At 40.2% G+C, this 57,671-nt stretch carries 46 protein-coding genes and 1 tRNA gene (2 of these 47 running past the window's edge); 7 read left to right on the top strand and 40 right to left on the bottom strand.

All coding sequences use genetic code 11. The features are described from left to right. The 12 genes from BFP77_RS11640 to cyoE all read right to left on the bottom strand — a co-directional run. On the bottom strand, positions 1-562 hold the 5' portion of the coding sequence (locus tag BFP77_RS11640; protein ID WP_099574194.1) for an ABC transporter ATP-binding protein. Its footprint begins 140 nt before the window's first position; the window shows 562 of its 702 coding nt (coding positions 1-562); its start codon is at positions 560-562; its stop codon lies beyond the left edge, outside the window. 94 nt (positions 563-656) lie between these two features. After that, positions 657-1,769: an efflux RND transporter periplasmic adaptor subunit gene (locus tag BFP77_RS11635; protein ID WP_099574193.1), complete on the bottom strand. Its 1,113-nt coding sequence runs from the start codon at positions 1,767-1,769 to the stop codon at positions 657-659. 33 nt (positions 1,770-1,802) lie between these two features. Beyond that, a complete protein-coding gene (locus BFP77_RS11630; protein WP_099574192.1) occupies positions 1,803-3,059 on the bottom strand; it encodes an ABC transporter permease in 1,257 nt (418 codons plus the stop codon). A 37-nt stretch (positions 3,060-3,096) separates the two neighbouring features. Next, entirely contained in the window at positions 3,097-4,347 is a 1,251-nt protein-coding gene (locus BFP77_RS11625; RefSeq protein ID WP_099574191.1) for an ABC transporter permease, read from the bottom strand. 115 nt (positions 4,348-4,462) lie between these two features. Then, positions 4,463-4,678, bottom strand: a complete 216-nt coding sequence (locus tag BFP77_RS17530) for a hypothetical protein (RefSeq protein WP_099574190.1) — start codon at positions 4,676-4,678, stop codon at positions 4,463-4,465. Positions 4,679-4,686: 8 nt separating this feature from the next. Continuing rightward, positions 4,687-5,217 (bottom strand): DUF420 domain-containing protein, encoded by a 531-nt coding sequence (locus tag BFP77_RS11615; RefSeq protein ID WP_099574189.1) that lies wholly within the window; start codon positions 5,215-5,217, stop codon positions 4,687-4,689. Between the two features lie 4 nt (positions 5,218-5,221). Beyond that, a complete protein-coding gene (locus BFP77_RS11610) occupies positions 5,222-5,947 on the bottom strand; it encodes an SCO family protein (RefSeq protein WP_218963471.1) in 726 nt (241 codons plus the stop codon). Then, positions 5,947-6,579 (bottom strand): hypothetical protein, encoded by a 633-nt coding sequence (locus BFP77_RS11605; protein ID WP_099574187.1) that lies wholly within the window; start codon positions 6,577-6,579, stop codon positions 5,947-5,949. The genes BFP77_RS11610 and BFP77_RS11605 overlap by 1 nt, the downstream gene beginning before the upstream one ends. A 125-nt stretch (positions 6,580-6,704) precedes the next feature. Next, entirely contained in the window at positions 6,705-7,088 is a 384-nt protein-coding gene (locus tag BFP77_RS11600; RefSeq protein ID WP_099574186.1) for a cytochrome C oxidase subunit IV family protein, read from the bottom strand. A gap of 50 nt (positions 7,089-7,138) precedes the next feature. Continuing rightward, complete coding sequence (locus tag BFP77_RS11595) at positions 7,139-8,203, bottom strand: cytochrome c oxidase subunit 3 (protein WP_099574185.1); 1,065 nt, start codon at positions 8,201-8,203, stop codon at positions 7,139-7,141. Positions 8,204-8,301: 98 nt separating this feature from the next. Further along, positions 8,302-8,883 (bottom strand): cytochrome c oxidase subunit 3, encoded by a 582-nt coding sequence (locus BFP77_RS11590; RefSeq protein WP_099574184.1) that lies wholly within the window; start codon positions 8,881-8,883, stop codon positions 8,302-8,304. A 12-nt stretch (positions 8,884-8,895) separates the two neighbouring features. Beyond that, a complete protein-coding gene (gene cyoE, locus BFP77_RS11585; RefSeq protein ID WP_099574183.1) occupies positions 8,896-9,798 on the bottom strand; it encodes a heme o synthase in 903 nt (300 codons plus the stop codon). A gap of 113 nt (positions 9,799-9,911) precedes the next feature. Between cyoE and BFP77_RS17380 the strand changes: the two genes are divergently transcribed. Together BFP77_RS17380 and BFP77_RS11580 are read left to right on the top strand one after the other, a co-directional pair. Next, positions 9,912-10,112 carry a hypothetical protein gene (locus BFP77_RS17380; protein ID WP_257212955.1) on the top strand — a complete coding sequence of 67 codons (201 nt, stop codon included), beginning with the start codon at positions 9,912-9,914 and terminating at the stop codon, positions 10,110-10,112. Then, positions 10,085-10,789, top strand: a complete 705-nt coding sequence (locus tag BFP77_RS11580) for an MBL fold metallo-hydrolase (RefSeq protein ID WP_257212954.1) — start codon at positions 10,085-10,087, stop codon at positions 10,787-10,789. The genes BFP77_RS17380 and BFP77_RS11580 overlap by 28 nt, the downstream gene beginning before the upstream one ends. An 80-nt stretch (positions 10,790-10,869) precedes the next feature. Here the strand turns inward: BFP77_RS11580 and BFP77_RS11575 are convergent, their stop codons facing one another. The 10 genes from BFP77_RS11575 to ruvB form a co-directional block, all read right to left on the bottom strand. After that, positions 10,870-11,574 (bottom strand): energy transducer TonB, encoded by a 705-nt coding sequence (locus tag BFP77_RS11575; RefSeq protein ID WP_099574182.1) that lies wholly within the window; start codon positions 11,572-11,574, stop codon positions 10,870-10,872. A 62-nt stretch (positions 11,575-11,636) separates the two neighbouring features. Further along, complete coding sequence (locus BFP77_RS11570) at positions 11,637-11,984, bottom strand: VanZ family protein (RefSeq protein WP_180272349.1); 348 nt, start codon at positions 11,982-11,984, stop codon at positions 11,637-11,639. Between the two features lie 37 nt (positions 11,985-12,021). Further along, positions 12,022-12,402 carry a glycine cleavage system protein GcvH gene (gcvH, locus tag BFP77_RS11565; protein ID WP_099574180.1) on the bottom strand — a complete coding sequence of 127 codons (381 nt, stop codon included), beginning with the start codon at positions 12,400-12,402 and terminating at the stop codon, positions 12,022-12,024. A gap of 155 nt (positions 12,403-12,557) precedes the next feature. After that, positions 12,558-19,661, bottom strand: coding sequence for a T9SS outer membrane translocon Sov/SprA (gene sprA / locus BFP77_RS11560; RefSeq protein ID WP_180272348.1), 7,104 nt, complete (start codon positions 19,659-19,661; stop codon positions 12,558-12,560). Positions 19,662-19,741: 80 nt separating this feature from the next. Next, positions 19,742-20,323 (bottom strand): Holliday junction branch migration protein RuvA, encoded by a 582-nt coding sequence (gene ruvA / locus BFP77_RS11555; protein ID WP_099574178.1) that lies wholly within the window; start codon positions 20,321-20,323, stop codon positions 19,742-19,744. Positions 20,324-20,397: 74 nt separating this feature from the next. After that, positions 20,398-22,692 carry an NADP-dependent malic enzyme gene (locus BFP77_RS11550; RefSeq protein WP_099574177.1) on the bottom strand — a complete coding sequence of 765 codons (2,295 nt, stop codon included), beginning with the start codon at positions 22,690-22,692 and terminating at the stop codon, positions 20,398-20,400. A 115-nt stretch (positions 22,693-22,807) separates the two neighbouring features. Beyond that, positions 22,808-24,115: an MFS transporter gene (locus BFP77_RS11545; RefSeq protein WP_099574176.1), complete on the bottom strand. Its 1,308-nt coding sequence runs from the start codon at positions 24,113-24,115 to the stop codon at positions 22,808-22,810. A gap of 175 nt (positions 24,116-24,290) precedes the next feature. Then, positions 24,291-25,208 carry a tRNA epoxyqueuosine(34) reductase QueG gene (gene queG / locus BFP77_RS11540; protein ID WP_099574175.1) on the bottom strand — a complete coding sequence of 306 codons (918 nt, stop codon included), beginning with the start codon at positions 25,206-25,208 and terminating at the stop codon, positions 24,291-24,293. Continuing rightward, positions 25,205-26,530 carry a cytochrome P450 gene (locus tag BFP77_RS11535; protein WP_099574174.1) on the bottom strand — a complete coding sequence of 442 codons (1,326 nt, stop codon included), beginning with the start codon at positions 26,528-26,530 and terminating at the stop codon, positions 25,205-25,207. The genes queG and BFP77_RS11535 overlap by 4 nt, the downstream gene beginning before the upstream one ends. Further along, positions 26,531-27,553 (bottom strand): Holliday junction branch migration DNA helicase RuvB, encoded by a 1,023-nt coding sequence (ruvB, locus tag BFP77_RS11530; protein ID WP_099574173.1) that lies wholly within the window; start codon positions 27,551-27,553, stop codon positions 26,531-26,533. It abuts the gene before it with no gap. Between the two features lie 94 nt (positions 27,554-27,647). On the opposite strand from ruvB, the gene BFP77_RS11525 reads away from it, so the two are divergent. Further along, the gene (locus BFP77_RS11525; RefSeq protein WP_099574172.1) at positions 27,648-29,912 is read left to right on the top strand and encodes an acyl-CoA dehydrogenase family protein; all 2,265 of its coding nucleotides are present in this window, start codon (positions 27,648-27,650) and stop codon (positions 29,910-29,912) included. Here BFP77_RS11525 and BFP77_RS11520 read toward each other — a convergent pair. The 9 genes from BFP77_RS11520 to BFP77_RS11480 form a co-directional block, all read right to left on the bottom strand. After that, positions 29,909-30,733, bottom strand: a complete 825-nt coding sequence (locus BFP77_RS11520) for a GIN domain-containing protein (RefSeq protein WP_099574171.1) — start codon at positions 30,731-30,733, stop codon at positions 29,909-29,911. The genes BFP77_RS11525 and BFP77_RS11520 overlap by 4 nt on opposite strands. Before the next feature lie 136 nt (positions 30,734-30,869). Then, on the bottom strand, positions 30,870-32,699 hold the full coding sequence (locus BFP77_RS11515; RefSeq protein ID WP_099574170.1) for a cytochrome c oxidase subunit I: 1,830 nt from the start codon (positions 32,697-32,699) through the stop codon (positions 30,870-30,872). A gap of 60 nt (positions 32,700-32,759) precedes the next feature. Next, positions 32,760-33,863: a cytochrome c oxidase subunit II gene (locus tag BFP77_RS11510; protein WP_099574169.1), complete on the bottom strand. Its 1,104-nt coding sequence runs from the start codon at positions 33,861-33,863 to the stop codon at positions 32,760-32,762. Between the two features lie 31 nt (positions 33,864-33,894). Beyond that, complete coding sequence (locus tag BFP77_RS11505; RefSeq protein WP_099574168.1) at positions 33,895-35,229, bottom strand: quinol:cytochrome C oxidoreductase; 1,335 nt, start codon at positions 35,227-35,229, stop codon at positions 33,895-33,897. Positions 35,230-35,245: 16 nt separating this feature from the next. Beyond that, the gene (locus tag BFP77_RS11500; protein ID WP_099574167.1) at positions 35,246-35,806 is read right to left on the bottom strand and encodes a c-type cytochrome; all 561 of its coding nucleotides are present in this window, start codon (positions 35,804-35,806) and stop codon (positions 35,246-35,248) included. A 2-nt stretch (positions 35,807-35,808) separates the two neighbouring features. Continuing rightward, positions 35,809-36,339 carry a DUF3341 domain-containing protein gene (locus BFP77_RS11495; protein WP_099574166.1) on the bottom strand — a complete coding sequence of 177 codons (531 nt, stop codon included), beginning with the start codon at positions 36,337-36,339 and terminating at the stop codon, positions 35,809-35,811. Between the two features lie 3 nt (positions 36,340-36,342). After that, on the bottom strand, positions 36,343-38,085 hold the full coding sequence (gene nrfD / locus BFP77_RS11490; RefSeq protein ID WP_099574165.1) for an NrfD/PsrC family molybdoenzyme membrane anchor subunit: 1,743 nt from the start codon (positions 38,083-38,085) through the stop codon (positions 36,343-36,345). Between the two features lie 31 nt (positions 38,086-38,116). Continuing rightward, a complete protein-coding gene (locus BFP77_RS11485; protein WP_099574164.1) occupies positions 38,117-41,239 on the bottom strand; it encodes a TAT-variant-translocated molybdopterin oxidoreductase in 3,123 nt (1,040 codons plus the stop codon). A gap of 34 nt (positions 41,240-41,273) precedes the next feature. After that, complete coding sequence (locus BFP77_RS11480; protein WP_099574163.1) at positions 41,274-42,638, bottom strand: cytochrome c3 family protein; 1,365 nt, start codon at positions 42,636-42,638, stop codon at positions 41,274-41,276. A gap of 234 nt (positions 42,639-42,872) precedes the next feature. On the opposite strand from BFP77_RS11480, the gene BFP77_RS11475 reads away from it, so the two are divergent. Then, complete coding sequence (locus BFP77_RS11475) at positions 42,873-43,247, top strand: SPOR domain-containing protein (protein ID WP_099574162.1); 375 nt, start codon at positions 42,873-42,875, stop codon at positions 43,245-43,247. Positions 43,248-43,278: 31 nt separating this feature from the next. Here BFP77_RS11475 and infB read toward each other — a convergent pair whose 3' ends face one another. From infB to rimP, 3 genes are read right to left on the bottom strand one after another with little or no spacing between them, the layout of a single operon-like run. Further along, complete coding sequence (gene infB, locus BFP77_RS11470; protein ID WP_099574161.1) at positions 43,279-45,996, bottom strand: translation initiation factor IF-2; 2,718 nt, start codon at positions 45,994-45,996, stop codon at positions 43,279-43,281. A gap of 41 nt (positions 45,997-46,037) precedes the next feature. After that, complete coding sequence (gene nusA, locus BFP77_RS11465; RefSeq protein ID WP_099574160.1) at positions 46,038-47,270, bottom strand: transcription termination factor NusA; 1,233 nt, start codon at positions 47,268-47,270, stop codon at positions 46,038-46,040. Between the two features lie 12 nt (positions 47,271-47,282). After that, positions 47,283-47,744, bottom strand: a complete 462-nt coding sequence (gene rimP, locus BFP77_RS11460; protein WP_099574159.1) for a ribosome assembly cofactor RimP — start codon at positions 47,742-47,744, stop codon at positions 47,283-47,285. A gap of 226 nt (positions 47,745-47,970) precedes the next feature. Between rimP and BFP77_RS11455 the strand changes: the two genes are divergently transcribed. Continuing rightward, positions 47,971-49,296, top strand: a complete 1,326-nt coding sequence (locus BFP77_RS11455; protein WP_099574158.1) for a cation:proton antiporter domain-containing protein — start codon at positions 47,971-47,973, stop codon at positions 49,294-49,296. Between the two features lie 25 nt (positions 49,297-49,321). Here the strand turns inward: BFP77_RS11455 and BFP77_RS11450 are convergent, their stop codons facing one another. The 3 genes from BFP77_RS11450 to BFP77_RS11440 form a co-directional block, all read right to left on the bottom strand. Further along, on the bottom strand, positions 49,322-49,648 hold the full coding sequence (locus tag BFP77_RS11450; protein ID WP_099574157.1) for a hypothetical protein: 327 nt from the start codon (positions 49,646-49,648) through the stop codon (positions 49,322-49,324). A gap of 172 nt (positions 49,649-49,820) precedes the next feature. After that, positions 49,821-50,369 carry a hypothetical protein gene (locus tag BFP77_RS11445; RefSeq protein WP_143751898.1) on the bottom strand — a complete coding sequence of 183 codons (549 nt, stop codon included), beginning with the start codon at positions 50,367-50,369 and terminating at the stop codon, positions 49,821-49,823. A gap of 265 nt (positions 50,370-50,634) precedes the next feature. Next, positions 50,635-50,709, bottom strand: a tRNA-Gln gene (locus BFP77_RS11440). A 188-nt stretch (positions 50,710-50,897) separates the two neighbouring features. Here BFP77_RS11440 and BFP77_RS11435 point away from each other — a divergent pair. Further along, a complete protein-coding gene (locus tag BFP77_RS11435; RefSeq protein ID WP_099574155.1) occupies positions 50,898-54,242 on the top strand; it encodes a glycosyltransferase family 117 protein in 3,345 nt (1,114 codons plus the stop codon). 51 nt (positions 54,243-54,293) lie between these two features. Here BFP77_RS11435 and BFP77_RS11430 read toward each other — a convergent pair whose 3' ends face one another. The 3 genes from BFP77_RS11430 to BFP77_RS11420 form a co-directional block, all read right to left on the bottom strand. Further along, a complete protein-coding gene (locus BFP77_RS11430) occupies positions 54,294-54,590 on the bottom strand; it encodes a thioredoxin family protein (protein WP_099574154.1) in 297 nt (98 codons plus the stop codon). Positions 54,591-54,682: 92 nt separating this feature from the next. Further along, on the bottom strand, positions 54,683-55,912 hold the full coding sequence (locus BFP77_RS11425) for a metallophosphoesterase (protein ID WP_099574153.1): 1,230 nt from the start codon (positions 55,910-55,912) through the stop codon (positions 54,683-54,685). Between the two features lie 55 nt (positions 55,913-55,967). Continuing rightward, positions 55,968-56,690 carry a copper homeostasis protein CutC gene (locus BFP77_RS11420; protein ID WP_099574152.1) on the bottom strand — a complete coding sequence of 241 codons (723 nt, stop codon included), beginning with the start codon at positions 56,688-56,690 and terminating at the stop codon, positions 55,968-55,970. A 41-nt stretch (positions 56,691-56,731) separates the two neighbouring features. Here BFP77_RS11420 and BFP77_RS11415 point away from each other — a divergent pair, with 41 nt between their 5' ends. Beyond that, positions 56,732-57,671, top strand: partial view of an isoaspartyl peptidase/L-asparaginase family protein gene (locus BFP77_RS11415; RefSeq protein ID WP_099574151.1) — the 5' portion only. It continues 53 nt past the right edge of the window; the window shows 940 of its 993 coding nt (coding positions 1-940); the start codon lies at positions 56,732-56,734; its stop codon lies beyond the right edge, outside the window.

Here is a 57,671-nt window from a genome sequence, read left to right as displayed (position 1 = left end):
TGATTTTCTGAATCAAATCCATTACCTCATACGATGTCTTACTGTCCAAAGCACCCGTTGGCTCATCGGCAAGAAGCACTTTAGGTTCTGCGGCCATAGCTCTAGCGATGGCAACCCGCTGCTTTTGACCACCTGAAAGCTCACTAGGTAAATGAGTGGCCCATTGTTTTAGACCTACTTGTTCCAAATATTTCAGAGCCTTTTCTTGACGTTCTTTACGGCTAACACGTTGATAATATAAAGGTAAAGCAACGTTTTCCATTGCGCTCTTATAATTTATCAAATTGAAGGATTGAAAAATAAATCCCAAGAACTTATTACGGTACTGAGCGGCCTTGGTTTCATTTAAGTTCCTTATGGGAACACCGTCCAAGGTATAGGAACCCTCATCTAGCTCGTCTAACATACCCAATATATTCAACAAAGTCGATTTCCCTGACCCCGAAGAACCCATTATAGCTACTAACTCGCCTTCTTCTACTTTAAAATTTATTCCTTTAAGAACATGGAGCGAATTACTCCCCATTTTATAGGATTTGTGAAGATCGTTTATTTCAATCATGTTGGTTGTATTAATAGTTTTAAGGGCTTTAAAAAGACGCTCATCTGTAAGACCGCTAAACCCCCTAAATGTTACATTTTTTTTACTTTATTTTTTAGTTCTCCTCGCCTTCGTTTTCAATCTTGTTCCAGACCTTTATTTTGTCTTCCATTGTAATCCCGGATAATACCTCTACAAAAATGCCATCACTTACCCCCAAATCTATTTCCTTACGCTCAAACTCTTGCTCTCCTGTGGCAATTTCTACGTAAGGTTTCTTGGTCTCATCATCAAATTGGACCAAGGCTTCTTTTACCGCCAACACACTATCCACCTTTGCCAAAATTATTGAGGCATTGGCACTTAGACCTGCTCGTATAAAGACAGAATCCTGCTTTTTCATTGTTCCTTTAATTTCGAATTGGATTGCGCCGTTCTCTTCTTTGCCCTTGGGTGCAATATAATCCAAAACCGCATCGAAAACTTTATTTTCTATGGCACCCACTGTAATTTCAAGCGGTAGGTTTTCTTTAATCTTACCTACTTCGGATTCGTCCACTTTCCCCTCAAAAATCATTTTGTCGACATCTGCGATAGCAGCAATAGTAGTCCCTTCATTAAAGTTGTTACTCTCTATAACTTGATTTCCCACTTCTACAGGTACTTCCAGGACCATACCACTGACCGTTGCCCGTATTTGCGTATTGGCGGCGTTGCCAAAACCTTTGGCCGTACCGGTCTTAATAATATCGTACCTTTTGTTTGCAGCACCATAGGATTGTTTGGCTTGGTCATAGGCCACCTGAGCCCTTTCCAAATCTACCTGGGAAATTACGCCTTTTGCGAACAAGCTCTTTTGACGCTCTACATTCCTTAGTTGATCGTCCAATCCAATTTTCGCTTCGTCAATGGCATTTCTAGCATCGTTCAAGGCATTAAGGTTTGGCACTACCTTAATACGGCATAGCAAATCGCCCGACTTCACGTAATCCCCGCCTTCAACAAAAACCTCTTCAATAACTCCTGAGATATTAGGCTTTATCAATACTTCTTCTAAAGGCAAAATACTTCCGGTCGCTACCGTTTTCTTAACAATAGTTTTTTTAGAAGCCTGTTCGGTCTCATAAACAATGGGGTCTTCCGTATTTTTTTGATAGAGATAATACATAGCTCCTCCAAAAAGCACTACGATTAAAATTAAAATAATTCTTGTGATTGATTTTTTCATTTTTTGATTGGTTTATTATAATTGATTCTGTCTTTATTCTGTTCTTAAGGCTTCAATGGGGCGAACGCGTATGGCACTATTTGCGGGGATAAAACCTGCTAACAGACCAGATACGACCAGTATAATCAAGGCACTGATTACGACGCCTAAACTAACACTCGGATTAAGGAACATATCCACAGGACCGAGAGATTCTAGCAATGTGTTGATGCCATAGATTGAAAGTGCACCGAATATAATACCCACCATACCTGAAATAATGGTTAGGAATATGGACTCCATCAAAATCTGTAGTCTAATGGACCAAGGGTCTTCACCCAAGGCCCTACGGATGCCTATTTCCTTGGTTCTTTCTTTAATAACGATAAGCATAATGTTACTAACACCGATGATTCCGGAAAGCAAGACCAATATTCCCACGAAATACGCTACAAACTTTAACGCCCCGAAAAGGCTTTCCACTCGGTTAAACTGTTGGTACAAATCAAAATGACCAATTGCTCTTTCATCATCAGGGTGTACCTTTCTACTTTGTTTGACCGTACTGATGACCTTATTTTTCAAGTCGCTTATGGAGCTTCCATCTTTGGCCGTTATTGCCATCCAACCTACATTATCGGCGCGGTTAAAAGCTTGGGAAAAAGTTGTGAACGGCATGAATATTTCACGCTCACTATTTTGTCCGCCGCCATCACTAGTTTTTTCTTTATAGGTGCCCACCACCATAAAATTGACCCCATTAACCTTGAGGTAGGTACCTATAGGGTCCTCGTCTTCTTCATATAAGTCTTGCCGAATACCATCACCGATAACCACAACCTTACGTTTTGCCTGTATATCGTTATGATTAAAGAAACGACCCTTGGCAGCATATATCGGGTTTTGTTCAATGATTTCCGGGTAATCTCCAAAAACGCGATATTGTCCACTTTCTAGACCGCGTATCACATTATCGCCTTCCGTTTGTCGCATACTGTTCCTAGGCGATATAATACGCAGTTCCGGTACACTCCTCCTCAACAGGTCTACATCGGATAATTTAAAATTAAAGTTCCTTCCCTCTGGAAGTCCTTGATGGGCTATTGTAGTTGTCTGTGTCCACATGAACATGGTATTCGTTGCGACACCATTAAAATCTTGTCGTATACCGTTTTCCAGACCTTTTCCCGCAGCTAAAAGAATGATTAATATGAATATTCCCCAACCCACACCGAATGCCGTGGCCACGGTACGCCACACATTTGTAGAAAGCACTTCTAAAATTTCCCTCCAACGGTCTTTATTGAACATTTTTTTTTATTTTATCTCCGTAGTTACTTTTTTAAATCTATTCGTCTCTTAAAGCCTCGATAACATGCACTCGCACGGCTTTCCAGGCAGGAAAAAAACCAGCTAAGCTACCAGCAACGATCAATAATATTACCGTAGTAAGGGCAACGTTAAAATTTACCGAAGGATTTAGAACATAATCTACCTGTATGTGAGGACCCAAAAGTTCCAAGAGCCCCATGCTAAATATGAGTCCGGTAAATCCTGCTATAGCTGTCACGAAAATTGCTTCATGCATAATCATACCTATAATGGACCAAGGCTTGGCACCGAGTGCTTTTCTAATACCGATTTCGCGTGTTCTTTCCTTTACGACGATAAGCATAATGTTACTTACACTAACCACTCCTGCTATAATAGTAAAGAAGCCTACGACCCAGAAAAATAGTTTAATCCCACCGATTAAGGAATAATAGCGTTTAGCCTCCTGAATAGGGTTCCAAATGCGAATGGCACGGTCATCTTCCGGTGCTACTTTATGATATTTTTTGAGGTATTTCAAGAGTGCTGCAGTGAACTCTCCGTTCTTAGCGACCGTGGCATCAAAAGATTCTAGCTCGGGCAGCATAAAATTCATATTGTTAATCCTATCACCTCCGTTGAATGCTATTTGTGCGGTGGTAATAGGAATAAAAATACGCTCCTCTTCCCCTTCATTGTCACCGTGTTCCCCAAAAACACCCACAATTCTAAAACCAGCTCCCGAAATGGTGATATACTCGCCAACTGGTGATGCTACATCTGCAAAAACCTCTCTTTTTATTTTATTACTGATGACCGCAACTTTAGCATTCTGCGCGACATCGGTCTCGTTGATATATCTTCCTTCTGAGAGATATTCGTTTTCTATAGTTTGAAGATCACCATTCGTACCCTGAATGCGATATACCAGTAGGTCGTTGTTATAAACAACCTGAACGTCTCGTGGAAAATAGAGGAGTGAAGCTTTTTCATAATCGCCTTCAAAGGCATTCGTTGCCATATCAAAATTCTCGTTACGCAACTGAATTTGCCTGCCTGGGTTCAATCCTTGATATTCTACTGTGGTTCTCCTAGGCCAAACCCATATACTAGTGGCCGCATCCTCCTTGAACTCTTCTGATATGCCGTTTTGCATGCCTTGGCCAAAACCTAATAAAATAACGAGTATGAAGATACCTGAGGCTACAGATAATCCAGTGAGGAAGGTTCGCAATTTATTTTTCCGAATGGTATCGAAAATTTCTTGCCATCTTTCAATGTCGAACATGTGATTGGTTTTGATTGATGAATGCTATTATTACGGTCGCACATAGATAAGACTAGCTATCTTATACAATGTTACAGATAAAGAATAAAAAAAGTGTTAAATCTTTAAAATTGTGTTAAGACCGCATCTTGCGGTAGATAAAGTAGAAGAGACCTGCCACTAGAATGTAAGGGATAGCCATTAAATAAACAATACCGTTATTGATACCTTTAGCAGCGTTTCCGGTTGACTCACTTTCAAGGACTGCCCTACACATAGCGCACTGTGCCTCCACTATTTCAGGCACCAAGGAGAGACAAACAACCAATAAGAAAATCAACTTCTTTTTCATGCTAAGGTCTAATGTGTGTAATAGGGTGAAATCATAAGATAAACAACAACGCCTGTCACGGCAACGTAGAGCCAAATAGGAAAAGTATATTTGGCCAAAGCTCTATGCTCTTCAAAATCTTTTAGATATGCTTTAGCATAGGTCCTAAGAACTAATGGGACTATTGCAATGGATAATATAATATGAGTAACTAAAATAAAATAATAAACATATTTAAGGTAACCATCTCCACCATACAAGGTAGAATCGGACGTCATGTGATAAGCTATATACATGATTAAAAACAACAGCGACAACGCTATGTTCAACGTCATTATATTTTGATGTAGTTTCTCCCTACCCTGCTTAATGGCCCAAACGGCTACCAACAGAAATACGGCTGTTAAACCATTAATAGTAGCATAAATCGGCGGTAAAAATGATAGAGGTTCCACATTTGGAATTTTAACCGTAAAGAGTAAAGCCACCACTACCGGTATCACAATGGATATGATTGTAATTATGGTATTAAATCTTTTTTCCTGCGAAACACTTTTCATTATCCTATTCTTTTAATAATTTTAAAATATCCTCCCTTAAAATACCAATCTCTTCCTTTTCTCCTTGGCTATTCTCGCCCATCTCCTCAGAAATAGCCCCGCGATAATACACTATGGGATTCCCAAACTTATCCAATCTAGAACGCAAATAACCTTGCCTATCCACCAGTGCAAAAAGTCCAGAATGCTCAAAGCCCCCTGGAGCATCAGGCATTTCAGCTGCAAAAATATTAAAGCCGCTATTGGCCAAATCATAAACCGCATCCTTATCGCCTGTCATTAAATTCCAATCTTTGTCCTTTATACCGTACTTCGATGCATAGGCCCTTAACACCTGCGGGGTGTCATACTGCGGGGTAATCGTAAATGAAGCAATACCAAAGTCTTCCCTGTCTTTAAAGTGGTTTTGCAGCGCCACCAAGTTTTTTGTCATTATAGGACAAATGCTAGGGCAAGAAGTGAAAAAAAACTCCACTACATATACTTTACCGATATAATCCCTGTTGGAAACAAGAACACTATCCTGGTTTAAAAATTGAAATGGAGGGACTTTCCGCTTTTTCTTATTTTGTAGAATATAACTAAGTCCTTTCTTTTGCATAGGACTATTCATCCTATCGTTCTCGACAACAGTGCCTGATTTTAGGCGGTCGACTATTCGAGGAACTACGATAATTCCAAAAATTAGTACTATTAAAGAGACCCAGACATAGGTATATTTCTTATTCACTATTTCGCTCTGTTTGCATTATTCTTTTTAAGCGCCAATCTATATTCCGCGAGAATAATTTTCACATCATCCTCCATCTTATTATTCAAATCAGCAACGGAGTTGGTATTAAATCCAAATTTCGTCCCTTCATCCTCGTCTTCCGTTCTACCTCTTAGATTTCTTTCCTTATCTATAATAAACACATATGGCGTACCCAAATCAGCATCCAATTCAAGGTCAGTCTTTAGGCTATTAAAAAGTTCTTGAATCACTGCGGGCTCAAGAAAAACGAATTTCCATTTAGAAACATCGGCCAAGGCAGATAGTTCGGTTTTAAGCTCTTCAACTTTAGCCTCCGTTCCAAACGGCATTACCATTACAAATTGAAAATCTTTAAACTCATTAAAACGCTTATAAATCTTCTGATTCAGGTTAAAAGCATTTCCTTTTTTGTTCTCTACCTCGTTTCCTAAAAAACCAAGAACAGTAATATTATTAGCGAGCTTTACTCGCTTTTCCGATGCCTCAATTTCACGAATACCTTCTGTGAGTGTTGGTAATCTACCAAAATTATTAACCCCTGAAGCAAAGAAGAGATATGCGATAATAGGCAACACGAATAATACAATAAGTACAAAAGTTTTTTTCATCGATTTTAGCCCTGATTATTGAAAAATAGAATGAGTTTATTTGCACCAAACCATCTCATCAACATTACTTTACAAAAATAAAAAAGACGGCGTTTAAACCGTCTTTTTTATCTGTTAATTCTATCTTAGAAATTCCAACTTATAAAACCGTCTTTATAGACATTATAGATATAATCCGCTTCCACTAATAGTATAAATACCAAGTAGATAACAAGAAATATCGGGGTCCAAACGATTACTCTTCTTAAAGAGGTTTTTTCATCTCTTAAGTGCATAAAGTCCCATGCAATGTAATAGGCCTTTACAAGGGTTAGAATAATGAATATCCAATTCAACAATTTCATACCCAAAAAATAGGTATCCGTAAGAGAGGCTGGTTTCAAAATACCGAGGACAACTTCTACAACGGTAACCAAAGTTAGAAATATAAGTACGCCCCAAATCTTTTGTGTATTCGATTTGAATTTTAATAAACCTCTAAAAATCTCTAATTTATGTTCGTGTGCCATTCTGTAATACTGTTTTTATAATTTTTTATAATCGGATGCGAAGGAATGTATTACACCAAATAAAAGAATGTAAATACAAATACCCATACTAAATCTACAAAGTGCCAGTAAAGACCGACCTTTTCGACCATTTCATAGTGCCCTCTTCTCTCATAGGTACCTATTACAACGTTAAAGAATATAATAAGGTTTATGAGTACACCAGAAAAAACGTGAAAACCGTGAAAACCTGTTATGAAGAAAAAGAAATCCGCAAACAATCGACTACCATATTCATTACGAACAAGATTGGCACCTTCTACCACCATGACGGCGTCGTCTAGCTTAGATAATGATGCCTCTCTGGTCAAAACTGCTTTCTCACCTATTCCTTCTATATTGGAAACCTCTTTTTCAAATCTAGCAGCCATTGCCACATCTTTTGGTCTATCGGATGTTTTTAACTCCTCAACGTCGGGAAGTATAGTCTCCGTACGTATAACTATATTGGAATTGGCCTTAAAACCAGCTACGACTTCATTTAGATTATAACTAGTTCTTGTACCTTCTTCGTAATACCAAATACCGTTCTTCTTCTCATGTGCCACGCGCTCACCAGGTATTACCTCCGCAAAATCAGCGATGGCAGCCCTTTTACCTGTATCTGCATTAACAAATTGTAATATTCTACCACCCTTGGTTTCCAAGGCACCATAATCACCGCTAATAAAAGTTGCCCATTCCCAGGCTTGTGAACCTACAAAAATTGCACCACCTATAATTGTGGCGAACATATACCAAATAACGGCGTTTTTTTTCATCTTATGCCCAGCATCAACTGCCAAAACCATGGTTACCGAAGACATAATTAACACAAAGGTCATAAACGCTACGTAGTACATCGGTGCTTCAACACCATGAAATCCTGGAAAGTGCGTAAAAACCTCATCTGCAATAGGCCAAGTTTCTATAAACTTGAATCTTGAAAAACCGTAAGCGGCCAAAAATCCAGAAAATGTAAGAGCATCCGAAACAAGGAAGAACCACATCATTAACTTACCGTAACTAGCACCTAAAGGCCTATTACCGCCTTCCCAAACGTTTTCTTCTGTTGCCGTTGTAACCGTAGTATCCATATATGAAATATCGTTTTAATAAAACTTTAGCAAATTTACATTTTTTTCATCCTATATAAAAGCTGAAATGTATTCAAAACTCGTAATAATTAGAATTATTATTTAACAAAGGTCATAAATACAATTAAGTACACCCACAATAGGTCCAAAAAGTGCCAAAATGTAGCACCTAATGTTATTCCCAAGTATTCTTTGGACGAGTACTTTCCTCTCTTCTGATTGTATAGCACCACCAATAATGAAATCATGCCCGCAGCAACGTGAATGATATGCACCATTGCGATTAAAAACACATAGGACATTTTAATACTACTGGTAGGACCGGTAAAATAATATCCTTCCGCCACCATTTGGGAGAAACCGCTAAACTGCAGAAAAATAAAAGCTATCCCTAGACCTAGCGTTACCAATAACCACAAGCCGGCAGTAGATTGCTTATCATTCTTTACCGCGTTTTTAGCCAGGATGTACGTAAGACTGCTTATAATGATCACCAAAGTACTGATATAAAACGTACTTGGTAAATTAACGTCACTAGCCCAGTCTTCTCGTGAACTACTTACGATATAAGCGCTTGTCCACCCCGCAAAACCCATAAGCAGACTCACAATTCCGAACCAAAGCATCATTTTTTTTGCTCTGTCGTTCTTTTCTTTAACGGTACCTTGAGTTAAATCCATATGTTCTTTTTCTTAAGCAATAAATTTATCGATAACATATACCACCTGCATCAGCGTGATATACGTAACACTGGCCAACATCAACTTTCTAGCCGAGACATTATCCCTTTTACTATATAGCTGTAGTGCGAAAAACAGCATTACACCGCCCATTAAAAATATGAGAACCGCAGCAGGAACGGATAATGTTAGCCTACCTGTAATTCCAAATACCGGAATAATGCTAATGACCATCATCCAAATAGTATACATAATTATCTGTAGCGCAGTTCCCGTATCTTTCTTACCGGTAGGAAGCATTTTAAATCCTCCTTTTTTATAGTCCTCGTCCAACATCCAACCCAAAGCCCAAAAGTGCGGAAATTGCCAAAAAAACTGAATCATGAACAAGGTTCCGGGCTCAATTCCAAAATCGTTCGTGGCAGCCACCCATCCCAACATAAAAGGAATGGCACCTGGGAAAGCCCCGACAAATACGGCCAAAGGTGTTTTTGTTTTTAACGGAGTATACACACTGGTATAAAGAAATATTGAAATTGCCCCGAACATGGCCGTTTTCGGGTTCAGAAAGTATAAGGAAATAACACCAAGAATAGTAAGTACAATTGCGATAGCCATTGCGGTTCTACTGCTCATCCTACCTGCAGGTATTGGCCTGTTTTTGGTTCTACTCATCAATACATCCAGGTCTTTTTCTATAATCTGGTTATATGCATTACTGGCCCCAACCATACAATAACCTCCGAAAGCCAAAAGAAGAATGGACACCATGCTTAATTCATAGGCACCTAAAAAGTACCCGGCCACTGAAGAAAAGACCACGCTTATAGCTAGCCTAGCTTTTGTAATTTCCTTAAAATCAGCAAAAACCAACGCAAATGAATTGCTTTTTGCTGAGCTGACTGCGGTCTTCATCGTTAATAAAAATAAGGATACAAAGATAACCTCCACGCCATATCCCTGCAACCAAACACAGCTATTTCTGTTATATTTGAAAGATAGTAGCTTATTCAAATTAATACTACACTATGAAAAAATTAGATTTACGTTGTTTCCTCATTTTCTTACCACTATTTTCCCTGAAGGTTACCGCACAAAAAGATGATGTTGTGATTACCGTGGACACCTTATCCAACAACGTTTACATGTTAACGGGTCAAGGAGGAAATATCGGTATATATGTTGGAAAGAGAATGTTTATATGGTCGATGACCAATTTGAACGATTAAGTCCTAAAATTAGAACCACCATCGCTTCCTTGACATCAAAACCTATTGCCTTTCTCTTTAATACGCATATGCACGGAGACCATACTGGAGGCAACATAAATTTCAATAGTAAAAAAACTATACTAATAGCCCATGACAACTTAAGGAATAGCCTATCCGAAAAATTGGCAGAACAGCCAGAACTTGGTGCTGCAATCTTACCCGAAATTACCTTCTCTGACGATGTTACCCTCTATGATAGAGAAGAGACCATAATGGCCTTTCATGTACATAATGCGCACACCGATGGAGATGCAATGATATATTTTACGAAGAACAATGTGCTTCACATGGGTGATACCTACTTCTCAGGAAGATATCCGTATATAGACCTGAAAAACGGAGGTAATATTGAAGGTTATATCAAAGCCCAAAGAAAAGCGTTATTGCTCATTAATGAAGACACCAAGATAATTCCAGGACACGGAAGGCCTTCAGCGAAACAAGAACTTGCATCCTACACGGAAATGTTGGAGATGATAAAAGCCAATATACTTAAGGCCATTAAGGACGGAAAAACACTTGAAGAAGTGCAACAAGCCCAAGAGCTTACAAGTTCATATGACGCAACGCATGGCTCGGGCTTTATTAATCCAGAAAAAATAAGAGCTACGTTTTGTAATAGCTTGAAACAATAGCTTTAAAATGTAGAGCACTCGTCACAAAAAAAGCCCGAATCAAAGATTCGGGCTTTTTTATATTCTAGGTCTTAAACCTTTTACTGTAGTTTAAATGTGATTGGAATACTGAAAGGAACACGTACTGCTCTACCTCTCTGTTTCCCTGGGGTCATCTTAGGTAATTTCCCAATGATTCTCGCAGCTTCTTTTTCCAAGTTCTTGTCCGGTCCACGCATTCTTACATTACCGATGCTACCATCTTTCTGAATTACGAACATGATATTCACCCTTCCTTGCACACCCATTTCCTGAGCGATTTCTGGGTAGCGGAAGTTTTTACTGATATGCTTCTGCATCATTTTGTTAAAACAAGCTCTTTTGTCACTTTCACTTTCACAGCCGGGAAAAACAGGTACGTTTTCAATTACCGCAAAAGGAACATCTACATCTTCTTCCATTTCCTCTACTTCAACGTCCTCTACTTCAATAATTTCTTCTTCTTGACTCGTTTCTGTAGACTCGATAACCGTTTCCTCAACCTCTTCCTCGTCCTCTACAACCTCGATAATTTCGGGTGCAGCTGGTGGTGGTGGAGGTGGTGGTGTTTTTATCTGTTCGGTCATCGGAACTTCTTCATCCAACAAATCATCCACATTCATAGAAATGTCATAATCATTGCTCTCATCGTACGTTTTCCATTCAAATGCTACGTAAGTAAACAGCATTACGGCGAACAGACCAATTACAAAATAGAGACTACTATTTTTTGTTAAGTCCGCTTTAGGATTCTTTTTAGGTTCCATATCTATTCAATTTTATGATTGCTAATTTAACTAATAAAATCATAATTATGCAATTAAAATTTTCATTTTAACGGCCATCGTTTGGAAAATAGCGACTTACCGATCCACATTCCCGATAATGCGCCTAAGGTATTGGCTATTGCGTCCAGAACATCTCCTTGCCTGTTCGCCGTAAACCTTGCTTGTAATACCTCAATAATTATGCCATAGGCAATTGCAAAAATCAGCATAAAAATTAGCCCTTTCTGCGGTCCAAAACGATTTTTGAATTGTTCATCGAAGGCAAAAACTCCCAAGACAACCATAACAAAGTAGAATCCAAAATGAACGATCTTATCAAAATGGGGGATATTAATATAGGAGACATCAACCCCCTCAAAAGAAGATAAGCTGGAAAATGTTACGAACATTAACCAGCTTATAAATGCTATTCTAAATACGATTGGTTTAAGCACCAACAAGAGCTTTGTAATCTTCATCACTCAACAGGTCGCCTAACTCGCTTTCGTCGCTAAACTTTATTTTCACCATCCAGCCGTCGCCGTAGGGATCCGAATTTACTTTTTCCGGCTCATCTTCTAAAGACTCGTTGAATTCTATAATCTCTCCAGAGAGTGGCAAGAATAGATCAGAAACCGTCTTAACCGCCTCTACCGTTCCAAAAACAGCTTCCCTTTCCAAGGTTTCGTCCAGGGTATCCACTTCAACATAAACGATATCTCCAAGTTCCCCCTGTGCAAAATCCGTAATACCAACAGTGGCAATATCACCATCTATCTTTACCCATTCGTGGTCCTTTGTATATTTTAATTCTGATGGTGTATTCATTATGTCTGTTTTGAGTTTGGACAAATGTAAATTATTCTTGAAAAGTATTCAAATCGAAGTCTAAAATTCAAAGATAAATTAGGCCCCGTTAATTGATTTAATTCAATACTTAGAACAGACGTCCTATGCCCTGGCAATGGCTTTACTATAAATTGCTAATTGCCAAAATTGTAACGCAATGTAAAACCAGCATTGATGGTAGTCTGGGGAAAGGCCGTTGAAACAGCGAACTGGGAGAAAGAATGATCATAGAAAAATAGTGCATTCAGTTGTTTGCTAAGCGCATAATCGGCCGTAAACTTTATGGACAGTAGATTTTGCCCTGATGTTATTTGGTTGTTGTCGATATCTAAATTTCGGATAATGGTGATATTATCCCGCAGGGTAACATCGGCTTTAAGATTTAAATCCCCTTTTAAACGTGTTTTATTTCCACCAATATTGGTCACAAATTTCACATCTTTAATACGGTAGCCTAGACCCACCGTGTACTCTTTACCATTAATCTCCGTCATTAAATTATTGTCAAAACTCAAAGACAAAGCTCTATCGGTTCTTACTTCGGCCAATACACTCACGGAATTTTTCATTTCAAAATCTACACGCATCAGCGGGTTAAACTGATCGGTAAGCACCACATTGTTAATGATATTATCCGGCAGAACATCCAAAGTTTCGGGATCAATAGTGGTATTTTGTTTTTCAAGGTTTGTCTGGAACGAATTGATACTGTATGAAGCCCTGTACCCATGCTGTAAAGAAAAACGTTTAAATTTCTTTTTGAACCATTTGTTCTTCATTAACCCGGTAAACTTAATATTCCAGTTTGGAATTGGAATGTCTCTAAAAGCATCCAGATTTACCCTATCTACGTCCTGCCCCGTATAAGCAGCGAAAAATGCAGGTAATAGGACATCTTGCTGTGTTTTACCGTAGCGTTGTGGGAAACCATCATCATCCAAAGTGCCCGGAGTTTCACCTCTGTCGGATACCAAACGATTAGCGATGGTGATTCTATTGTCCTTGAATTTTTGAAAATTAGCAGAATCAAATTCATCACTTTTTCCAAAAGCGGTACCGATCATCATTGTTGATATACTGAAGCTCCCAAAGTTATTTCCCAATTGTACTTGGTAGGGGTCATCAGCATCTAGATCAATATTAAAATTTTCCTGATAGCTATTAGAGAATTGCCTGTCGGCAACCAAGTCAATCGTTAAGTCTCTAGTAGGCTGTGCGGTGGCCGTAATGTTCAATTGCTTATTGGACCTTTTGATGAACTGCTCGTTAAATTCCGGAAATGCCGTTAACCAACCATTCCTGGCCGCTTCAAAACGCACATCGGCCTGACTTCCAAATACAAAACCAATAGTTGGTCTGGCGGTGCCTATGAATCCTACAGATTGTGTATACCCTGGTAAAACCGTACCATTATTTTCATTATAGTTGATATTCAATCTTTTTACCATGGTCACGATATCGACCACCGTATTGAACAGTCCACTGGTTTTCTTCTCTATTTTCTCCTCTCCATCCGCTAAAATACCGGCCTTATCCCTTCGGACGGGTCGTGTGCTTTTTTTCGTAGCCGTCTGCCTTTTTTTAAGACCAATGAGGTCATAAAACTTTTGCATGGTCAATGAGGCCGTAAGCGCATGTGTATTGGCATTTTGAATGGTATTTATCTGAGCATTGGGGTCATTTAAAGAAATCTGTGCCACTTCCGCAAGTGCATCTCCCCCACGCTGCCAATCAAAATTACTGGTATAGGTATATTGGGCATTGATAAAATCCAACGCAGGGATTTTAGCGAAGGGCAACTCATAATTCAATTGCATTTCCTGCGAGTGCCTGTTAGGCTCCCCTATGTCAAAAAAGCCGTCCCATAAACCTAAGGCTTCATCAATGTCCGACCTTGGATTACCCTCCTCCTCAAAGTAATTCCTCACGATATTGTTGTTGGAAGCCGTCAGATTAAGGCGGAGTGATTTCGTTAGATTGTAATTCACCGCATATTGCCAGTTGAACAAATAGTTACGCTGCTGAAGTTCCGGCAGATCTAAACGATCTACGCCTTCTTCCCTTACATCCCTAAAACGTTGCGCATTGAACTGTCTATTAATATTAGAGTTCAGTGAAATACTTGCAGGCAATAGATTTAGATTCAAGTCCTTGAGCCATTTCCAATATTTTCCATTGAACAAAGAATCTTTCTTAGCAAAAGGCGCCACCTCAACAGGATCAAAGCTATGATTATATACAAAACCCGTATTTACGTTCTGGTCCCTTAATTCGGCAATTTCAAAGTCTCTATGCTCCGTTTCGTTATACGAATAGTTAAACGTAAAATTCTCGATATCGTAGAAATTCTCCTCGGCTTCCTCGCCCCTATCCTTACGAACCCCTATTAAATTAATACTAGTTCTCTTGGTGTAGTCTTCTGCTTGCTCTCTTATTTCTTCCGCAGCCTCCTCGTCCGGGGCAGCATCTATTAAATCATCTAATTTTAAGTCGTCATAGACCGGGTCAAATTCTGGTGTAATGATCTGTTCGGAAATACCGTAGTTGAACGGTAATTGGATTCCCCATTTTTTAGGAAGCAATTGCCCTACATTAATATTGGTAACCACATCATAAGAAGTAGCATCTTCACGGGCGCGTTCATTGGGCATCTGGTCTATGGACCCAAAACCAGAGGTACTGGTACTTCCTGTAGCCGTTACGTTTGCAAAATCAGCAATGTTGGCGTCTACGGCAGCTACCGCCGCATAGCCTCCGTTATTATCCAAACCTGCCAGACGCAATTCATTGAACCACACCTCACCTCTCGCAGGAAGATTGTCTTGGTTCTTGATACCCACCATGATACTTCTAATACTTCCCAAGGACGGATTACCTCTAATACCTATACGTACTCTACCTGGAGTACGCACATCAAACTCGTTTACCGGAAAGACCTCTCCGTTCTCCACTTCAAAGAAACGCACTTCACTTAGGTCTCCTCCTTGTATCCAAAGTGATTTAACTTTATTTAAATCGCTCAGGTCAATATCCATTTCATTCACTTCCGGCCAAATTTCACTTTCAGAAGCTGCATTGAACGGTGTAAACTGTAAGGGTAATTCAATTTGATAGAAATTCTGTGAAAAATCGGTACCCATTCTAAGGAAACCAACCAATGGTGTAGAACTGTCCGCATAATCACTATCCACTATTTTTTCAGCGTGCATGAACATCTTCAAGTTCTTGTATTGCCTAATGTCGATATTCAAATTCTTGAAAACCCCTCTGGAATCTTGTGCCTCTAAATTCTCTACCAACAAAGAAAGTGATTGCTCGTTCTGACGAATAATCGTGTTATTATTGTTCAACTGTTCCCTGACAACACCTGGAGGCAACACATAGGGAATCGGGATTCTACCACTGTTCTCCTCTATGTTTACCGTATTCACGTCTAAGGTGGTACCGTCATCCGCAGGGTTATCGTCAATATTCACATCTTGAAGCGTTTTGGTATACGTTCTCCAGTCGCCACGCACCAAATCTAAAGTAGCAAAACGTAGTACGGTTGGACTATTAAAGCCTGTCATGTACATACGCATGAAGCTAATGGACCTAAAATCGGTGATACCTCCGACCGCATCGGTGAAATCGCTTAAAGGAATTTTATATTGTATCCACCTACGGTTCAATTGGTCACCGTTTGGCAGCTCTGGCGTTATACCTTCCTTGATATCCGTTACGTACTTATCATTAATCGTAGTATTCGGTTTAATTTCTATACGATACTCATAATAACTGTTCACCGTGTTCATAGTCAAATCCCTGTCAATATCCTCTACATCCGGTAAGGTGGTAGATCCACGGTTGGTATTGGTCACCTGCACTGGGGAGTTTCCGTCAGGATTATTAAAATCCAAGTAACGTTCTAGAATTCCGCCTTCCCTGTTCAAGTAATACTGATAGTTGTCCAATGCAGGGTCTTCCGCGGGATTACTATCATAAATGGCTGCTTCGGCCGCATCGTTTAAACCATCAAAACCTATGTCCTGTAAAGCCCTATTGGGTTCACTGGCATCAAAAGCATAGACCAGTGATTGCGTTGCAGGCACCTCTCCCCAAGAAGTAGGTGCTACAAAATCGTTACTATCCACCCCGGGAAGTCCGTTTTCATACTGTTTTTTACCATCTCGCAATACATCCTCCGAAATATTCCCCAGATTCAATACCAGTTCCCCGGGCGTTGTGGCCTCCCCATCAACATAAGGATCTAAAACCCAAAATTGCACAAATTCCACATTGGCCTGCTCAAAATTTGTACTGCTCAAGGAACGCATAATACCACCCCATTTCTCTGAAGGTGGCGCACTGGTAAAATTAGGATTGTTATTGTAAGGTCCTTTTAAATTTGGATAGTATGCCATATCCAAAGTTCCCTGAACCGTGGTCTGCCCTTGGGCAATATCTACCTGAGGAAAAACCTCATCTATGAACACCCTACGGGTAGGGTTGGTAGAAATATCATTATCGCTGATGCCATCAGGTCTTTGATTTGTATAGAAAATAGGGTCAATCGTATACCAAGCCATTTTAGCCCTGCCAAAACCATTTTCCAAGTTTGCAGCGTCTTCCGGAGAACTACCCGATAGTTGTCCACCAGGAGCAAACTCCAGGGGTGTACTGGCTAGGGTCCACCCTAAGGATGCCCTAATATCTATAAGCGCCTGTGCGCCTTCGAAATCGTCAAGATAAGTAGTCGTTTCCCCTTGAAAATCGGCATTTTTAGGGGAATTCGGTTTTAACCATGCTATTTCGGCACGTACGGATAAGTTAGACGGAACATCCGTATCTATATTCGGAAGCTTGTTCACCATCCTTGTTAACCAAGGAACCTCGGTAGAAAAATTACCGTTTAGCCCAAAAATCGTATTATTTACAGGTTCTACCCCAAAATTTGATTTTTGAGTCAACGGCCTTTCGTTCAGATTTAAAAGTGTACCGCCGAGCACGAAGTTCTTATTAATTTGATGTTCCACATTGATACCGGTAAAGCGCCTTGTTTGTTGGCCAAAGACCGCATTGTTCTCTACGGAGATATTGATGGGCGTATTTGAAGCCTCCAAACTAGGGTCTAGAATCTGTACGGTACCCGCCTGATAATTTACCGTATAATCGATACCTTCTTGCAACTGTCTTCCCCCTGCGGTAACGCGAACAGAACCCCTAGGCACATTAAATGCTCCGATTGGAATACCATTACTGCCTTCTGCTTTATACCTACCTTTTAAAAGGAATTTATTTTTCTCGGGATCTTGTAGTGCCGCAGCTTTTGTGAGTTCGTACATATCCCTAAATACATACTGGTCTTGGTTTGCGTTATACGCCGACGGGTTGTTATATTGGTCCGCATTCCCGTTTTCCAAGGTACGGAAAAGAAACTCCCCAAAAGGTTCCACTTTCGTGAACACAATACGCCCACCTTGTGTGTCTATGGTAATTCCCGGAATAAAATCAAAGAAACCGTCACCTCCAGGTTGTATATCGTTGTAAACATTTAACCGATCTAGATTAAAGACATCTAAAAGAATACGTTCCTGTAAGCCATCTGGCCAACCGGTTCCCGGACCTTCTTCAACCGGTGTAATGTAGTTACGGGGTGTAGGGTCAGAGTAGAGAATATTCATTTTAAAGTCGTCCTGACTTAATCTAAAGGCACCCGTTGCGTAAATATTCTTCATCATCAAATCCCAGATAGGATCACTAATGTTGGTGATATTACTTTTCAAGAGCTTTAAAACCAATGTATTATTTTCAATTATGGGGTTGGCTCCTCCGGAAATTGTAGTTGCATCCAAACCGCCATTGGCAAATTCCCCTACTTGAAAAACCTCTCCTTGAAAAGTATACTGGTACGCAACAGCTAAAACCTCATCATTACTCAAACGCTGGTTCAATGAAATATACCCCAATTGGGTATTAAAATCATAATCCCGACCCTGTTCCAATTTTCTAGCGTTCTCTAAAATAGCGTAATCAAAACCTTGGTTAGGGTTATAACCGGCGGCAAAACTACCCGTATTAAATCCACTTTCAACAGTGGCTATATCCCTGATGTTATCCGTTAAGGCTCCCCCTGTGCCAATAAGTGCCGGGTCAAAATCATTGGCATTGTTCCTTGGTTTTAAATCGGCTGCATTATTGAAGAATCCAGCAACAGCACCATTATTCTGACCTACCCTGGTTTTAGTCTCATCAGCTTCCCCTAAATCCTGTAGCGCCACTACGTTTCGCACGTTAAGGGTTTGTTGGCTCCTATTGGTTACCCAGACTTCTAGTCTCGTTATCTGTATTTGACTCTGTATATAAGGGTATTGTGCCAAAGCTTGGTCGTAACTATCCCTAAAGAATTGTGCTAAAAAAAAGTGCTTGTCCTCGTCATAATCCAGCGCCGTGATATTAAATTCGTTCAAAGTTCCTCCACCCTGGGCAACAACGGTATTGTTCTGTGAACGCTGCTCGGAAAATACGGCGGTCACCGTTGTTTTCCCAAATTGTAACTGAGTCTTTACACCGAACAAGCTTTGCGCTCCTTGTATGAGCGAACTATTTAAGGGCATATTAACGTTACCCACTTCAATTTTTCTGATAATGTCGTCCTCGGTGGGCGTGTAATCCAACTTTACAATATTTTGAAAGTCGAATGTGGCCTCTGTATCGTAATTTGCGGTAACCTGTAAACGCTCTCCGATTTTTCCCAGCATACTTAAGCTAATACGCTGATCAAAATCAAAAGACAGGTTTGTCCTATTTCTGGGGGATAAAGCAGGGTTATCGTTCTTTTGCCAAATAACACCAAGATCCATAGCAACGGAACCCTGTGGAATTACCTCTATGGTATTTCCTCCAAAAACAGATTGAAAAAAGTCGTTGTTCACATAAAAATTAGGCAGTAGGTTCTTTCTTGCTTCCTCGCTCCCCTCCTTTTTGCCAGAATAGGCATCCGATTTTTCTTTGAAATAAGACTTGATGCCCTCTTTTCTAATTAAATCGTAATACTGGGCCGGTGTTAAAATTATAGGATAACCAATATCGAATTCGCCTACACTTTCATTGTAGATGTACCTATCTAAATTAGCGTCATAAATGTATTTGGAAACGATGCTGTCCGGATTCTCAAGGACAATTCTACCTAGGTCAAAACCGGTCTTTACAGAGTCTACCTCTTGCTCATCTGTTTCTTGCGCAACGGAAACTGCCATCGTAGCAAAAAATAGAATGAATAGGAAGGTTGACTTAAAAGTTATTTTAAGAATTTTAATTGCCCCTTGTTTCAAACTTGTTACAAATTTTTGAGCGCGAGTTTTATTATGTTTTCGACGCTTAGAGATGAATCCTGGGAGATTACCTTATCTACTACCTTTTCGGCCTGTCTTCTAGCAAATCCTAGAACCTCTAAAGCAGATAACGCTTCATCTTTATTTGTATTGTTTTGAGTTAGGGAAACTTCGTCTATATCGTATACTTTTAAAACCTTGTCCCTTAAATCCAAAATTACGCGTTGGGCAGTTTTAGCACCAATGCCCTTAATGCTTTGGATGGTGGGCACATCTCCGTTAGCAATTGCATCCCTAATCTGAGCTGGACTTAAAGAGGACAACATGGTTCTTGCGGTACTTGCACCGATACCTGAGACCGATAGCAGTAGACAAAATATTTGTCGTTCAGATTTTTCGGCAAAACCAAACAGTGTATGCGAATCTTCCTTTACCTGAAGGTGGGTGTACAAACTGATCAATTCACCTTCTTGAATCTTAGAAAACGTATGCAAGGAGATATTTACAAAATATCCTACCCCGGCGCATTCTATAACTACGTCCGTTGGGTTCTTTTCTACCAGTTTTCCTTTAAGGTGATGAATCATTAGTTAAATTCAGGTTTAAAAATCCAGTTCAAGTTCAATGCCTAACGATTGATTTTAAACTCATCTACCGCTTACTATCTTAGGGATTTTGCTTTCTTTCTTTTTTCTCTTTCTTGGGCATCTATAACCGCTACGGCCGTCATATTGACAATTTCGTCAACACTTGCCCCGAGCTGCATGATATGTACCGATTTCCGGAGGCCTACCATAATTGGACCTATAGAGTCCGCTCCGTTCAATTCTTTCAGTAATTTATACGTAATGTTCGCGGATTCAAGATTTGGAAAGATCAGTGTATTCACTTTTCTACCCGCTAGCTTAGAAAATGGAAATTGACTCTCGTGAAGCTCCCTGTTCAACGCAAAATCTGTTTGAATTTCCCCATCTACCACTAAACTTGGATTTGTTTCATGTAAGATTTCCACAGCCCTACGCACTTTTTTAGCGTTGGGGTGGGATGAAGACCCAAAATTCGCATAACTAAGAAGCGCCAATACAGGATCAAATCCAAAGGTTGCCGCTACGTTAGCGGTCATTTGTGCTATTTCGGCAATTTCTTCCGCATTAGGTTCAATATTAATAGAGGTATCCGCTAAAAACAGGGGACCCCTGTCCGTAATCATAATGTTTACCGTAGATACCTTTTTTACATTGGCGGCACGGCCAATAACTTCTAAAATTGGTTTAACCACCGTAGGATAAGCCCTGGAGTATCCGGATATCATTCCGTCCGCATCGCCCTCCAGAACCATCATTGCTCCAAAATAATTACGCTCCTTCATTTTTATCTTGGCACTGTAGAGTGTAGTACCGTTTCTCTTTCTGCTTTCCCAATATTTTGTGGCATAACGTATATGACGTTCATCAAATTCTTTGGACAAGGGATCCACAATGGGAATATCGGCATCGAACTCCAACTCCTTTTTAAGCTCGACTATAATTTCTTTTCTTCCCAATAGAATGGGTTCTGCAATCCCCTCTTCATACACAATTTGCGCAGCCTTTAAAACATCCAATTGGTCCGCCTCGGCAAAAACGATTCTCTTTGTATTCGATTTTGCCCTGCTGTGCAATAATCTGACCACCTTATTATCATTACCCGAACGTTGTAACAGCTCTTCCTCATAGCGTTGCCAGTCTTCTATTGGGGCATTCGCCACACCGCTTTCCATAGCAGCCTTAGCCACAGCTGGCGGAATTTTAGCGATGAGTCTTTGATCAAAAGGTTTCGGAATTATATAATCCTTTCCGAATGTTAATCTGGTTTCTCCATAAGCAATATTTACCTGCTCCGGAACGGGCTCCTTGGTCAGTTCTGCCAAGGCCTTTACCGCAGCCATTTTCATTGCTTCATTAATGGAGGTAGCCCTGACGTCCAAAGCACCCCTAAAAATAAAAGGAAACCCAAGCACATTGTTCACTTGGTTAGGATGATCCGATCTTCCCGTGGCCATGATAATATCCTTTCGTGTCTTACATGCCAGCTCATAAGGTATTTCAGGGTCTGGATTGGCCATGGCAAAAACGATGGGGTTCGGTGCCATTGAGGTAAGCATTTCCGGAGAAACGATATTGGCAATGGATAGGCCTACAAAGACGTCGGCATCTTTCATCGCCTCTTCCAGCGTATCGATTTTTCTGTCAGACGCAAATTCCAATTTCTCCGTGGAGAGATTTGCCCTGTCACTGCGGATAACGCCCTTACTATCCAACATGACTATGTTTTTTGGACTTGCTCCAAAGGCTTTGTAGAGTCGCGTACAGGAAACTGCCGCGGCACCTGCGCCGCTAACTACAATTTTAACCTCACTTATCTTCTTTCCTGTAAGCTCTAAAGCGTTCAATAACGCCGCAGCGGATATAATTGCCGTACCATGCTGATCATCGTGCATTACGGGAATGTCAAGCTCTTCCTTTAATCGTTGTTCTATTTCAAATGCTTCCGGAGCCTTGATATCTTCCAAGTTGATCCCACCAAAGGTAGGAGCGATCATTTTTACAGTTTCCACGAACTTATCTACATCTTCGGTACCCAATTCTATATCAATACCATCGATATCCGCAAAAATCTTAAAAAGCAAACTTTTCCCCTCCATAACAGGTTTAGATGCTTCTGGACCGATATTTCCCAATCCTAAAACGGCAGTACCGTTAGAGATGACTGCTACAATATTTCCCTTAGCCGTATACTTATATACATTCTCCTTATCCTTTGCGATTTCCAAACAGGGCTCTGCAACCCCTGGCGAGTAAGCCAGGGCTAAATCTCTCTGCGTGCTGTACGGTTTAGTCGGTACTATTTTTATCTTTCCCGGTTGTGGTTTAGCGTGATAAATTAGTGCCTCCCTGCGTTGCTTCTGATTGCTCATCTAGTGTAGTTTATTAAAACAAATTTAGGGGTATTCTTTGGAAAAGCAGAATCTCCCCAAATGTTTAAAACAAAATTTAATTGCAATTTTCTTCAGTTGAAGAAAATTATACCAATCACTCAGAATTATTGGGAACATTAAGGCGCATGGCCAAAATTGCACTAATGATGAAGAAGGCTCCTGCAAATAGGATAGCATTTATAGCGCTTCCTCCAAGTAAATATTTATAAATAGGTCCAAAAGTCAGCGTTTCTATGCCCATTGGAATAACGATCATCATATTTAAAATACCCATATAAACACCACGTCTGTCCTGCGGAACAACCTTTGACACCATGGTATAGGGAATACCCATCATAGCTGCCCAACCAATGCCGAAAAGTACCATAGGCGCTAGCACTAGTAAAGAATCATCAATAAATGGAATCGCGAACAATGCCAAACCAGTTCCTACCAAACTTAATGCATATATCTTTTTACCTCCATATTTCAAGGTAAGCGGCACAAGAGCTAAGGCCACCACCATAGTAACGATATTATATGTTAAACTCATTTGAGCCGATTGCGAAGCAGCTTCTGAAGTAGAATAACCTAGTGTAAGCTTAAAAAGTGGTGTTATGTACTGCCAGTACACAAAAAGCGCATACCATTGGAATAAGTAAACCGCACTAATTTTCCACATAAAAGCAGGCATGTCACGAATAGCACTGGCTATTTCCGAAAAAGGCTTTGCAATTCTTGCGCCAATTGGCTTACTTCTATCATGGTTAATTTCAGCTAACTCTTCTGCTGATGGAGGAATTTCCGGTGTTTTTAGAACAGACCATAAAATAGTTGCTATGGAAAGTATACCTCCTATATAAAAAGAATAGTATAGCCACTGTGGTATGGAACCCGCTACTTCAATGGATTCATCTCCCAACAGGTATTGAAACAATACGATAGACCCATTTGCTAAAAGAATACCCGCCCCTACAAATAAGCTCTGCATTTGGAAACCCAAACTCAATTGCTTTTCAGGCAATTTGTCCCCTACAAAGGCGCGATAAGGCTCCATGGCCATATTGTTACCTACGTCAAGAATCCAAAGCAAACCTACGGCGAACCAAAGAACAGGACTTGTTGGGAAAGCAAAAAGACATAAACTACCCAATATGGCCCCTATTAGAAAATAGGGCTTACGTCTTCCCCATTTAGGAGACCATGTTTTATCTGACATAGCCCCAATAATGGGCTGAACAACCAAGCCGGTAACCGGCCCAGCGATATTTAAAATAGGAAGCATATCCTCTGGAGCACCTAAATAAAGGAATATAGGATTAATTGCAGTTTGCTGGAGACCAAAGCTATATTGGATTCCAAGAAAACCAACATTCATATTAAAGATCTGCCAAAAACTGAGGCTTGGTTTCGCTATTTTCATCTTAACGTTTAGTTTGGTTGAGTATTGATGTCAAAATCTTAAAAATCTGTATAAAAAATCGATAATTCGTAAAATTTAAGCTCTTCCAAGATAGTATTTTTAATGCTTGATGCGCCATCAGCATCCAAAAAAAGAGCTAAGTTACCCAACGAAATCGATAGAGTTATCTAACCAATCACTTAAGAAATTTAATATTACGCTGTAGTCCAGAGAATTTGGTTCGTTTTACGGCGGATTTTTGGAATACTTTTTTAAAAACATCTTCTGTAATCTCCTCCCAATCTTTTTTGGTCATGGATAATAAATCCGGATGTGGATTGAACAGCGGTTCTTGATGTGGTTTTGAAAATTTGTTCCAAGGACAAACATCTTGGCATACATCGCAACCAAAAGCCCAATCATCAAACTGACCTTTAAATTCACTGGGAATCTCGTTCTTAAGTTCTATCGTGAAATAAGAAATACATTTACTACCATCCACCACATAGGGCTCTGTTATAGCCTGCGTAGGACATGCATCTATACATGCGGTACAGGTGCCACAATGGTCGGTGACCGGGGAGTCGTAGGCTAACTCCAAATCAACAATGAGTTCTGCTATAAAATAAAAAGAACCCACTTGTTGTGTTAGTAGATTGCTATGCTTACCAATCCAACCCAAACCACTTTTAGCGGCCCATGCTTTGTCCAAGACCGGGGCAGAATCTACGAATGCTCTTCCATTGACCTCACCGATTTGTTCGGAGATGAATTCTTGAAGTTGTTTTAATTTGGATTTTATCACAGAATGGTAATCATGACCATAAGCATATTTAGAAATCTTGTAGGTATCCTCTTTTTGGGTTTTTTCTGGATAGTAATTCAGTAAAAGTGAAATGACCGATTTGGCACCATCGACCAATAAACGTGGGTCTAAACGTTTGTCAAAATGGTTCTCCATATATGTCATTTCGCCATGCATATTATTGTTCAACCACTTCTCTAAACGGGGGGCCTCCTCCTCTAAAAAATCAGCCTTAGAAATTCCGCATGACAAAAAACCAAGGCGCTTGGCTTCGGTTTTTATAAGTTCGCTTGTCTTGGAAAAATTCATCTTGGTATAAAATGAAGTTTAACACTAACGGGTTTCAAGGAAATTAATGGATTAATAAGGACTTCATCATCCACCGGTCTTAGGGTAAAGCTACGAAGAATCTCGGCCACCGTCAAAATCATTTCTTGCATGGCAAAGTTATTACCTATACACATTCTTGGCCCGCCACCAAAGGGAAAATAATAATCGGAATAGTCCCTTTTATTTGCAGGGTCGAACCGCTCTGGCTGGAAAGCGTTGGGAGATTCCCAAAAACGCGAATCCCTATGCAATTCGTAAATGGCAAGCAACAACATTGAGTTTTCAGGTATTTCGTAATCCTCTATTTCATCTTTTATAATAGATTCCCGGTCAATATAGTACGCAGGCGGATACAAGCGCATCCCTTCCTCTATACACTGTTTTACATAAGCCAATTTTCGTAAACTTTCCATCTCAATACCCTCCGTCCAATCTATCGCATTTATTTCTGCAAAGGCTTTTTCCTGTTTTTCCGGATGTTTGGCCAGTAGGAACAATATAAATCCTAAGGCATTTGCCGTAGTCTCATGTCCCGCTGCAAACAGTATTAAAATTTCATCGATCAGTTGCTTTTCTGGCATACGGCTTCCGTCCTCATAAGTAGCCTTAAGAAGCATATCCATCAAATCATCTTTTTCAGAATCTTGAGCCAACCTCTCCTTTATAATGCTACTTAATATAGCGCGTGCCTTTAAGGAAAGTTTGATATGTCTATTTATTTTACCCGAAAACTTATACCACCAATTTAGATAGGGTTGTCTCATTTCTTGGATGAGCATACGCTGATTGGCTTCCGTAATTTCTTTCAATGCTGACATTTGCACTTGAATATCGTCTCGACTGAAAAGGGATGTTGCCACTACTTGAAATGCGAGGTCCCCCATTAATGGATAAATATCCTGTATTTCTCCGGCTTTTATCTTGGACAACTCCCCTTTTATGGCCTGGTACATAATCTGTAATAATCCCTGTAGTTTTCTTTTATGAAAAGCGGGCTGTATCATCCTTCTGTGATTACGCCAATGCTCCCCGTTTGAGGTGAGCAGACCACGTCCAATGTACTTTGCCAGGTCCACCGTTTGAAGTGAGGATTTTTGATAATGTTTTTGCTTTGTTTGAAGGATCTGCTTGATAAATTTGGCCTGTCTGGTAAAGATGATCCGTTTCTTGAGACCTACAGCCACTTCAAAAGTATCTCCTAAACGGTTAAAATTATCGTGATGAAAAGGTATCGGGTTTTTAAGGATCTGTTTTCTGTTTTTAAAAACATGGGTCCTTGATACCACTGGTAGTTTTTTCATTTAAAAAAGTCCAGGTTGTATTCCTCCTTTAATTCTGCCCAAATGCTTGTAAGCTAACTCCGTTACTTCCCTGCCCCGCGGAGTACGCATAATAAAACCCTGCTGTATCAAAAATGGCTCATACACCTCTTCTATGGTTTCCGAACTTTCCGAAACTGCCGTGGCCAAGGTAGTGATACCAACAGGACCTCCTTTGAACTTGTCTATAATGGTAGTAAGAATCTTATTGTCCATTTCATCCAATCCGTGCGCATCAACATTCAATGCTTTCAAACTAAATTTAGAAATTTCCATATCTATATCGCCATTGCCCTTTATTTGAGCAAAGTCCCGTACCCTGCGGAGCAATGAATTACAGATACGCGGAGTTCCTCTACTACGCCCCGCTATTTCGATGGCCGCCTCATTGGAAATCTTGACCTTCAAAATTTCTGCGCTACGCTGAACAATGGTAGATAACAACTCCGTTGAATAGTACTGCAACCTACTTTGTATACCAAAACGCGCCCGCATTGGTGCTGTCAATAGTCCAGACCTTGTCGTTGCACCAATCAGTGTAAAGGGGCTGAGATTAATCTGAACCGATCTTGCATTAGGCCCAGTCTCTATCATGATATCAATTCTATAGTCTTCCATAGCGGAGTATAAATACTCTTCCACGATAGGGCTTAAACGATGTATTTCGTCAATGAACAGCACATCTCGCTCATCCAAATTAGTGAGAAGACCTGCTAAGTCTCCCGGTTTATCCAACACCGGACCAGAGGTTATTTTGATGCCTACGCCCAATTCATTGGCCAAAATATTCGCCAAGGTGGTTTTACCTAAACCGGGAGGCCCATGAAATAAAGTATGATCTAAGGCTTCACCTCGCTGATTGGCTGCTTCTACAAAGACTTTTAAATTCTCCAAAACCTGCTCCTGACCGGTAAAATCGTCAAAACTAACTGGTCTTAAAGCTTTTTCAATATCCAGCTCTATATCGGAAAAACCATCTGCGGAAGGGTCTAAGTACTCATTCATATCCTAACAAAGATAGGGAAACGGGTTAAAGTAATTCATGGTAGGGTTTGCATTCTTTAGGAAATTTTAAACGAATAATTCGTATTTTCAACTCATGGAAAAGAAAATTTACTCCGCCGGTATTTTACAATATATCCCGATATTTTACGTGATCTGGTCAGACGATTTGGTTTCGACATCAGAAATAAACGTAGTAGAAAAGGCCATCGGTTCAGACGATAGTCTATCTAAAGAAGAGAAGAAGGTGTTGACGTCTTGGCTAGCGGTAAATAATCCTCCTGCCAACGAAGAATTCAAGGCTTGGAAAAATATCATTTCCAATTCAGGAGTTAAACTCATCGAAAGTGAGACTTACCCACTGACCACTTTTAGTCAAAAGGTGGTTTGTCATTACAAAGATTCGTGTCCGTTTAACGAGAGTCTAAAAGCTATTGAAATTAATCTAGGTATACAGCCCAATCACTACAACCATCTTTTTGATGTGGAGGTTGAACATGAGAGCGTTTCGGATTTCTATGATGCCAAAGAAATAGACCTTGTTCTAAAGGGTAAGAACGCTGCCGTAGTAGACAATTTTAGGGCTGTTTTAAATCATGACATTTTTAAGTGGGACGTTCATAGAACAAAAGAGGATTTCCGAAAAATTGTTCTTGATCAGGTTAAATATCTCGCTTCCAAGGGGTACGGCGCCATGGCCTATCCCAAAGCATACGGAGGAACCAATGATATGGAAGGCTACGCCACTATTTTTGAGAATATGATGTATGTTGATGGAAGTCTTACCATAAAATTCGGCGTACAGTTTGGTCTGTTCGGAGGTAGTATTCAAAAATTGGGCACCAAAAAGCATCACGATAAGTACTTGAATAAAACTGGAGAGGCCGATTTACTAGGTTGTTTCGCCATGACCGAAACGGGTCATGGTTCTAATGTAAGAGGCATTAAAACTACCGCCACTTATGATAAAAAAGCTGATGTCATTGTGTTGCATACACCAGGAGAGAACGATAATAAGGAGTATATAGGAAACGCTTTAGATTCCAAAATGGCTTCAGTTTTCGCCCAGCTCATCGTAAATGGAAAAAATGAAGGTGTGCATGCTATCTTGGTGCCGTTACGGGATGAAAACCACAAGCTGTTGCCTGGAATCAAAGTTGAAGACAACGGTTACAAATTAGGTCTTAATGGGGTTGATAACGGGAAAATATGGTTTCATCAAGTGAGTGTTCCAAGAGAAAACCTATTGAACAAATACGGGGAAATCGACTCGGAAGGAGTCTATACATCCGACATCCAGAACCCTAATAAGCGCTTTTTTACCATGTTGGGAACCCTAGTCGGGGGAAGGATATGCGTAGCCCGTGCTGGACTGGGAGGAGCTAAAATGGCTCTTGCAGTCGCTATTAAACATGCTTTGAAAAGAAGACAATTCAATGATAGTATAAAAATTCAAGAAGATTTGTTGATGGACTATCCTACTCATCAACTACGTTTGACACCTTTGGTAGCTAGTGCGTATGTGTATCATATCACATTGGATAAGATGATGGAGGTATACTGTGATGAAAATCAACCGGACAAACGCAAAGTAGAAACTCAGGTAGCGGGGTTGAAATCCATAATCACCTGGTATGCCAATAATACCATTCAGGAATGTAGAGAAGCCTGTGGAGGTAAAGGTTATTTATTAGAGAACCGTATTGCAGATTTAAAAGGCGATGTAGATATCTTTACCACTTTTGAAGGAGATAATAACGTATTGCTCCAGCTAGCGGCAAAAGGTGTACTATCGGATTTTAAGGCAGAGTTTAACAGTGCAGGATTTACTTCTGTTTTGAAACTTCTGAGTCAGCAGTTGAGCGACAAACTAGCAACTGTAAATCCATTATACGCCAATAAGGTAGATGCTGAGCATTTATATAATCCAAAATTTCACAAGCACGCTTTTGAATATAGAACACGAAGGTTAACCTATACCTTGGCCATGCGCATACGAAGTTATATTAAAAAAGGCGTACCTTCTTACCAAGCTTTTTTAAAAGTACAGACGCATTTATTAGCCTTAGGAAAGGCATATAGCATTGAACTCGCCTACTCGACATTTGCGTCCTTTACGGATTCAATAACTGACGAAAAAAATAGGGCACTATTTCAAAAATTGGGAACGCTTTACGCACTATCGGAACTACGAAAAGATACCTCATGGTTCTTAGAGCAGGGCTACATTGGCAGCGCTAAATCAAAAGCTATACGACAAAGAACCGAACGATTATGTACCGAGTTACGTCCTCATATAGAAGTGTTGGTAGATGGTTTTGGCATACCCGACCATTGTATGTCGGCACCCATAGCTCGTTAGTTATTTTTTTTATCCAATTGTGAGGTATCTAAAAAGTCCAGTATGGTTATTTTAGGGTTTCCGTACAAACTTGTTTTAGAAGAGCCTCTAGAAGATAGTTGAAAGTCCTCCAGCACATTTACTCTTGCATTTGGAGAATCTTCAGAAACGACTAGGGCCGTATTGGATTCCAGTTTTTCTGCTTTAAGGTTACTGTTCCCATAAAGTTTGGCCGTCAAGAAATCGGTTGTCCCTTCTAACTTGGCCGAGGCGTTCTTATACATGTAAATGGTATTCTTTTCCCCAGTAGCATATATCTTTGCGTCTATTCTGTCCTTTAAGGTAAGATTAAGCGAGTTGCTCGCCACGTTGAAATCTCCAGAGCTAATCCCTTCCATGTCTATATCAATAATATCGGCAGTTGCATTCAGCTCAAGTCTTGCAGTACCAGAGGTCTTCACCGTAAGTCTATCGGAGGATATCACATCTTTCATGCTTATCTCTCCGTTCCGCATGGTTAGTCCATCCAGCTCCGTATAGTATACCACAATATTAAGTTTCTTTTTGGAGGTGATTTTATAAAATGAGGAAATAATCAAGGTGCTATCCGTCACTTTAAACTTCAACACATCTATTAAATTATCGTCGGCTTCCAAAGTGTATCCCTCATTCGAAGCCTTCTGTAACAAAATTTCAAGATCATCGTTGAGCTGTATGGCATGAAAGGCAGGCAAGTCTTCACGCACTTCTACAACATTCTTATTCCCCTTTATTTTTGGTTTTCGTTGGGCAAAGGAATACGTATAACTAAATATAATTAATAATAAAATGACTCTTTTCATGTGTTCTAAAGTATTTCTGAATATAAAATATGGATTTAAAGGTATTACAAAAATTCAATATGTCTCTACTACACTTATTATCAAAAAAAATGCCCAACTTGAAAAAGCTGGGCATTTTATTAAATATATGTCTATATCAATGATTCAATTCCTCCTCATCGTTCTGTAGGGGAATATGCTGTGGTACAAAATCCTGCCCTGGGATAATGTACTCACCGTTCTCATCTACTTTACTATAATCATAAGCCCAACGGTGCACGTGGGGAATAGCTCCAGGCCAGTTGCCATGAATATGCTCCACTGGGGTTGTCCACTCCAATGTGTTAGACTTCCACGGGTTCTGTGGTCCCTTTTTACCATAGAACATACTGTACACGAAGTTAGCTACGAATACTAATTGTGCTGCTCCTGCTATTAATGCAAAGACCGTCATTAATATTTGAACATCTGCCAGCTCGTCGAACATTGGGAAAGCTGTGTTTTGATAGTATCTCCTAGGTACACCCGCCATACCGACGAAGTGCATCGGGAAAAACACACCATAAGCACAAATGGCTGTTACCCAAAAATGCACATACCCTAAATTCTTGTTCATCATTCTACCTTCGAACATCTTAGGGAACCAGTGATATACCCCTGCGAAGAGACCGTATAATGCAGATATCCCCATTACCAAATGAAAGTGTGCTACCACAAAATAGGTGTCATGTACGTTGATGTCTAAGGTACTATCACCTAAAATGATACCGGTCAAACCTCCCGTGATGAAGGTAGAGACCAAACCAATTGAAAATAGCATGGCTGGATTCAACTGTAGATTACCTTTCCACAATGTTGTAATATAGTTGAAGGCCTTTACTCCAGAAGGTATTGCAATTAACAATGTTGTAAAAGTAAATACAGAACCTAAGAACGGGTTCATCCCTGAAATGAACATATGGTGACCCCAAACAATAGTAGATAAGAACGCTATAGCCAAGATAGAGGCAACCATAGCACGATAACCGAAAATAGGTTTACGCGCATTGGTAGACATTACTTCTGAGGTGATTCCCAATGCAGGCAACAGAACAATATAAACCTCTGGGTGACCCAAGAACCAAAATAGGTGTTCGAATAAGACTGGTGAACCACCTTGATAGTGTAGCACTTCTCCCTGAATAAAAATATCCGAAAGGAAGAAAGAGGTACCAAAACTTCTATCCATTATTAATAGCAATGCCGCAGATAATAAAACCGGAAACGATATAATACCGATGATAGCCGTCACAAAAAATGCCCATATCGTCAAAGGTAATCTTGTCATGGACATACCTTTGGTTCTAAGGTTAATGACCGTTACCACGTAGTTCAATGAACCCAATAAGGAAGAAGCGATAAAAATTGCCATGGACACTAACCATAACGTCATCCCCATACCAGAACCTGGCTGTGCCATAGGTAGCGAACTTAATGGGGGATAGATGGTCCATCCCGCAGCCGCTGGTCCTGCTTCTACAAATAGTGAGATTACCATGATTACACTTGATACAAAGAATAACCAGAAAGAAACCATATTCAAAAAGCCAGACGCCATATCTCGTGCGCCTATCTGCAATGGAATTAATAAGTTACTGAATGTACCACTAAGACCTGCGGTTAATACAAAGAAGACCATAATGGTACCGTGCATAGTCACTAAAGCTAAATACACGTCGGCATCCATTACACCGTCTGGGGCCCATTTACCTAAAAAGGTATCAAAGACCAAGAAAGACTCTCCGGGCCATGCCAATTGCATTCTAAATAATAACGACATTGCTATGCCGATAAAACCCATTACCAAAACACCTGTAATGAGGTATTGTTTGGCAATCATTTTATGATCCTGACTAAAGATATATTTTGTTACAAAAGTCTCTTTGTGATGATGATGTCCATGATCGTCATGTGCATGTTCATCTACATGTGCTGTTACTGCTGACATAATCGAATTCTTTTTTTATTAATTTTCTTTTTCTAGCCTACTTCTAAAACCTAAATCTAACTATTGCCCTACTGATACACCCTCTACGGTATTGAAAGCAGGATTAGTTTCATCTTTAAGTACGGTCTCCGCAAATGTTTTTTGCTGCTCCATCCATTCATTATACTCCTCTTCCGTCTCCACAATTATCTTCATTTGCATGTTGTAATGAGACGTCCCACAAATTTTATTACATAACAAAATATAATCAAATTCCCATGGATCTAAAACATCCTCCCCACTTGCAGATTTCTCTGCCCTAATTTTGTTTGTTCGCTTTACCTTATCTACCACATCAGGATTCATTCTCATTTCCTCCGTCGTATAAATGGGTGTAAACGAAAACTCCGTAATCATACCAGGAACGCAGTTCATCTGCGCTCTAAAGTGGGGCATATAAGCCGAATGCAATACGTCTTGAGAACGCATCTTAAAGTTCACTTTTCTACCTACTGGCAAATGCAATTCTTTAACGATAACATCATCGGCAGCATAAGAATCAGCTTCATCCAATCCCATGACATTAGCACGGTCAATATCTATCATCCGAACATTAGCTCCCCCGAGAACGTTATCCGCCCCTCCATATCTGGCCGTCCAATTGAATTGTTGCGCATAAAGCTCAACGATAAGAGGATCATCCTCATCATTAACATCCATAATATTCGTCCACGTATAAAGCCCCCATAGAATCAAGCCGGATAGAACAATAACTGGAATAATGGTCCAAATAAACTCTAATCTATCATTATCCGCATAAAACAAAGCTTTCTTTCCCTTTTCTCCTCGGTATTTATAACTGAAGTAATACAGCAAAGCCTGGGTAATTGTCTGAGTAATAAAGATTATCACAAAGGAAACCAGCATTAAGTAATCGTATTCCTCGCCATGGTCCGACGCTGCTTCTGGCAATAAAAACTTACCATACTTCCAGAAACTGAATATGGTAATTCCGTAAATGAAAATCAAAAAAGCGAACAATAGATAACCATTATTTTTGTTATCCGAATCGTTTGCTATTTCCTGATTATCAGTTTTAAGCTGAGATAATTCAAATATTTTGGTCATTTGCCAGATGGCAATTGCCACGAGAACTAAAACTGCTAAAGTTAATAATGTAGTCATTGTATGATTTAATATTATACCTTAAAACTTACTAATAATGAAAGTGTCTACTTTCTTCAATAAATGGGTTTCTTTTGGGTTGCAAAGGCGCAGTTGAAAGCGCTCTGAAAATCCAAAAAATAAAGAATCCCGCAAAGAACAATATGGAACTTATCTCCGGTATTCCAATATACCATTGGTCACCCACTGTAGCAGGCATAATTGCATTAAAGATGTCCATATAATGACCTGCCAGTATTACCACTCCTGCCATTACTACAAACCAGTTGACACGTTTATAGTCACTGTTCATCAACAAGAGCACAGGAAATAAGAAATTCATCGCCACCATACCAAAAAACGGCAACTTATAGTCTTCTATTCTAGTCACGTAATATGTTACTTCCTCAGGAATGTTAGAGTACCATATAAGCATGAACTGGGAAAACCATAAATAGGTCCAGAATATACTTATACCGAACATAAACTTAGCCAAATCATGAATATGACTGTCGTTCACTTCCTTTAAAAGACCTTTAGATTTTAGGTAGATAGTAACCATAGCGATAACCGTAATACCTGAAACAAACATACTTGCGAAAATATACCATCCAAAAAGGGTGCTGAACCAGTGCGGGTCTACACTCATGATCCAATCCCATGACATAATGGATTCTGAAATTAGATAGAATACTAAAAAGGCCGCGGATATTCTAAAGTTCAATTTAAAGTTAGAATTATCATCCGACTCGTCTTGTTGTAAAGACAATTTTCTAGAGTACTCACGATATGCTATCCAACCACCCAAAAATAATGCAGCTCTAATTAGGAAAAACGTAGGATTCAAGTATCCGGATTTACCTTGCAATAAAGCATCATGCGCTACCACATCTGCATCCATCCAAACGAATAAATGGTTCATATGAAGTACGGACAGCAGTAGTATAACGAAAACAACAATTCCTCCAGGTACCAAATAAGCCGTTATACCTTCCATTACCCTAAACAATAGAGGAGACCAGCCCGCTTGCGCAGCACGTTGTATGGCATAAAATGCCAGAACACCCAGGGAAATCATCATAAAAAAGAATGCCGCAACATACACTGCCGCCCAAGGCTTATTCTGCAACTGGTGCAGTAAATGTTCATCGTGTGAAGCTCCATGTTCCTCTCCGTGAGCTTCAGCCGCCCCGTGGCCATCTGCAACCATTGGATGCGCCGCTTCTTCCGCATGATCTCCACCGTGACCATCATCATGGCTGGCTACCATAGCTTTTGCTTCCTCAACGGTACCAGGTGCCATAACAAACCCGCCAATTATTCCAACAAGTCCTACGGCCATTAATACAATGGAAGCAATCTTAAGTCTATTTGAAAACGTATACATAGTATGGTTTTACCTATTATTTGGTTAAATCTTGTTTCAATTTCATAACGTACTCAGAAACCTGCCACATCTCGGTCGTATTCATCTGAGAAGCGTACGACCCCATAGAGTTCAATCCGTATTGCATGGTATGGTACGTAGTCCCAACAGTAATATTTCTAGCCGCATCGTCATAGCTTGGAACTCCTAAAATCTTTTCTCGTTTCACTAAAGTACCTTGTCCTTTTCCCTTATCACCATGGCAAATAGCACAGTAAATCGTGTACAATTGTCCTCCTACGGCCAAATTTTCCTCAGTACTCAAAGAATCTAACGGACTTTCATTTAATCTAGCAATTTCTTTACCCTCTGGACTATTCGGAATATCGTACGGCAGCCAACCCCTATTTATAGTGTTTGCCGGTGGTAGCATAGCTTCAGAACCATTAGGCAAAAAGTCTACTTCCTCATAGGTTTCATAACCTACAGGTTCGTACATATTGGGCATATATTGGTAATTCGGCTTACTATCGTCCTGACATGCTATAAAAGCGAACATCAAACCTATTACTAATCCTATTTTCTTAAAACTGTTCATATTTAATGACTGTTTTTCTCTGATATATTAATTTCTACTGCTCCAGTATCTGCCAACAAATCTTTTAATTCCTGTTCGTTACCATGAATTTCAATTTCCATTAAGAAATGGTCATCCGTAGTTCTAACATCTGGATTTTCGGCTTTTTTAAACGGCCACAATCTACTTCTAAGGTAAAAGGTTATTACCATAAGGTGTGCCGCAAAGAAAACCGTAAGCTCAAACATGATTGGCACAAATGCCGGCATATTCTCCAAGTAGCTGAAACTTGGTTTACCACCGATATCCTGTGGCCAATCCTTTATCATAATGAAATTCATCATTAGTATCGCCACTGTTAAGCCCACACAACCATACAAGAAAGATGTTATCGCTATTCTTGTAGGAGCTAACCCCATAGCTTTGTCCAGACCATGTACTGGAAACGGACAATAGACCTCTTCTATATGATGCTTGGCCGCCTTCACCTTCTTAACAGCGTGCATCAGCACGTCGTCATCGTTGTAAAATGCCTGTATAACCTTTGATGCCATAGCCTACTTTTTGTTATTTAATACTTTTGCCTGTCCGGCCCAATCATCTCTCTGTGCCCTTCCTGGGAAAGATCCGGTAATTGAATCTAACAAATCATATTCCTTTGCCGTCATCCTTGCAACTTGTGCAAAAGTGAAGATCCCGATTTCATTCAATGTCGCTTCCATTTGAGGACCGATGCCCTTTACTTTTTTAAGATCGTCAGCAGTTTCTTTCGTCGAGTCAAATGTTCCAATAGAACTCAGCAACTCTGTCACTCCGACCTTATCCCCTTCTTTGGGAACGACCTCTCCCATCAACACATCCTGAGTAACACGCTCTTTAATGACCGCTTTTGTTGTTGGAATTTCATACAACGGTTTACCTGCATCCCTTAATGCCTTATACTTTCCTCCAGAGGACTTTAGTATTGATTTTACTTCTGCCTGCGCAATAACAGGAAAGGTTCTTGAATACAATAAGAAGAGTACAAAGAAAAATCCTATAGTTCCAATAAAAATTCCGATATCTACGAATGTTGGGGAGAACATTGTCCATGAAGATGGTAAATAATCCCTATGAAGTGATGTCACGATAATTACAAAACGCTCAAACCACATTCCTATATTTACTACGATAGAAATAAAGAAGGAAAACATGATGCTGGTACGTAGTTTCTTGAACCACATGAACTGTGGCGAAAATACATTACAAGTCATCATAGCCCAATATGCCCACCAGTAAGGACCTGTAGCCCTGTTCAAAAACGCGTACTGCTCGTACTCTACTCCGGAGTACCACGCCATGAACAATTCCGTAATGTACGCACAACCTACGATAGAACCCGTAATCATAATTACGATGTTCATTAATTCAATATGCTGTACCGTAATATAAGCTTCTAGACTACACACCTTTCTCATTATAATGAGAAGCGTATTTACCATCGCAAAACCTGAGAAGATAGCACCTGCCACGAAGTAAGGAGGGAAAATTGTAGTATGCCATCCCGGTATTACCGAAGTAGCAAAGTCAAACGATACAATAGTGTGTACAGAAAGTACCAGAGGAGTGGCCAAACCTGCCAAAACTAAGGACACCTCTTCAAAACGTTGCCAATCTTTGGCTCTTCCGCTCCAACCGAAACTTAATATTCCATATATTTTCTTCTGGAAAGGCAAAACGGCCCTATCACGAATCATTGCAAAGTCAGGAAGCAAACCTGTCCACCAAAACACCAGTGACACGGACAAATACGTTGATATCGCAAATACATCCCAAAGCAATGGTGAATTAAAGTTTACCCATAACGAACCAAATTGATTGGGAATGGGCAATACCCAATAGGCCAACCAAGGTCTACCCATGTGTATGATAGGAAACAACCCAGCCTGTATTACGGAAAAGATGGTCATCGCTTCTGCAGAACGGTTAATAGCCATTCTCCATTTCTGACGGAATAGCAGTAATACCGCAGAAATCAAGGTTCCGGCGTGACCGATACCTACCCACCAAACAAAGTTGGTAATATCCCAAGCCCAGTTAACAGTTTTATTAAGACCCCAAGTACCAATACCTGTGGAAATCGTATAAATTATACAACCTACTCCCCATAAAAAAGCGACCAAAGCTATGGAAAAAACTATCCACCAATGCTTATTGGCTCTTCCTTCAACAGGGGCGGCAATATCCACGGTTACATCGTGGTAGCCTTTGTTTCCGACTACTAAGGGTTTTCTTATAGGAGCTTCGTAATGCGACGCCATAGAATTCTGTTATAATTACTTTCTAGTATTGTTATGCTTCGTTGGTATTCCTAACCTTAACATGATAGAATACATTCGGTTGTGTTCCCACATGCTCCAATAAATGGTACATACGATCACTTTCTTTCAATTCGGCAACTTTACTCTTATCATCGTTTATATCTCCAAAGACAATTGCTCCGTTACCGCAGGCAGATGAACATGCCGTTTGGAATTCTCCATCCTCTATTACCCTTCCATCCCTTTTGGCATCTAAAATGGTCTTTTGTGTTTTTTGAATACACATAGAACATTTCTCAATAACACCTCTAGAACGAACATTAACATCTGGGTTCAATACCATTTTACCCAAATCATTGTTCATATGGAAATCGAACTCATCGTTATTGTTATATAGGAACCAGTTAAAACGCCTTACTTTATAAGGGCAGTTGTTTGCACAATACCTTGTACCCACACATCTATTATATGCCATTTGATTCTGACCCTGACGACCGTGTGAAGTTGCCGCAACAGGACAAACGGTTTCACATGGAGCGTGGTTACAGTGTTGACACATTACGGGCTGAAAAGCAACCTGCGGATTAGCCGAAGGATCTTCCAACTCTCCAAATCCTCCTAAGGAACCGTTATCACCAGACAATCCATCAAATCCGTTTTTCTTAGCATCATCTTGCTCAAACGTCTCTTCTGAAGAGTAGTACCTGTCGATACGCAACCAATGCATATCCCTTGACTTCCGTACTTCTTGCTTACCAACTACAGGAACGTTGTTCTCTGCGTGACAAGCAATAACACAAGCCCCACATCCCGTACAAGCATTTAAATCGATGGACATATTAAAGTGATGCCCGATAGAACGGTCAAAACTATCCCATAAATCCACGGAAGTTGCCGGTACTTCTTGGTGGTTTAAAGACACTTGAGGAACATGATTCCATTCCGCATGGTCTTTAGTATTGAATATTTCCAAGGTAGTTTCCTTGATAATATCACCTCTACCCATAAGGGTTTTATGCAATTGTATACATGCAAACTCGTGGTCGTCCACACCAGTAACCTTTTCAATCTTAACGGACTGATTAGCACTGAAGCCATCGTACAATGCAAAGGCATTAACACCTGTTTGCATTTCCTCCTTCATACCTACCTTCTTTCCATAACCAAAAGAAAGCCCAGCAGTTCCTTTTGCCTGGCCCGGTTGCACCACTACTGGCACCTTGTTCAATGTTGCTCCGCCAACAGAAATATTGACGTAACTACCATTCATACCACCGTTTGCCTCGTTAACGTTCTCCAATCCCATTGCTTCTGCATCGGCTTTGGAAACGGTTACGTAATTATCCCAAGAAACTCTGGTAATCGGATCAGGGAATTCCTGCAACCAAGGATTATTGGCCTGCTGACCATCACCCATACCCACCTTAGAATAAAGTGTAAGCTCCATTCCTTCTCCGGCAGCATTTGCAAGGCTGCGCAAAGCAGAAGCAATTGGTAGTGCGGAAACCGTTTCAGCATTTTCAACATCCTCGCTTTCGGTAACCGTGCTATCAGCATCGACCATCATAGTCGAAGCACTGAAAACACCATCCTGAAGCGTTTGACTCCATTCGGAAGTTCCTAAGATACCTCCCGTCCAAGTTTCCTTTATATAATCATAATATGTTTTATCACTACCTAACCAACCTAAAACAGCCGACTGAAATTGCTTGGTATCAAACAACTCCTGTATCGTAGGTTGCATCAAACTATAATGACCTCTCTTTATTTCAACATCACCCCAAGATTCGAGGTAATGGCTAGAAGCTGCAACATACTGCACCGCTTCTGTAGTTTCATTCCAATTGGTTGAAAAAGCGACGGTCAAATCTACCTTTTCAAGACCTTCTTTAAAATCAGCGGCATTGGGCAAGGAATACATAGGATTAACACCATCCATAATCAAAGCTCCAACTCTACCTGACTTCATATCGGTAATTAAAGCGTTCAGCGCCTTTACACTTCCTTGTCTTACCAATTTCGGAGCAACAGGGTCAAAAGCCTTGCTACCCAACATTTCATTTATGGCCAAAACAACGGTTTGTGCATTTACATCATCCAAACCAGTTACAACTACTGCATTAGCGCCCGCCTTTCTGATTTCTCCCGCTATCTGATCAACAACAGCATCATAATCGGAGGTATTACCACCAACAGAGGTTCCGTTAAGCTTCCCATATAATTTGGCAAGAACAACTTTCTGAGCTGAAGGCGTCAAAGGAACCCTTTTATCAGCGTTGGCACCCGTCAATGACATATTCGCCTCTAATTGTACGTGCCTGGACATCTTACCCTTCTTAGGAACTCTACCCTTGGAATACGCACCATCATATCCACCACCTTGCCAATCGGACAAGAAATCCGCACAAAAAGAAACAATCAATCCAGCCTTTTCGAAATCGTAATCGGCCAGAGCGCGTTCCCCATATTTATTTTCAAAAGCAGTTAAAGCAGCATCCTCGGATATGGCATCGTAAGTTACGTGATGCACATTTTCGTTAGCAGTTTTCAAATCACTCATCAATCTGTCCGTAGAAGGACTTGCGTATGTCTGTGTTAAAAAGGCAATCTTTTTAGAAGACCCTTTTAAACTTCCCATTTTTGTTTTAACGGCAGCGTTTAACGCATCCCATTCAACAGGCTCACCATTGGCCAGAGGACCTTGCAATCTTGTACTATCGTATAAAGAAAGAACAGACGCCTGCACTCTTGCATTAGCTGCACCTCCAACCTTTGCCAAGGTATTGTTCTCTACCTTGATAGGACGCCCTTCTCTAGTTTTTATTAAAATACTGGCAAAATCAAAACCATTAGCAATCGAGGTTGCATAGTAATTGGCAACACCGGGCACAATGTTTTCTGGCTGTACCACATAAGGTATCGACTTAATGACCGGTCCCTCGCATGCCGCCAAAGAAGCTGCAGCTGTACTAAAACCAACGTACTTGAGAAAATCCCTTCGATTTGTATTTGTTGTGGATAAATTTTCTTTATCCCCCAAGAAATCGTCAACAGGAATTGGCTCTACAAATTCGTTTTGCTTTAGCGCCTCAACAATGGAATCGTTAGGATTTAACTCCGCCTCGTTCTTCCAATATTTTTTGTTTGATGCCATACGTAATATCTGTAATTAGCTTCTTAAATAATTATTAATAGTGACACTTTCCACATTCCAAACCACCCATCTGAGCAGCCGTTAAATTCTCAACACCATACTTTTTGGAAAGTTCCGCATGAATTTTCTCGTAATACTCATTACCCTCGACCTTCACATTGGTTTCTCGGTGACAATTAATACACCAACCCATTGTCAATGGAGAGTACTGGTACATAATTTCCATTTCCTCGACAGGACCATGACAAGTTTGACAATCTACTCCGGCAACGGAAACATGCTGCGAGTGATTGAAATAAGCAAAATCCGGAAGGTTGTGAATACGAATCCATTCTATAGGCTGTGTCTCACCAGTGTATTTTTGATTCTCCTCATCCCATCCTACGGCCTTGTACAATTTCTTGATTTCCTTGGTATAAAACTCGTTGGTATACCCATTAGCCAAATCCTCTTGCGTAGGACCTTCTGGATTACCCTTGTACTCGTATATGGACTTATGACAATTCATACAAACATTCATGGCCGGAATGCCAGAATGTTTTGACACTCGAGCCGAAGAGTGACAATACTTACACTCAATCTTATTATCACCGGCGTGAATTTTATGGGAATAGTGAATAGGCTGTATAGGAGCATAACCTTGGTCCACGCCCACCTGCATCATCCAACCATATGCAAAATAAGCACTACCCAACAATAAGAATATCACCGAAACCAAAACTAAAAATTGATTCTGAGCGAAAGCCTTCCAAATGGGGGTGCGTTGCTGCGCTTTTTCTTTTTCGACCGTAATACCATTGGCCTCTGCGATACGCGTCAAAGTCTTGTTTACCAAAACCAACATCACTACCAACAGTCCAAAAACTAAAACCAAAGCCCCTAGAATGAGCTCGTTGGATATTCCTGAGTTAGTGTTAGCGGGAGTTATTGAAGCAAAATCCCCTGCTGCCGGACCCTGAGGTGCAGGTGCAGGAGCGGCCGTGTATGCCAAAATATTATCAATATCGGCATTGGAAAGTGTAGGAAAGGCGGTCATTGCCGCTTGATTGTATTCCGCATATATTTTATTGGCATATGCGTCCCCGGATTTAATCATTCCTGGGCTATTTTTTATCCAGCGGTACAGCCATTCCTTATCCAATCCTTCTTCCTCGTACAAACGTGTTTCTACGTTTGCCAGAGCGGGACCGGTCATTTTTCTATTCAGTGCGTGACAAGCAGCACAATTTTGATTGAACAATGCTTTTCCTGCAACAGCATCACCACTAGATTCTTCCACAGCCTCCGCCTCAACAACAGCTTCGTCTTGAGCGATTATCGAGTTTGAAAAAAATAGCAGGACTACTAAGCTGAAACCTAAAACTTTAGAAAACTGATTGCGGTATAGAACCTTTTTCATATATAGAATATTTCAATCGGAATCTTGGCATGATTTTAGTCGGTACACTTACAAATTTACTGTAAATAGGTGCCTTGATCGAGCACAAAAATACGACACAGAATTTATTTTAAAAAATGTTAATAGAGTTATAATTTCTAATTTATAATTGTTCTAAATAAATGAAAAAACTAATACATTACACCTTAAAAAAATTACATTTGTACACCTAGTTTAAACACAAATGAAATTGTAATGAAAAAAAATATTCTTTGGCTGCTTATGCTTGGTGCAGTGCTATGCTTACATGGTCAACAGGGCGAGTTAAACATAAAACAGGACGAACAGATCACTAAACTCTTAGAAATCTATAAATCTGCATTAAAGAACAATGAATACTACAGGGTGCAAATTGGTTTTAGCACCAATGATGCAACGGCACAATCCCTTAAATCTAACGCTGAAATAGATTTCCCTAACCTCCCTTCTCGGATAGATTTTGCCTCCCCTACCTATAGGGTTAGAATTGGTAGGTTCAAGACAAAATTAGAGGCGGAAAGAATGTACAATAAGATTAGGGTCAAGTATCCTAATGCCATGCTTTTAGAACCAAAAAAATCGACTAAATAGGCCGATTTTTTTTTATCCATATCTAAAATTTTTACTTGGATTTTAGTTTCTTTTTTACGGCCACTTCTTGAAAAGCTTCCACGACATCGCCGATTTGAATATCATTATAATTTTTGATCTGAAGACCACAATCATAACCTTTGGAAACCTCCTTGACATCATCTTTGAATCGCTTTAATGAAGCGAACTCTCCCGTATAAATAACCACACCATCGCGTATTAAACGTATACTGGAATTACGGAACAATTTACCATTGGTAACCATACAACCTGCAATGGTTCCGATTTTAGAAATCTTGAACGTTTCCCGTATTTCCGCCGTACCGGTAATCTCTTCCTTCATTTCTGGAGAAAGCATACCTTCCATGGCATCTTTAAGGTCATTGATGGCATCATAAATAATGGAGTACATACGGATATCTATTTCCTCTTTCTCCGCTATGGCCTTAGCATTACCCATTGGCCTTACGTTAAATCCGATAATTACCGCATCTGAGGCAGATGCCAATAATACATCCGACTCCGTTATAGGTCCAACGGCTTTATAAATGATATTAACCTGAATCTCGTCTGTAGATAGTTTTTGGAAAGAATCTGTAAGCGCTTCAACAGAGCCATCCACATCACCTTTCAATATGATGTTAAGCTCTTTGAATTCTCCTAAAGCAATACGTCTTCCTATCTCATCTAGCGTAATATGACGTTGTGTTCTAACAGATTGTTCGCGTTGCAATTGCGACCTTCTGGCTGCAATCTGCTTGGCCTCACGTTCATCCTCTAAAACATAGAACTTATCGCCTGCTTGTGGCGCACTGTCCAATCCAAGAATGGATATAGGCCTGGATGGACCCACCTCTGTTACGTTTTTTCCACGCTCGTCCTGCATCGCCTTTACCTTACCACTAGTAGTACCGGCCAAAACGTAATCCCCAATTTTAAGGGTACCTGCCTGTACTAGAATTGTAGAGACGTAACCTTTACCCTTATCAAGAAATGCCTCAACTACAGTGCCGGTAGCCGACTTGTCCGGATTGGCCTTAAGCTCTAACAATTCTGCTTCCAACAGCACTTTCTCTAACAATTCCTTTACCCCATCCCCAGTTTTGGCAGAAATATCATGGGACTGAATTTTACCTCCCCAATCCTCTACCAAAAGATTCATTTGGGCAAGACCTTCTTTTATCTTATCAGGATTAGCCGTTGGTCTATCAATTTTGTTGATAGCAAAAACCAAGGGAACACCTGCCGCTTGCGCATGACTAATGGCTTCCTTTGTTTGGGGCATTATATCATCATCCGCCGCAATTACGATGATGGCAATATCCGTTACTTGAGCACCTCTTGCACGCATGGCGGTAAATGCTTCGTGACCGGGAGTATCCAAGAAAGAAATCCGTTCACCGTTTTCAAGAGTAACGCCATAAGCCCCAATATGTTGGGTTATACCACCACTCTCACCAGCTATTACGTTCTCTTTTCTAATATAATCTAACAAAGAGGTTTTACCATGATCCACATGTCCCATAACGGTAACAATAGGAGCCCTAGGCTCCAAATCTTCAGGAGCATCCTCTTCTTCTACAATACTTTCTTCAATATCCGCAGTTACGAAATCCACTTCATAACCAAACTCCTCTGCCACTATGGATAAGGTTTCAGCATCCAAACGCTGATTCATGGTTACCATTATCCCTAAGGACATACAGGCAGAAATGATTTCCGTTGTAGAAACATCCATCATTGTAGCAACCTCGCTTGCAGTAACAAACTCGGTTACCTTAAGCACTTTACTCTCTAGTTCCTGTTGTTCTAAGTCTTTTTCTGTCTGCTCTCTATGCTGATCCCTCTTACTTCTTCTATATTTTGCTCCCTTACCTTTCTTGGACTTACCTTGAAGCTTTTCTAGCGTTTCACGTACTTGTTTTTGCACATCCTCCTCAGATGGCTCCACCTTATTAACGGTTGCAAAACGCTTATTTCCTTTTCTGTCTCCGCCTGAATTTCTGGCACCAGCTCCTGAGCGAGAAGTATTCTTAGTTACTATACGTCTTCTACGCTTCTTACGGTCCGTATTTCCAGAAGATTTTTCGTCTTCTTTCTTCTTCTTCGGTTTCTGAAATTTAGTAAGGTCAATTTTATCTCCGGTAATCTTTGGACCGGAAAGTTTCTGATATTGTGTCTCTATGGTTTCCTTATCATCCGCACCCTCTTCGACTGTCTTTTCCGTGCTATCTTCCTTAGTCTTAGGCTCAGCTTTCTCGGTCGCCTCTTTCTTCTTTACAGGCTTTTCCTTAGCGGATTCGGCAACTGGAGCGGCTGCTATCTTAACTTCTTCCTTGGGAGCTTCCTTAACCTCTGGAGCTTCTTCCTTGTTCTTCTTAGGATTCAAGTCAATTTTACCGACTGTTTTAGGGCCAGCTAACTCCGCTTTCGCCTTAATGATTTTTTCGCTAGAGGCATTCCTCTTTTCACGGGCTAGCCTACGCTCTTCTTGCTCTTGTTCTAACTGAACCCGTATGGCCTCTTTCTCCTTGCGCTTCTCTTCTCCAACCTCTTTAGACGCAACTTTTTTGCTCATATCGGTCTGGAACTCATCAAGTAGCACTTGATAAACTTCATTAGATATTTTTGTGGTAGGTCTTGCCTCCACATCATGTCCTTTACTGCTAAGAAAGTCCACTGCCCTATCCAAAGAAATATTAAGTTCTCGAAGAACTTTATTAAGCCTTATTGTTGCATTTTCTGCCATAAATACTGATTCCCGTTCTTTATTCTTTTGCTAATATATAGCTAATCTTCTAATTCTTCTTTTAGGATGCGAACAACTTCCTGTATGGTCTCTTCCTCTAAATCCGTACGCTTGACTAAATCATTGATATCTTGCTCCAATACACTTCTAGCCGTATCCATTCCAATTTTCTTGAATTCTTCGATGATCCAACCATCGATTTCATCTGAAAACTCTATCAGTTCTACATCCTCTTCAACACCTTCCCTGAACACATCTATTTCATATCCCGTTAGTTGACCTGCAAGACGGATATTATGACCTCCTCTACCTATTGCCTTGGAGACCTCTTCTGGCTTAAGATAAACCTGAGCGGTCATTTTTTCGTCATTTAATTTTACCGTTGACACCCTTGCCGGACTTAATGCCCTAGTTACCAATAATTGCGGATTTGAAGTCCAGTTGATAACGTCTATATTTTCATTGCCCAGTTCTCGGACAATACCATGTATACGACTTCCTTTCATCCCCACACAAGCTCCAACAGGATCAATACGATCGTCATAAGAATCAACGGCCACTTTTGCCTTCTCTCCTGGGATACGCACCGCTTTCTTAATGGTGATTAAACCGTCGAAAACCTCAGGTATTTCCTGGAAGAACAATTGCTCCAAGAATATGGGCGAGCTTCGGGACATGATAATCGTCGGCTTTGCACCTTTGAGCTCTACACTTTCTATGATACCTCTAACGTTATCTCCTTTTCGGAAAAAATCCGATGGTATTTGTCTATCCTTCGGAAGAATAATTTCATTACCCTCATCATCGAGAAGTATAACCGCTTTATGTCTAATATGATGTACCTCAGCAGTATAAATCTCACCTTCTAAATCCTTAAACTGCTTATATATTGTAGTATTATCGTGCTCATGGATCTTAGAGATCAAATTTTGCCTTAAGGCCAATATGGCTCTTCTTCCCAAGTCAATTAATTTCACCTCCTCGGACACATCTTCCCCAACCTCAAAATCTGGCTCAATTTTCCTCGCTTCACTAAGGGAAATCTCTTCATTGGGCTCCTCTACCTCTCCATCTTCTACTACAATACGGTTACGCCAAATTTCCAAATCTCCTTTGTCTGGATTTATAATGATATCAAAATTATCATCCGAACCAAACTTCTTTTTTAAGGCGTTTCTGAAAACATCTTCCAAAATTGCCATAAGCGTTACCCGGTCTATGAATTTATCATCCTTGAACTCAGAGAAAGATTCTATTAACGCAATATTTTCCATTTGTTACTACAATTAAAATTTTAATTTAACTTTTGCTTTCCTTATTTCAGAAAAGTTCAACTCTTTTTTCTTTTGGACCGTAACCTTGCCTTTACCAATGGGTTTGGGCTCTCTTGCTTTCCATTCTAGTACAATATGCTCTTCATCTGCAAAAGTAAGGTTTCCCTCAAATTCGCCTTCATCCGTCAGCACCTCTAATTTTCTGCCAACATTCTTCTTATACTGCCTTGGCATTATTAATTCTGCAGTGGCCCCGGCCGAAGCAACTTCTAGTGCAAAATCCTGCTCCTCCCTATCCAAATTATGTTCTATGGCCCTACTTATCTTTATACAATCCTTTACAGTTACACCCTCGTCTCCATCAATGATAACCTTAATCTTATTGTCGGATGAAATCGTAAAATCGATTAAGAACAATGACTCATCTTCCTCCAATCCGGCATCCAAAAGTTCCTTAACCCTTGTCTTTAACATAAAACCAAGTAATAAAAGAGGGGACAAATTGTCCCCTCATGAATACTAATATCCTTTCAGTGATGCAAATATACAATAATCTTTGTTTTTCACAAGAGCTTATGCGGCTACAATCAAACGATTTAGGATTAAAATAAGATACCTCTAAAATTAAAGGAGCTAAGAACGGAAGCTTTGGCCAATTAATGTTAATTTTAAATGATATAAACAACTAACCTTTTTGGAAATGGATTTACTTTCATCCTACAATTTAATTATTGAAGCTTCTATCATAATTATTCTCTCATTTTGGTTTAACGGTATTTCTAAAAAGACCAACATCCCATCTGTGTTGATGCTCATTGTTTTGGGCATTATACTTCAGTATGTTTTAAAATATTTTGTTCCAGAGACCCTAGATTTTTCCGGCGGCCTGGAATTACTGGGCATCGTTGGGCTTATCATGATCGTTCTGGAGGCCGCATTAGAACTGGAACTGAAAAGAGAGAAACTTGTGCCTATTCTAAAATCTATGGCCATTGCGCTAATTGGTCTGGTTGGTTCTGCGTGGGTAGCTGCACTTATCCTATTTCAGTTTATCCCTGAAATGTCCATGCAATCGGCCTGGCTTTATGCTACTCCTTTATCCATTCTTTCAAGCGCTATTATCATCCCAAGTGTAAGTGGCCTGTCTGAAGCTAAAAAAGAATTTCATATTTATGAAAGTACTTTTTCCGACATCATGGGCATCATGATGTTCTATTATCTTATTGGTGGACTCAATCCGGCAGAAGATGCAGGAGCTACAGGATTTGCAGGAAACCTTATACTTACTATCGTTATCGGATTGGTGGCCAGCTATGCCATAATTCTCATTTTTCAACAGATTAAGAGTCAAGCCAAATTATTTTTATTAATTGCTGTACTCCTACTGCTCTATGCTATTGGAAAAAAATTCCATCTATCATCTCTAATTATCATATTGATATTTGGTCTCGTTATCGCAAATGTGAAGCTTTTCTTTCCGGGAAAGATGGCGGTTTTCCTCGAAAACGAAAAGCTCAACCAAATTTATCATGAGCTTCATATCATAACTTTAGAGACCGCCTTTGTAGTGCGCACCTTTTTCTTCGTCGTTTTTGGATTGAGCATAGCGATCACCTCGCTGTTTAGTTTAAACGTAGCACTTATAAGCCTATTGATCGTAGTTTCAATTTACGCCATACGGTTTTTAATCCTTAAAGTGTTTGTAGGCAAGGATATTCTTCCGCAACTTTTTGTAGCACCAAGGGGTTTGATTACCGTACTTCTTTTCTATGCGATTCCCGTTGAGGCACAAGTTGAAAATTTCGAATCTGGTATTCTTTTGTTCGTTATCATCGCTACTAGTTTGGTTATGACATGGGCCATGATAAAAGACAAGAAAAAAATGAGTACGCTATTAGACGAAATAGACGAAGAATATAAGGATAGGAATGAAGCCGAGGATATTCTTAGGGAAAAGAAGGAAAGCGATTTAATTGAGAAACACGAGAGCAATTCAGAATCAACGGAAGAAACAGAAGGGACCTAATAGCACCTTTGCTCGGACCAAGCTATTATTTCTCTAATGCCGTAGTACCTAACAGCAAGCTCGCTTCCTGCGCGTCCGTCGAGTTCATACTATCCATTTCTTTTCTAAAGCGCAGTATCATCAGGGTGTCCAATTGATTGTTGATGCTATCTTGCATCATTTTCCAATTAGCAGCATTCATCTTTTTATTGTATTCCGTAATCTTATTGAATCTTGCCAAATTGTATCGGTTGGCTTTCCATGCATGGTCCGTACTCTTTTGATGTTGTAAATCTTGTAGATATATACCAACGCCGAAACCTAACAAAAGAAGTACGATGATTACTTTAAAATGCTTAGCGGTTAATTTCATAGTTATTAGCTCTAATTAAACGGGGGTAAAACTAACAGAGACGGAGAAGAATCATGTCCTATTTTGACAAAATCCTTAGCTCAATCATGATCGAATATACAAAATAGAAAATAGCCGCCTAAAAAATAAACGTTGACAGGCCTATAAAACACCACGAAACTCAATTTGACGCCTAGTCACAGAAACTATTATAAAAATCCACAATAGCCCCCAACTTATTATGTTTGTACTTGCCAGATTTAATTCTTTCGACCAAGCTAGGACAGTCCCTAAAATAATATGCCCCCATCTGCTTAAAACTAGCTCCGGTGGATTGATCCTTAAAATACCTGGCCATGGTCTCATTGGAACGTTTAACGCAAAGGTCTTTGACTACAGCTACTTTTTTATAGGATAGATTTAAGGTAACAGAAACCGCACCAATACCACCCAGTGGCAGACCAGACCCCGATGTAACCCAACCTTCTGTCAGGTACGAAAATTTATAGAGGTTCATACTCCCCTCAATGAGCAATTCAGCCAATTTTGTGGTACCTTGATTTACGACCTGTATGTATTCATAGGTAACACGCTCGCCGTTTTTGAACATTTCAATTTTTTCAATTTCGGGATATGTATAAACGATGGGGTCTTTACCGTTGGACTTAACAAATTCCAATCCCCTACCGTAGTCCACAAATCTTGCCATACCCTCCACTACCGTACTATCTTTAAGCAACAATTTTGTAGGTATTTTTTGTGCATTTACAACGCATAAGGGAAAACAGAGAACAATAACGAAGCAAATTAGTTTATTTATCACTTTGAATAAGGTTTTTGATAATTGCTCAAAATAAAAAATCCCGATACTATTGGCATCAGGATTTAAAACTTGGTTGGACCACAAGGACTCCCTTCGACCCCGCTCAGGACAGGCTTCTTGGCATAAATCTGTTCCTAAAAAATAAATCCCGACAACAAAAAGAGGTCGGGATTCAATTTAAACTTGGTTGGCCCACAAGGACTCGAACCTTGAATGACGGTACCAAAAACCGGAGTGTTGCCAATTACACCATGGGCCAATCTCTTCTTACTACATTGTTTTAGTAATCGAGGGTGCAAATTTAAAACAAAGTTTGGTTTCGCCAAACATTTTTCGGAACAATAATCTAAAAATAGCTGAAGATAACGCTGTTAAAGGTTTATAAAAATTGTGCTTAGGTATCTATTTTAATTAGTAAATTCGCCCCACAGCTTTAACCACGGTTACATGTTTTCAAAGAACTTCCAGAAATGGGACACCTTATTAGGGTGGACAGCATTTTTTATCGCTTTAATCACTTATTTCATAACCGTTGAACCTACCAATAGTTTTTGGGATGCTGGAGAATATATAGCTACCGCAGCAAAACTTCAGGTAGGCCACCCGCCAGGAGCCCCGTTACTACAGATGATCGGTGCTTTTTTCTCCATGTTTGCATTGAAACCGAACCAAGTTGCCATGATGGTGAATTTGGTCTCAGGTGTTTCAAGCGCATTTACCATTTTATTCATGTTCTGGACCATTACCAATCTTACCAGAAAGTTGATGGAAAAAGACGAAAAACTTACCAACAGTAAAGCCATAGCCGTATTAGGAAGTGGCCTTATTGGCTCATTGGCATTTACATATTCCGATAGTTTTTGGTTCAACGCCGTAGAAACCGAGGTTTACGCCATGGCCAGCTTTATTATGGCCTTACTACTCTGGCTAGGCCTGAAATGGACGGACAATTTAGAGGACCCACGTGGGAATAGATGGATCATATTGATTTCCTTTGTCATAGGGCTCACCTTTGGAATACAGTTTATGGGCTTCTTGGCCATCCCTTCCGTAGGTCTGTTATATTATTTTAAAACCTATAAAAAAACGACGGTAAAAAACTTTTTATTGGCCAATTTAAGTGTCATTGCCATCTTAATGCTGGTCTACAAGTTCTCTTTGACCTATGTTTTAAAACTTTTTGGGTGGGGAGAAGTTTTCTTTATCAACAGTATTGGGCTTCCTTTTAACTCTGGGTCCATAATTATTGGACTGCTGTTTATTGCAGCCTTCTATTTTGGATTGAACTATACACGAAAAAACGGCTACCGCACGGCAAACACCATTGTTTTGTGCATGATGTTCCTTTTTCTAGGATTTTCTTCCTGGTTAATGTTACCGATAAGAGCCAATGCCAATGTCGTGATTAACGAGAACAACCCAGAAGACGCCAGAGCTCTATTGGCTTATTACAACAGAGAACAGTATCCTGGAGTGGACAGCCCTATATATGGCGCCTATTATTCCGACCTTTTTGCTGAACCTGGTGAGGACAGGGACGGTAAACCGAAATATGAAAAAGATTACACCTTAGGAAAATACATCATAGTAAATAAGTACATTAATTCCGAACAGGGTTCCAATCCAGAACACGAGGGGCTTTTTCCAAGGATGTGGAGCACACAGCACGCCGAGAACTATATGCAATATTTTGGTCCGCTGGACTTTAGGATGACGCAATCCAGTCCTGAGCTGCTTGAAGCCGTTAATCAGGTGAAATCGGGTTTTGCCAATGGTGAAATTGATGCAGACCAGTACATTAGCTTCCTTAAGCGATTTGACGATTATATAGAGGTAGAACCACCATCTATCTGGGATAATATCAAATACATGGTAGAATTTCAATTCAACTACATGTACTTGCGCTATTTCATGTGGAATTTTGTAGGAAAACAAAATGATATTCAAGGACGTTATAATGACAATGGTAATTGGCTAAGCGGAATAAAATTTATTGACAGCTGGCGCCTTGGGAGTCAAGACAATCTTCCTAGTGACATTGAAAACAACAAGGGGCGCAATACCTATTTCTTTTTGCCGCTATTACTGGGCATTATCGGTATCGTTTTTCAGACCTCAAAAAACCCGAAACAATTCTGGGTGCTTCTTATGTTCTTTCTTTTTACGGGACTGGCCATACAGTTTTACACCAATCCTTACATTTTTCAACCCCGTGAACGAGATTACTCCCTAGTAGGTTCTTTCTACGTATTTGCACTTTGGATAGGGATAGGTGTTTACGGTCTTTTTGATGGTTTTAAAGATTGGCTTACTCCAAAAATATTAGCTCCCGTGGTCGTAGTGGTTTGCCTTTTAGCCGTTCCTACGGTTATGGCGGTACAAAATTGGGATGACCACGACCGATCTAGTAGATATACCGCCAATGCATCGGCAAAAGCTTATCTAGATTCCTGCCAGGAAGATGCTGGTGCCATCTTGTTCACCATTGGCGACAACGATACCTTTCCCCTGTGGTATGCACAGGAAATAGAAAATTACAGAACCGACGTGCGTATTGTTTGTACTAGTTTATTTGAAACGGACTGGTATGTAGACCAAATGAAAAAGAAAGCTTATGAAAGTGAAGCCATACCCTCACAGATAGAACACGAGAAATACAGATGGGGCTCTAGAGATGTACTGTACCATCAAGGTATTACTGAAAATAGATGGCCCATAAAGGATTTTATCAACTGGATAGATAGTGACAAGCCAAGGACCAAACTTAAATACTTATTTGAGCAGAATGGCGCTGATTTGAGTCAGTATTCTGAAAGCACGCAAAATATGGTCTTCTATCCTACCAATAAGATAAGGGTTCCCGTAAACAAGAAGAACGCTTTGGAGAGTGGACTTGTTAAGCAGAAAGATTCTGCGCTGATAGTTGATTATATAGATATTGACCTGCCTAGTGTCATTACCAAGAAAAGCATGATGATGTTAGATATCCTTGCCAATAACGATTGGAAGAGACCTTTATATTTCTCTGGAGGAAGCTTTGACAATGCTGAATACCTTTGGATGAAGGATTACCTGCAATTAGATGGACTCGCCTATAAGCTCGTCCCCATACGCACGGAAAGACCCAATTCTTTTGAAATGGGAAGAATTGATACTGACTTAATGTATGATATTGTTACCGGGTGGGACTGGGGCAACTCCGGCAGTTCAGAGATTTATCATGACACACAGACAAGAATACAAAGTGTATCCTATAGAGGTAACCTTGCACGCTTAATGGAAGCGCTTTTAAAAGAAAATAAAATAGACAAGGCAAAAGAAATCATTGAAATTTCATTGACCAATATGCCCGTAGATTATTTTGGATACTACACCCTATTGGAACCATTTGTAGATGGGTACTACAAGGTAGGTGAAACCCAAAAAGCTAGAGCGCTCTTTGATGCCTTGAAAACAAAGTACCAAGAACGTTTGGAGTATTATGCAAGTACAAGTTTGGACGAACAATACAATGATATAGATGATATCATTGCCGATATGGAAGCTTACAGAAGAAATATCGATACTCTAATCGCTAACGATGATCGTGAAGTAGCCGAGAAGGAGACACTTATTTTCAACGAATACATTGATAAGTTTCAGCATTTTTACAAGGATGAGGACAATTTAGAAATCCCGGAGCCTAGCGTAGAACAAAATCCGGATATGGTAGACACCATGCCTATCTCCGATACCATCCAACTAGATAACACGAAAACGGAGTTGTCGAAGGATACGGTCAACATTCAGTAATAACCACCGACTAAAACAGCAGTACCTGATAGATATTGGAATAAAAAGGATTTAAGCGTATTCGTTAAGTATACCAATAAGGGTATTGGCGTCTTGCTCTCCGCTTTGTCGCCAGACCATTTCCCCCTTTTTGTATATCATAAGTGTAGGAAGTCCTTTAACGCGAAGTGCCTGCGAGAGCTCTTTATTCTTATCTACATCAATTTTAATCACCTTGCCCTTATCACCAAGAGCAGCGGCAACATCTCTTAGTACGGCGTGCATTGAAGTAGACTGTTCGTTCCATTCCGCGTAAAAATCCAACAGCACAGGAACATTTAAATCTATAAGTTCACCAAATTTAGACATATAATCGGCTTTTCTTTATTCGCCAAATGTAGTAAAAATTGTTAAAATACTAGTCTTAACAGCTTATTTGTAGCCTGTAGGCCGGGTTAAAATCATGTTAAGGCTTTCTTTTTTAATGTAATGACCGTTATTTCTGGCCAAATACCTACTCTACCCGGATAACCTAAGAAGCCGAAACCTCTATTAACATTGATAAATTGACCTAATTCAGTATAAATACCTGCCCAATACTTATAACGCCACTTTACGGGACTCCATTTTATCCATCCTGGTATCTCAATCCCGAATTGCATCCCGTGGGTATGACCGCTAAGTGTCAGATGAAAGTGTTTATCGTCGTGAATTACCTCCTCTTCCCAATGTGAAGGGTCATGACTCATTAAAATCTTAAAATCGTCCTTATCAATCAGAGCGGTAGCCTTTTGAAGGTCACCAGCTTTTTTAAAACCACCTTTACCCCAATTTTCTACTCCAATAAGCGCAATTTTATCCTTACCCTTTCTCAGGTACCTATGTTCGTTTAACAATAGATCAAAACCCATCTCCTTTTGCAAATCCTTCAAATCCTGTAGGTTTTGACTTTTAAGGGCTTCGGTTTCCCATTGAATATAATCTCCGTAATCATGGTTCCCTAAGACTGAAAATTTACCGTCTTTTGCCTCCAGGGTAGCGAACAAGTCCGCCCATGGTATCATTTCCTCGGTCTTATTGTTCACCATATCCCCCGTAAAAAGAATGGCATCGCTCTTTTGCTGATTAATTAAATCTACGGCGTACGCAATCTTTTTTCTATTATCAAAACTACCGCTATGAATATCGGATATCTGGGTAATTTGATACCCGTTGAAATCATCTGGCAGATCATCGAACTCCAAATCATACTTCAGCACCTTAAAATTGTACTTGCCTTTGAACATACCATAGAGTAAAGCCCCGAAAGGTATAGCGGCAATACCTAATGCGATAATACTTAAGAAACGCCTGCGTTGTGGTAAACTGAACTCTTGTGAAGCACCAAAAATCTTTTGATATACTCCTGTTCCTATCCGAAAAATATCTTCCGAGAACAGAAATAAAATGGTAATTATCTTAAAGGTCAACACCGTAAGCAAAAATCCAAAAGCATAACTTTTTGGACCACTGAGCACCCGACCGGCTTCTTCACCTGCCGTAAACTGGTAAATGAAATTAATTAAGACCACCAGTGCTATTGTAATATAAAGATAGTGCCACCATGGTTGCCTAACTACGGTTTTCAGTGCTTGCAGCACATAAACACTAAGTCCAATATAAACAATGACAAAAACGATCCAACGTAGCATAGGTATTTTTTACAAAGATATTTTTTGATAATCGATAAAGAGGCTCTTTTCCGTTTTATTTAACCTTATTCACAACAGCGGCGATAGTTTCCTTACTAGAAACAGCGATTTGGTCGTCTTTTAGAAATGAAGCTGAATTCATTGAAACCATGGGCTGCATATCCAAAGTTTTTTGAAACTGGGCTCCGGAAAGGTGAACCGCCTTAAACCCTTTATCCTTGAAGACCGCTACGTTGTATTCCTTAACCCCGGACCCTGGCATTATTACACAAGATGTGCTATTGGCGTTTAATTTATCCAAAAGCGTTATTCCTTCAATAGCCGATTGCTTTTGTCCCGAAGTCAAGAGATAGTCCACTCCCATTTCCTCTAACTGTTTTAAGACTATGATAGGGTTCTTCACCCAATCAAAAGCTCTGTGAAATGTAAAGTTCATCCCCTCCGAACATTTCACTAATTCCTGAGTCCGTTCGTTATCTAGTGTATGGTCAGCATGTAGCACTCCAGAAACAATCCCTTGGAATCCCAATTCTTTGCACAACAGAATATCGGCCTTCATAATCTCAAACTCTACATTGGAAAAGGTAAAATCACCACTTCTAGGTCGCACCAAGACATGTACGGGTATGGAAATTTTTTCACGAACCGCCCTTAAAAGACCATAGGATGGTGTAATTCCCCCCACTGCCAGTTCCGAACAAAGTTCAATCCTGCCCGCTCCGGCTTCTTGCGCGTTCAAGGCAGATTCTAAAGAATTGGCACAAACTTCTACGAGCATATACTTATATTTAGTCTCCTTAAAAGTAAACAACCCTTAGTATGAAAAGAAGAAACTTTCTTAAAAATTCGCGTGCCGCTACGGCCGGACTCATTTCTACTACCCTTTTAGGTTCTTGCAAAGAAGAAAAGGCGGTGCCGGTACTTAAAAATGAGAACGCAGAAGTTGTTCGACCAATCGTTATCTGCACATGGAATTTTTTAAATGCATCCGCAAAGGCCTGGGAAGTTTTACAAGCAGGAGGAACATCGCTAGACGCCGTAGAACAAGGAGTTATGGTAGAAGAAGACGACCGTAACAATCAGACCGTGGGGACCGGAGGCCGACCGGATAGGGACGGCAATGTAACCCTTGATGCCTGTATTATGGACAAAGATGGGAATTGTGGAGCGGTACTGGCTATGCAGAACATTGCCAATCCTATTTCCGTAGCCCGTAAAGTAATGGAAGATACACCACATGTGATGTTAGCCGGAAAAGGAGCAGAACAATTTGCCTATGAAAAGGGATTCCCCAAAGCAGATTTACTTACAGAAAAATCAAAACAGGAATGGTTAGAATGGAAAAAGACCTCCGAATACAAACCCATCATCAATATTGAAAACCACGATACCATTGGCATATTGGCCATAGATAAGAACGGTGATATTTCTGGCGGATGTACTACTAGTGGCATGGCCTATAAAATGGCAGGACGGGTTGGAGATTCTCCCATAATCGGAGCAGGTCTCTTTGTAGACAATGAAATTGGTGGGGCTACAGCGACGGGGGTTGGAGAAGAAGTAGTACGTACCGTAGGAAGCTTTCTTATAGTAGAGTTGATGCGTCAGGGGAAAACTCCACAAGAAGCATGCGAGGAAGGCGTTAAGCGTATAATGGCTAAGAACGAAGGTCGGGACGATTTTCAAATCGGATTTATCGCTATCAATAAAAATGGAGAGATCGGCGGGTATTGTATTCAACCAGGATTTAGTTACAGGA

Source organism: Maribacter sp. 4U21 (assembly GCF_002742365.1).
Classification (GTDB): Bacteria; Bacteroidota; Bacteroidia; order Flavobacteriales; family Flavobacteriaceae; genus Maribacter.
Note: the sequence above shows the minus strand (reverse complement) of the source record. Positions and strands in the feature narration are given on the sequence as shown.

Excerpts from the sequence above, each read along its gene's own strand:
- BFP77_RS11635 (WP_099574193.1), bottom strand. The coding sequence starts at position 1,769 with ATGAAAAAATCAATCACAAGAATTATTTTAATTTTAATCGTAGTGCTT.
- BFP77_RS11630 (WP_099574192.1), bottom strand. The coding sequence starts at position 3,059 with ATGTTCAATAAAGACCGTTGGAGGGAAATTTTAGAAGTGCTTTCTACA.
- BFP77_RS11625 (WP_099574191.1), bottom strand. The coding sequence starts at position 4,347 with ATGTTCGACATTGAAAGATGGCAAGAAATTTTCGATACCATTCGGAAA.
- BFP77_RS17530 (WP_099574190.1), bottom strand. The coding sequence starts at position 4,678 with ATGAAAAAGAAGTTGATTTTCTTATTGGTTGTTTGTCTCTCCTTGGTG.
- BFP77_RS11615 (WP_099574189.1), bottom strand. The coding sequence starts at position 5,217 with ATGAAAAGTGTTTCGCAGGAAAAAAGATTTAATACCATAATTACAATC.
- BFP77_RS11605 (WP_099574187.1), bottom strand. The coding sequence starts at position 6,579 with ATGAAAAAAACTTTTGTACTTATTGTATTATTCGTGTTGCCTATTATC.
- BFP77_RS11600 (WP_099574186.1), bottom strand. The coding sequence starts at position 7,088 with ATGGCACACGAACATAAATTAGAGATTTTTAGAGGTTTATTAAAATTC.
- BFP77_RS11595 (WP_099574185.1), bottom strand. The coding sequence starts at position 8,203 with ATGGATACTACGGTTACAACGGCAACAGAAGAAAACGTTTGGGAAGGC.
- BFP77_RS11590 (WP_099574184.1), bottom strand. The coding sequence starts at position 8,883 with ATGGATTTAACTCAAGGTACCGTTAAAGAAAAGAACGACAGAGCAAAA.
- cyoE (WP_099574183.1), bottom strand. The coding sequence starts at position 9,798 with ATGAAGACCGCAGTCAGCTCAGCAAAAAGCAATTCATTTGCGTTGGTT.
- BFP77_RS17380 (WP_257212955.1), top strand. The coding sequence starts at position 9,912 with ATGAAAAAATTAGATTTACGTTGTTTCCTCATTTTCTTACCACTATTT.
- BFP77_RS11580 (WP_257212954.1), top strand. The coding sequence starts at position 10,085 with ATGGTCGATGACCAATTTGAACGATTAAGTCCTAAAATTAGAACCACC.
- BFP77_RS11575 (WP_099574182.1), bottom strand. The coding sequence starts at position 11,574 with ATGGAACCTAAAAAGAATCCTAAAGCGGACTTAACAAAAAATAGTAGT.
- BFP77_RS11570 (WP_180272349.1), bottom strand. The coding sequence starts at position 11,984 with ATGTTCGTAACATTTTCCAGCTTATCTTCTTTTGAGGGGGTTGATGTC.
- gcvH (WP_099574180.1), bottom strand. The coding sequence starts at position 12,402 with ATGAATACACCATCAGAATTAAAATATACAAAGGACCACGAATGGGTA.
- sprA (WP_180272348.1), bottom strand. The coding sequence starts at position 19,661 with ATGGCAGTTTCCGTTGCGCAAGAAACAGATGAGCAAGAGGTAGACTCT.
- ruvA (WP_099574178.1), bottom strand. The coding sequence starts at position 20,323 with ATGATTCATCACCTTAAAGGAAAACTGGTAGAAAAGAACCCAACGGAC.
- BFP77_RS11550 (WP_099574177.1), bottom strand. The coding sequence starts at position 22,692 with ATGAGCAATCAGAAGCAACGCAGGGAGGCACTAATTTATCACGCTAAA.
- BFP77_RS11545 (WP_099574176.1), bottom strand. The coding sequence starts at position 24,115 with ATGAAAATAGCGAAACCAAGCCTCAGTTTTTGGCAGATCTTTAATATG.
- queG (WP_099574175.1), bottom strand. The coding sequence starts at position 25,208 with ATGAATTTTTCCAAGACAAGCGAACTTATAAAAACCGAAGCCAAGCGC.
- BFP77_RS11535 (WP_099574174.1), bottom strand. The coding sequence starts at position 26,530 with ATGAAAAAACTACCAGTGGTATCAAGGACCCATGTTTTTAAAAACAGA.
- ruvB (WP_099574173.1), bottom strand. The coding sequence starts at position 27,553 with ATGAATGAGTACTTAGACCCTTCCGCAGATGGTTTTTCCGATATAGAG.
- BFP77_RS11525 (WP_099574172.1), top strand. The coding sequence starts at position 27,648 with ATGGAAAAGAAAATTTACTCCGCCGGTATTTTACAATATATCCCGATA.
- BFP77_RS11520 (WP_099574171.1), bottom strand. The coding sequence starts at position 30,733 with ATGAAAAGAGTCATTTTATTATTAATTATATTTAGTTATACGTATTCC.
- BFP77_RS11515 (WP_099574170.1), bottom strand. The coding sequence starts at position 32,699 with ATGTCAGCAGTAACAGCACATGTAGATGAACATGCACATGACGATCAT.
- BFP77_RS11510 (WP_099574169.1), bottom strand. The coding sequence starts at position 33,863 with ATGACTACATTATTAACTTTAGCAGTTTTAGTTCTCGTGGCAATTGCC.
- BFP77_RS11505 (WP_099574168.1), bottom strand. The coding sequence starts at position 35,229 with ATGTATACGTTTTCAAATAGACTTAAGATTGCTTCCATTGTATTAATG.
- BFP77_RS11500 (WP_099574167.1), bottom strand. The coding sequence starts at position 35,806 with ATGAACAGTTTTAAGAAAATAGGATTAGTAATAGGTTTGATGTTCGCT.
- BFP77_RS11495 (WP_099574166.1), bottom strand. The coding sequence starts at position 36,339 with ATGGCATCAAAGGTTATACAGGCATTTTACAACGATGACGACGTGCTG.
- nrfD (WP_099574165.1), bottom strand. The coding sequence starts at position 38,085 with ATGGCGTCGCATTACGAAGCTCCTATAAGAAAACCCTTAGTAGTCGGA.
- BFP77_RS11485 (WP_099574164.1), bottom strand. The coding sequence starts at position 41,239 with ATGGCATCAAACAAAAAATATTGGAAGAACGAGGCGGAGTTAAATCCT.
- BFP77_RS11480 (WP_099574163.1), bottom strand. The coding sequence starts at position 42,638 with ATGAAAAAGGTTCTATACCGCAATCAGTTTTCTAAAGTTTTAGGTTTC.
- BFP77_RS11475 (WP_099574162.1), top strand. The coding sequence starts at position 42,873 with ATGAAAAAAAATATTCTTTGGCTGCTTATGCTTGGTGCAGTGCTATGC.
- infB (WP_099574161.1), bottom strand. The coding sequence starts at position 45,996 with ATGGCAGAAAATGCAACAATAAGGCTTAATAAAGTTCTTCGAGAACTT.
- nusA (WP_099574160.1), bottom strand. The coding sequence starts at position 47,270 with ATGGAAAATATTGCGTTAATAGAATCTTTCTCTGAGTTCAAGGATGAT.
- rimP (WP_099574159.1), bottom strand. The coding sequence starts at position 47,744 with ATGTTAAAGACAAGGGTTAAGGAACTTTTGGATGCCGGATTGGAGGAA.
- BFP77_RS11455 (WP_099574158.1), top strand. The coding sequence starts at position 47,971 with ATGGATTTACTTTCATCCTACAATTTAATTATTGAAGCTTCTATCATA.
- BFP77_RS11450 (WP_099574157.1), bottom strand. The coding sequence starts at position 49,648 with ATGAAATTAACCGCTAAGCATTTTAAAGTAATCATCGTACTTCTTTTG.
- BFP77_RS11435 (WP_099574155.1), top strand. The coding sequence starts at position 50,898 with ATGTTTTCAAAGAACTTCCAGAAATGGGACACCTTATTAGGGTGGACA.
- BFP77_RS11430 (WP_099574154.1), bottom strand. The coding sequence starts at position 54,590 with ATGTCTAAATTTGGTGAACTTATAGATTTAAATGTTCCTGTGCTGTTG.
- BFP77_RS11425 (WP_099574153.1), bottom strand. The coding sequence starts at position 55,912 with ATGCTACGTTGGATCGTTTTTGTCATTGTTTATATTGGACTTAGTGTT.
- BFP77_RS11420 (WP_099574152.1), bottom strand. The coding sequence starts at position 56,690 with ATGCTCGTAGAAGTTTGTGCCAATTCTTTAGAATCTGCCTTGAACGCG.